We start from the raw sequence: 53560 nt of genomic DNA on the forward strand, positions 1-53560 counted from the left end.
TGTCGGTGGCGAGGACCGCGTCGAGCTTGGCGTTCTTGTCCGGCCAGCCGTAGTACTCGTGCTTGATCTTGATGCCGGGGTGCTTCTTCACGATCGCCGCGTCGGCGGCCTTCACCAGCTCGGGCCAGTTGTTCTGCGCGTCCACCGTGAGCCAGACGGTCAGTTCCTTGACGTCCGCGCCGCTGTTGTCGGAGCTTCCGCTGTCGCTGTCACCACATGCCGCGATGGAGACCATCATGCCCGCGATACCGATCGCGGCTATCAGCTTGCGCTTCACGCCACCCTCCTCAGGGATGCCCACACCCCCCGCCCATGGAGCTGGGACCTGGACCAATGGTGTAGACCAGTACCGGGAGCTTGGACCAGACCAGGAAGCCTGTCAAGGGTGTCCGAATAGGCTCTGACCAGCCGTTATCCGACCTACATATGCAAGAACCTTTAAGTAAGAAGCCAGCGAAATCAGCACCGCCGGAGTACTGTCTTCCACTAGACCACCTGGGGCTATGGACTAGACCAAAAGAGGCGGCGACGGTATACAGAAGGGATCACGATGTGACCCGCATCCGGAGCCGGGAAGGCAGAACATGAGTACCGACGTCAGCAGTGCGGAGAACGAGGGTGGGGCCGGCGTCCGTACCGCGCGCGTGCCCAAGTACTACCGCTTGAAGAAGCACCTGCTCGACATGACGGAGACACAGTCGCCCGGTACGCCGGTCCCGCCCGAGCGGACCCTGGCCGCGGAGTTCGACACCTCGCGCACGACCGTCCGCCAGGCCCTTCAGGAGCTCGTCGTCGAGGGTCGCCTCGAACGCATCCAGGGCAAGGGCACCTTCGTCGCCAAGCCGAAGGTCTCCCAGGCGCTCCAACTCACCTCGTACACCGAGGACATGCGCGCCCAGGGCCTCGAACCCACCTCGCAGCTCCTGGACATCGGCTACATCACCGCCGACGACCGGCTCGCCGAGCTCCTCGACATCACGGCCGGCGGCCGGGTGCTGCGCATCGAGCGCCTGCGTATGGCGAACGGCGAGCCGATGGCCATCGAGACGACCCACCTCAGCGCCAAGCGCTTCCCGGCACTGAGGCGCAGCCTCGTGAAGTACACGTCCCTCTACACCGCCCTCGCCGAGGTCTACGACGTCCATCTCGCCGAGGCCGAGGAGACCATCGAGACCTCGCTGGCCACCCCCCGCGAGGCCGGCCTGCTCGGCACCGACGTGGGCCTGCCCATGCTGATGCTCTCCCGCCACTCCCTGGACCGGGACGGACAGCCGGTGGAGTGGGTGCGGTCGGTGTACCGGGGGGACAGGTACAAGTTCGTGGCCCGCCTGAAGAGGCCTGTCGACTAGCGGCGTTTCAATACCGCACGCGGTGTAGCGCAACTCAGCGTCCTGCTCTACGGTCCTCCCGTCTCCACATGGACGGGAGGACCGCGCTGTGCGTACCGCGAACGTCCGAACCATCGCCATCTGGACCGTCGTCGCGCTGATCGGCGCCACCGGCTGGGCCGTGCTCGCGCTCTCCCGCGGAGAGGACGTCTCCGCCGCCTGGATGGTCGCGGCGGCCCTCGGCTCGTACGCGATCGGCTACCGCTTCTACTCGAAGTTCATCGCGTACAAGGTCCTCAAGGTCGACCGGACCCGGGCCACCCCGGCCGAACGCCTCGACAACGGCATCGACTTCCACCCCACCGACCGGCGTGTCCTGCTCGGCCACCACTTCGCGGCGATCGCCGGCGCCGGACCGCTCGTCGGACCCGTACTGGCCGCGCAGATGGGCTATCTGCCCGGCACCATCTGGATCATCGTCGGCGTGATCTTCGCGGGCGCCGTCCAGGACATGGTGGTGCTGTTCTTCTCCACCCGGCGCGACGGCCGCTCGCTCGGCCAGATGGCCCGCGAGGAGATCGGCCCGTTCGGCGGCGCGGCGGCGCTCATCGCCGCGTTCGCCATCATGATCATCCTGCTCGGTGTGCTGGCCCTGGTCATCGTCAACGCCCTCGCGCAGTCCCCCTGGGGCACCTTCTCCATCGCGATGACCGTCCCGATCGCCCTGCTCATGGGCTTCTACCTGCGCGTCCTGCGCCCCGGCCGGGTAGCCGAGGTCTCGCTCATCGGCGTGGCGCTGCTGCTGTTCGCCCTGATCGCGGGGCGCTGGGTCGCGGAGTCCTCGTGGGCCGGCACCTTCACCCTCGCGCCCTCGACCCTGGTCGTCTGGCTGGTGGCGTACGGCTTCATCGCCTCGATCCTGCCGGTGTGGATGCTGCTCGCGCCGCGCGACTACCTCTCCACCTTCATGAAGATCGGCACGATCTTCCTGCTCGCCCTCGGTGTCATCGTCTCCCTGCCGACGCTGAAGATGGACGCGGTCACCGACTTCGCCTCGCAGGGCAACGGCCCGGTCTTCGCGGGGTCGTTGTTCCCCTTCGTCTTCATCACCATCGCCTGCGGCGCCCTGTCCGGCTTCCACTCCCTCATCTCCTCCGGCACCACGCCGAAGATGATCCAGAAGGAGACACAGGTCCGGATGATCGGCTACGGCTCCATGCTGATGGAGTCGTCGGTCGCCGTGATGGCGCTGGTCGCGGCGAGCATCATCGACCCCGGCCTCTACTTCGCGATGAACGCGCCCTCGGGGGCGATCGGCACCACCGTGCAGGAGGCCTCGCGGGTGGTGACCGGGTGGGGCTACGCGATCTCCCCCGACGATCTGGCCCGGGCGGCCGAACGGGTCGAGGAATCAAGCCTGTTGTCCCGGACCGGCGGTGCGCCCACCCTCGCCATCGGTGTCTCGGAGATCTTCTCCAAGGTGACCGGCGGGAGCCTGCGGGCCTTCTGGTATCACTTCGCGATCATGTTCGAGGCGCTGTTCATCCTGACCGCGCTCGACGCCGGCACCCGCGTGGGCCGGTTCATGCTCCAGGACATGCTGGGCAATGTCATCAAGCCCTTCAAGAACGTGAGTTGGAAGCCCGGCCTGGTCATCACCAGCGCGATCGTGTGCGGACTGTGGGGGTACTTCCTCTGGGTGGGCGTCCATGAACCGCTCGGCGGGATCAACCAGCTCTTCCCGATCTTCGGCATCTCCAACCAGCTGCTCGCCGCCGTCGCCCTGGCCGTCTGCACCACGCTGCTCGTGAAGTCCGGACGCCTCAAGTGGGCCTGGATCACCGGGATCCCGCTCGCCTGGGACGCCACGGTCACCCTGACCGCGAGCTGGCAGAAGGTGTTCTCCAGCGACCCCAAGGTCGGCTTCTTCAAGCAGCGCCAGATCTTCCAGGACGCCATCGACCGGGGCGAGGTGCTGCCGCCCGCCAAGAGCATGGACGACATGCGCACCGTGGTCACCAACTCCACGGTGGACGGCGTCCTGACGGCCGTCCTCGCGCTGCTGATCGTGGTGGTGATCGCCGACTCGCTGAGGGTCTGCGTCCGCCACATCCGCCGTCCCGCGCTCTCCACGCTCAGCGAGTCGCCGTACGTCGAGTCGAAGATCGTCGCCCCGGCGGGGCTGTTCCCGACCCGGGAGGAGAAGGAGGAGGCACGCCATGAGGTCACTGCGGCGGGCCCTTAGGGGTGTGCGCTGGTATGTCCGTGAGCTGACCGACGAGTCGGCGTACGACCGCTATGTCGCGCACGTCCGCCGGGACCATCCGCAGGCGGACGTGCCGACCCGGCGGGCGTTCGAGCGGATGCGGACGGACCGCCAGGAGGCGGACCCGCGCCAGGGGTTCCGCTGCTGCTGACACCGCTGCCGGGCCAGTTGCCGGCCCAGTTGCCGGCCCGGTTGTCGGACCTTCACGGAATCGACATACCGATATGCGGACGAGGTCTTCCTCTCCTGTCACACCGTGACCTACATTGCCTGCGCGTTACACGGTGATCAGTGAGGGGATCGGAGCCGCCGCATGTCAACAGATTCGCCCGAGGCCGGACCACCGGTGGTGACACCCGTACGGGTCGTCATCGCCCTGTGCCTCCTGGCACCCTTCGTCGCCATGCTCTGGGTCGGCTCGTACGCCAAGGTCGACCCCACGTTCATCGGCATCCCGTTCTTCTACTGGTACCAGATGCTGTGGGTGCTCATCTCCACCGCGCTGACCATGGTCGCGTACAAGCTGTGGCAGCGTGACCAGCGCGCCCGCCGGGAAGGTGCCTCCCAGTGAACGACGGCGTGAACGGCGTCGCACTCGCCGTCTTCATCATCTTCTTCCTGGCCGTCACGGTCATGGGCTTCCTGGCCTCGCGCTGGCGCAAGGCCGAGAACGAACACACCCTGGACGAATGGGGCCTGGGCGGCCGGTCGTTCGGCACCTGGATCACCTGGTTCCTGCTCGGCGGCGACCTCTACACGGCATATACGTTCGTGGCGGTCCCGGCGGCGATCTACGCGGCGGGCGCGGCCGGCTTCTTCGCGGTGCCGTACACGATCCTCGTCTACCCGCTGATCTTCACCTTCCTGCCCCGCCTCTGGTCGGTCTCCCACAAGCACGGCTATGTGACGACGTCCGACTTCGTGCGCGGACGGTGGGGCTCCAAGGGCCTGTCGCTGGCGGTCGCCGTCACCGGCATCCTGGCGACGATGCCCTACATCGCCCTCCAACTCGTCGGCATCCAGGCGGTGCTGGACGTCATGGGCGTCGGCGGCGGGGAGAACACCAACTGGTTCATCAAGGACCTCCCGCTCCTGATCGCCTTCGGTGTGCTGGCGGCGTACACCTACTCCTCGGGGCTGCGCGCCCCCGCGATGATCGCGTTCGTGAAGGACACGCTGATCTACGTCGTCATCGCGGTGGCGATCATCTACATCCCGATCAAGCTCGGCGGCTTCGACGAGATCTTCGGCGCGGCGAACGACAAGTACACCGCCGCCAAGGCCGGCGGCCTGGTGCCGCCCGAGGCGGGCCAATGGACGTACGCCACGCTGGCGTTGGGCTCCGCCCTCGCGCTGTTCATGTACCCGCACTCGATCACCGCGACGCTCTCCTCCAAGAGCCGTGAGGTGATCCGCCGCAACACCACGATCCTGCCGCTCTATTCGCTGATGCTGGGCCTGCTCGCGCTGCTCGGCTTCATGGCGATCGCGTCCGGAGTCGACGTCACCAACCCGCAGTTGGCGATCCCGCAGCTCTTCGAGGACATGTTCCCCAGCTGGTTCGCGGGCGTGGCCTTCGCGGCGATCGGCATCGGCGCGCTGGTGCCGGCGGCGATCATGTCCATCGCGGCCGCGAACCTCTTCACCCGCAACATCTACAAGGACTTCCTCAAGCCGGACGCGACGCCGGCCCAGGAGACGAAGGTCTCCAAGCTGGTCTCGCTGCTGGTGAAGGTGGGCGCCCTGGTCTTCGTCCTCACCATGGACAAGACGGTCGCCATCAACTTCCAGCTCCTGGGCGGCATCTGGATCCTCCAGACCTTCCCGGCGCTGGTCGGCGGCCTGTTCACCCGCTGGTTCCACCGCTGGGCGCTGCTGGCGGGCTGGGCCGTCGGCATGATCTACGGCACGGTCGCGGCGTACGGCGTGGCCTCCCCCACGCAGAAGCACTTCGGCGGCTCGTCGAAGGAGATCCCGGGCATCGGCGAGATCGGCTACATCGGTCTGACGGCGTTCGTGCTCAACGTGGTGGTCACGGTCGTGCTGACGTTCGTCCTGAGGGCCGCGAAGGCCCCCGAGGGCGTCGACGAGACGAGCCCGGCGGACTACACGGCCGACGCGGGCGACCCGGGCGTCGAGGTGGAGCTGCCGCCGGCGACGGCGGGCGCCTCGCACTGAGGCATACGGTGATCAGCGGGCCGTCGGTACATCCGGCGGCCCGTTGTCGTGTCCGTCGTGCACACTCGCCCTCATGGACATCGAGATCCGGGCAGCGGACCCGAGCGAATACGCCACGATCGGCGAGATCACAGCCCAGGCCTACCTCCTGGACGGGCTCCTGACCTTCGGCGAGAGCGACTGGTACCTGGGCGAACTCAGAGACGTCGCCAAGCGTGCCGCCACGGCCGACGTGCTCGTGGCCACCCTCGGCGGCGAGCCCGTCGGCACCGTCACCTACGTCTCCCCGTCCGGCGGGCTCATGGCCGAACGCGCCCGCCCCGGAGAGGCGGAGATCCGTATGCTCGCCGTGGCCCAGGCGGCCCGGGGCCGAGGCGCCGGAGAGGCCCTCGTACGCGCCTGCGTCGACCGTGCCAGAGCCACCGAGAACTGCACCGGCATGGTCCTGTCGACCCAGCCCGTGATGTACGCCGCCCACCGCATCTACGAGCGCCTCGGCTTCGTCCGCGCCCCCGAGCGCGACTGGAAACCGATCCCGGGCGACGACTTCACGCTCGTCACCTATGAGTTGACGCTCTGACACGCTCCGAAGTCGCCGCGACACAACATCTGGGGGTGCCACCGGAACCCGACACAAGATGTATGCTCATGCTCGCTGTCGCCGCAGGGGAATCCGGTGCGAATCCGGAACTGTCCCGCAACGGTGTGCTCATGCGTGCATAAGCGCATATGAGAGTCAGTCCGAGGACCTGTCGACAGTGTGCCCAGGCCGCCGTGGCCCGGGTGCCAAGACGTCCGGGCCTCGTGGAGTGGGCCGGTGGACGCGACGCCCGCGTGCGCTCGTGTGCTGCCCCCTGCCCTCCGCCAGGCCCCCGTGCCGAGCGAGGGAGAGCCCCCACGTGACCATCGCGCCAGTCGACCCGGCCTCAGTGACCCAGGCGGAGACCGACGGTCCCGGTACCGCGCTGCTGCGGACCCTGACCGAGCTGACCGCCGACCTCCCCGACGCCGACCCCGGACGGGTCGCCGCCGCCGCGCTGCGCGGCCGGTCCGCCCGGGCCGACGAGTCGGAGCTGCGCGAGCTGGCGACGGAGGCGGCCGCGGGGCTGATCTCCGAGGACCCGGCGTACTCCCGCCTCGCCGCCCGGCTGCTGACGATCAGCATCGCCGCCGAGGCTGCCTCGCAGGGCGTCACGACCTTCACCGAGTCGGTCGCGGTCGGCCACCGTGAGGGCCTGGTCGCGGACCGCACCGCGGAGTTCGTCCGTATCCACGCGGCTCGCCTGGACGCGCTGATCGACCCGGCCGGCGACGACCGCTTCGGCTACTTCGGCCTGCGCACCCTGCACAGCCGCTACCTCCTGCGGCACCCGATCACCCGCAAGGTCATCGAAACGCCCCAGCACTTCATGCTCCGGGTGGCGTCCGGCCTCGCCGAGGACGACACCCCCCGTGCCCTGGACGAAGTCGCCGCGCTCTACGGGCTCATGAGCCGCCTCGACTACCTCCCCTCCTCCCCCACGCTCTTCAACTCCGGCACCCGGCACCCCCAGATGTCGTCCTGCTACCTCCTCGACTCCCCGCTGGACGAGCTGGACTCCATCTACGACCGCTACCACCAGGTCGCCCGTCTCTCCAAGCACGCCGGCGGCATCGGACTGTCGTACTCCCGTATCCGCAGCCGCGGTTCGCTGATCCGGGGCACCAACGGGCACTCCAACGGCATCGTCCCGTTCCTGAAGACGCTCGACGCCTCGGTCGCCGCGGTGAACCAGGGTGGCCGGCGCAAGGGCGCCGCCGCGGTGTACCTGGAGACCTGGCACTCCGACATCGAGGAGTTCCTGGAGCTGCGGGACAACACCGGTGAGGACGCCCGGCGTACGCACAACCTGAACCTGGCGCACTGGATCCCGGACGAGTTCATGCGCCGCGTGAACGCCGACGGTCAGTGGTCCCTGTTCTCCCCCTCCGACGTGCCCGAGCTGGTCGACCTGTGGGGAGCGGAGTTCGACGCGGCGTACCGCAAGGCGGAGGCGGACGGCCTCGCCAAGAAGACCATCCCGGCCCGTGACCTGTACGGCCGCATGATGCGCACGCTCGCGCAGACCGGCAACGGCTGGATGACCTTCAAGGACGCCGCCAACCGCACCGCCAACCAGACGGCCGAGGCGGGCCACGTCGTCCACTCCTCCAACCTCTGCACGGAGATCCTGGAGGTGACCGACGACGGGGAGACGGCGGTCTGCAACCTGGGCTCGGTGAACCTGGGCGCGTTCGTGGTCGACGGCGGCATCGACTGGGAGCGGCTGGACGAGACCGTCCGCACCGCCGTCACCTTCCTCGACCGGGTCGTCGACATCAACTTCTACCCGACCGAGCAGGCGGGCCGCTCCAACGCCCGCTGGCGCCCGGTGGGCCTGGGCGCGATGGGCCTCCAGGACGTCTTCTTCAAGCTGCGGCTGCCCTTCGACTCCCCCGAGGCGAAGGCCCTGTCCACCCGTATCGCCGAGCGCGTCATGCTCGCCGCGTACGAGGCCTCCGCCGACCTGGCCGAGCGCAACGGCCCGCTGCCGGCGTGGGAGAAGACCCGTACCGCGAAGGGTGTCCTGCACCCCGACCACTACGACGTGGAGCTGACCTGGCCGGAGCGCTGGGCGGCGCTGCGCGAGCGGATCGCGACGGTCGGCATGCGCAACTCGCTGTTGCTGGCGATCGCCCCGACGGCCACCATCGCCTCGATCGCGGGCGTGTACGAGTGCATCGAGCCGCAGGTCTCCAACCTCTTCAAGCGCGAGACGCTGTCCGGCGAGTTCCTCCAGGTCAACTCCTACCTGGTGGCCGAGTTGAAGAAGCTCGGCGTCTGGGACGCGCAGACCCGTGAGGCGCTGCGCGAGTCCAACGGCTCGGTGCAGGGCTTCACCTGGGTGCCGCAGGACGTCCGCGACCTGTACCGCACGGCGTGGGAGATCTCGCAGCGCGGCCTGATCGACATGGCGGCGGACCGTACCCCGTTCCTGGACCAGTCCCAGTCCCTGAACCTGTTCCTGGAGACGCCGACCATCGGCAAGCTCTCCTCGATGTACGCGTACGCCTGGAAGCAGGGCCTGAAGACGACGTACTACCTGCGCTCGCGCCCGGCGACGAGGATCGCCCGCGCGGCACAAGCAACTGTCCCCGTGCAGCAGGCCGCTGACCCCGACGCGGTCGCCTGCTCCCTGGAAAACCCCGAGTCCTGCGAGGCCTGCCAGTAATGCCCACCACCCAGAACCAGAACCTGCTCGACCCGGGCTTCGAGCTGACTCTGCGCCCCATGCGCTACCCGGACTTCTACGAGCGCTACCGGGACGCCATCAAGAACACCTGGACCGTCGAGGAGGTCGACCTCCACTCGGACGTCGCCGACCTGGCGAAGCTGTCCGAGGGCGAGCAGCACATGATCGGCCGGCTGGTCGCGTTCTTCGCGACGGGCGACTCGATCGTGGCGAACAACCTCGTGCTGACCCTCTACAAGCACATCAACTCCCCGGAGGCGCGCCTGTACCTGTCGCGCCAGCTCTTCGAGGAAGCGGTCCACGTCCAGTTCTACCTGACGCTGCTCGACACCTACCTCCCCGACCCGGAGGACCGCGCGGCCGCCTTCGACGCGGTGGAGAACATCCCCTCCATCCGTGAGAAGGCCGAGTTCTGCTTCAAGTGGATGGACTCGGTCGAGAAGCTGGACCGCCTGGAGACAAAGGCCGACCGCCGCCGCTTCCTCCTCAACCTGATCTGCTTCGCCGCGTGCATCGAGGGCCTCTTCTTCTACGGCGCCTTCGCGTACGTCTACTGGTTCCGCAGCCGGGGCCTGCTGCACGGCCTGGCGACCGGGACCAACTGGGTGTTCCGAGACGAGACCATGCACATGTCCTTCGCGTTCGAGGTCGTCGACACCGTCCGCAAGGAGGAGCCGGAGCTCTTCGACGACCAGCTCAAGCAGCAGGTCACCGACATGCTGAAGGAGGCCGTCGAGGCCGAGCTCCAGTTCGGGCGCGACCTGTGCGGTGACGGTCTGCCGGGCATGAACACCGAGTCGATGCGCCAGTACCTGGAGTGCGTCGCCGACCAGCGCCTCACCCGCCTCGGCTTCGCCCCGGTGTACGGCTCCGAGAACCCCTTCTCCTTCATGGAGCTCCAGGGTGTCCAGGAACTGACCAACTTCTTCGAGCGGCGGCCGTCCGCGTACCAGGTCGCCGTGGAGGGCACGGTCGACCTGGACGAGGACTTCTGACCTGAAGATCATGGATCCCTCCTCGCCGCTGGTACGTCACATCGGTGAGGAGGGATTCTTCATGCGCCGTATCGCGACTCTCGCCGTGACAGCCCTGCTGCTGGCCGGGTGCGGAACCCAGACCGGCGGCGACGAAGGTGACAGCGGTGACTCCGTGTCGCCTTCGCCTTCCGGCTGTACGTCCGTGCCGGAACTGCACGCCGCCGACAGCGGCCGCACGGTGTGTCTGACGGTGGGCGGCACGGTCCGGGTCGCCCTGGACGGGACGAGGAACCGGCCGTGGACACCGGTCACCGCCGAGGGCAGCGGGCTGGAGGCCGCCAACAGCGGCATCGTGCTGCTGCCGGGTGACGCGAACGCCGCGTTCGAGGCGGTCTCGGCGGGCACGGTACGGCTCGGTGCGTCCCGTCCGCTGTGCGCCACGGAGGCCGGCCGGGTCGCGTGCCAGGGGATTCAGGAGTGGTGGGTCGCCGTGGTGGTGAAGTAGCGCCGGTGCGCGTCGCGGATCTCGCGGTCGATACGACGATCGCGCACGATGCCGACCACTGCGGGGGCGACCAGCAGAATCAGGATTCCGAGAACGATGAGCATTCCGATCAGTCCTTCTGTCTGTGCTGGGGTCATGTCACCACTCTCGCGCTGAACACTCCTTACCAACAGTGGCAGGACTGCCGTACAACCTCGATTTACTGCCACTTCCGAGGCATACTGGGGAACATGCTGAAGAACGTGGCCACCGTCCTGCTCGACGGCGTGCACCCCTTCGAACTCGGGGTGATCTGCGAGGTGTTCGGCATCGACCGCAGCGACGAGGGACTGCCGACGTACGACTTCGCGGTCGCCTCGGCGGAGGGTCCGTCGCTCACCACCCATGTCGGCGGCCTCACCGTGGGTACGCCCTACGGGCTGGAGCGGCTGGAGGAGGCCGACCTGATCGCCGTACCGGCGGGGGCGGACTACGTCGTGCGCGACTATCCGCCCGAGCTGCTCGACGCGCTGAGAAGGGCCGTCGACCGGGGCGCCCGGGTGCTCAGCGTCTGCTCCGGCGTCTTCGTGCTCGGCGCCGCCGGGCTGCTCGACGGGCGCCGGTGCAGTGTGCACTGGCGGCAGGCTGACGAGCTCGCCGTACGCAACCCGCGCGCGATCATCGAGCCCGACGTCCTGTACGTCGACGAGGACCCGGTGATCACCTCCGCCGGCACCGCCGCCGGCATCGACGCCTGTCTGCACATCGTCCGCAAGGAACAGGGACCCGAGGTCGCCAACAAGATCGCCCGGCGCATGGTCGTACCGCCGCACCGGGACGGCGGACAGGCGCAGTACATCGAACGGCCCCTGCCGAAGGACTCCTGCGACACCGTCGGCGAGGTGCTGGTGTGGATGGAGCAGCACCTCGACGAGGACGTCACCGTCGAACAGCTCGCCGACCGCGCCCACATGTCCCCGCGCACCTTCGCCCGCCGCTTCCAGCAGGAGACGGGCACCACCCCCTACCGCTGGATCCTGCGCCAACGCGTGCTGCTGGCCCAGCAGTTGCTGGAGGGGACCGACGAGACGGTGGACGCGGTCGCGGGTCGAACCGGGTTCGGCACCGCGGCCGCACTGCGCCACCAGTTCGTGCGGGCACTGGGGACCACCCCGAACGCCTACCGACGGGCGTTCAGGGGGCCGGAAGCGGCCTGAGCCTCACCTCTCGACGGGCCGCAGCAGCAGTTTGTGCGGGCGGAGCGTGATGCCCACCCGCGTCCCGTCGTCGGAGCCCGACACCTGCTCGAAGCGGTACTTCGTCGAGACCGCCGCCGTGATCAGCGACAGCTGCGCCATCGAGAAGTGGTCGCTCGGGCACTTGCGGTTGCCCACGCTGAACGGGCTCATGGCGTATTTCGGCACCTCCTTGACCCGCTCCGGAAGCCAGCGGTCGGGGTCGAACTCCAGGTTGCCCTTGTACGACTTCGCATCGCGCTGGATCGCGTACGGGCTGTACACGATGTCGGCCCCGGCCGGAATGCGATACCCACCGAGTTCCGTGTCGGCGACCGCCCGGCGCGTCAATATCCACACGGCGGGGCGCAAACGCATGGCCTCGACGACGACATTGTTCGTGTGGGTCAGCGCCCGGACATCGTCGAATGCGACAGGACGGCCGCCCGTTACGGATTGAACCTCCTCGCGCACCCTGTCCGCGTGTTCCGGATGTTCCGCGAGCACCTGGAGCAGCCACATGATCGTGGAGGCGACTGTTTCACTGCCCGGGGTGAGTATGGCGACCACCTGGTCGTGGATCTCCTGTTCCCCGATGGGGTCCCCATTGTCGTCCGTCGCCTCCAGCAATGCCGTCAGCAAATCGTCCGGCTTTTGACCAGATGCGCGGCGCTCGGCGACGATCTCGTCGACCAGCAGATGCAAATCGGCCAGGGCCGCGTTGAATTTCCGGTTGGGCGGCAGGGGCAGGTTGTACAGGGGTCCGAGCGGGACGACCATCCGCCGGTACATACCGCGGAAGACGGTGGCGAGCGCGACGCACAGCCGCTCGGCCCGCTCGTCCATGAAGTCGCCGCGCAGCAGACAGCGGGCCGCGATGCGCACCGCCACGCGGAAGGACTCGGAGGTGCAGTCGATGGTCTCGCCGGGCCGCCAGCGCGTCGTCAGCGCGTGTGCCTCCTCCTCCATGATCGGCCCGTACCCGGGGATCGCGTCCAGCCGGAACGCGGGCTGGATGGTGCGCCGCTGGCGCCGGTGCCGCGGACCGTTGGCGGTGGCCACGCCCTCCTTGCCGAGCAGGCCCTCCAGGGACTGCCACAGGGGCCCGTCGATGACGTAGTCGGGGTTGAGTGCCATGGCCCCGGTGAGGGCCGGTGTGGTGACGGCGTACACCGTCTTGGGGCCGAGCTTGAGCCGTACCACGTCGCCGTGGTCCCGCAGCTGGGACATGAAGGCCAGCGGATCCCGCAGCAGCTTCAGCCCGTGCCCGAGGACCGGAACGGCCCCTCCCGCGAGGACCGGCTCACGTAACCCGGACTCCGGTGTCACCGGGGTCTCGGGCTTCACAGACTCGACGGTCATTTCTCACCTGCCGCTTCGTTGTCGACGTACGGGGGTGTGGACCGGTCGTCCCAGCTGTCGACCATGTAGCGGCCGGACTCGTGGTGGAACCAGTAGACGGTGCTGAACCAGTTGCGCATATTGCCGACGCAGGCCCGCACGGTGGCGCTCAGGTCTTTTCCGCGCAGGGTTCCGTCGTCGAGCGAGGCGGCGAACCGCAGGGCTGATTTCTCGGCGACCAGGAATTCACAGATGCATTCCTCGACCCGTCGCCGCACTTCCCTTATCGCTTCCTCGAGTGTCAGCCCCTCGTGTTTGATGAGGCTGATTCCGAGATTGTGGACCTCGTCGCCCGCTATTTCCTTCGGCAGCGAGCAGAGGTCGTTGTACCAGGCGGCGAATTCCTGGCTCAGAAGTGCCGCACGCCGATATGCCGGGTGTTTCCGCACCCGGTCCGGGAGTTCCCGGCCCGCGCTCGGCTCCAGCAGATCGGTCCAGATCCAGTGCGCGAAAGTCAGGCGCCGGAGCGCGAGGTATTCCTCGACGGTCGGCACGACACCTTCGGTGCGGTTGTGGAATTCCCGGTCGTACGCCTCGATCACCGAGTGGAAGTGCCGGGCGAAGCGCGCGTTCCAGGTGCCGGGCAGGAACGCGTACAGCCGCACCATGGTGTCGGCGAAGGCGGCTACCAGGGGATCCTCGTGGTGCAGGTGCTCCTCGGGGGAGTCGAGTGCCGCGTGCAGCCGGTACCTGAGCCGCCGCCAGGCCTCGCGCCGGTGGTGGACGATGTCGCGGTCGTGCCGGTCGTCCCAGACGAAGAACCACGCGCTGTAGTCCGCTATCGCCTGGAGGACCTCGTCCGGGGCGCCCAGGTAGTAGCCCGCCATGAGGTCCGTGTAGCAAAGACCGTCGGCATATTCCTCCACCTTGTCGGCCGGCATGAGCCGCTTTTCCAGCAGCCAGGTACGTGTCTTCTCCTGGAGCTGGGGCCAATACGAGTGGAGTTGCCGGGGAAACGCCGCCTCGATCACCGGGAGAGAGAGCGACGGTGGGACCGCGATCGCTGTCGGTGTCGATGTGGTGCCGTGTGAGAAAGCATGCACGAACTAACCCCTCTCAGCCGCCAGTTGCGCACGCCCTCCCGCCGTGCCGGGCGTGCGCCGTTGCGTATCCCCGCACTTCCCATTCAGCACCACAACTGACCGATCTGGGAACGGATTTGCACCATTCACTACCCCACAGTGCCGAGAATCTCCCCTTGTGTGACTGAATCTGGATCACTAAGGGAGCACATACGATCGAACGTGCGACGGACAGACGAACGGCGCCTGGTCAGGGAGGGAAACCTGAACAGACGCCGTGCGTACGGGACTTGTGTGATCCCGAGAGGCCTCAGTCGTTGGCGACCACGGGGTAGCGGGGCTCGTTCTCGGCCATCTGCCGCAGCGCGTCCTTGCGTTCACGCTTGGAGAGCCGGTCGATGTAGAGGTACCCGTAGAGGTGATCCGTCTCGTGCTGCAAACACCGAGCGAAGTACCCGGTGCCGCGCACCTTGATCGGGTTGCCCTTCTCGTCCTGCCCGGTCAGCTCCGCGTAGTCCGGGCGGGCCAGCGGCGCGTACGCGGTCGGCACCGACAGACAGCCCTCGTTGCTGTCGTCCAGGACCCGCCGGTCGGCGGGCAGGTCGACGAGCTTGGGGTTGCAGACCACACCGACGTGCCGCTTGCCCTCGTCGTCCATGCAGTCGTACACGAAGACCTTCAGGTCGACACCGATCTGGTTGGCGGCCAGGCCCACACCCTCGGCGGTGCGCTGCGAGGCGAACATGTCCGCCACCAGCTGGTCCAGCTCCGCGCCGAACTCGGTGACGTCCTTGCACTCCTTGTGCAGCACCGGGTTCCCGACGACGGTGATGGGCCGCGAGGTCCCACGCTCCCGCCAGCCGTTCTCCCGCTCCTCGGTCTCCTCGGTGTCGATGACGAAGCCCTCGTCGTCCACGGGGAGCACGCCCGCGTGCTGCTGATCGGTGTCCTGCTGCGCCATGACCGACGATGCCTTCCTCAAACCAAAACAGGGGGTAGATGCTGATACAGGGTAAGGGGGACGCGCCCCGCAGGGGCGCGGGGAACTGCGCGACCAGCCACAACGGACCGGCAGCCGAAATCAGTCAGCACACCTCTTCAAGATCACGCCAGTCACGAGAATCAGGGCTATCGGCAACCCACCCGTCCAGCAACCCCCGAACCAGCGCAGCCGGCGCAGCCACCCCGCACTCCCGCTCCGGCACCCACAACTGCCCGTCCGTCCGATGCCCGAGCGGCCCCGGATGCCCCGGCTCACTGTGATCGTGCGGATCCAGATGCTCCCCGTCCCCCTCATCGGACGGCATCCGCGACTCCGAGCACATCCGGCACAGCAACCGCACCGAAGAAGACCAGTCCTCCGCCGCGAACCCCGCATCGGCGGCGAGCTGCTCCAACGCGTCCCGGTCCGCCTCGGTCGCCGCCTCCAGCAGCACCACCCACGTCGGCACCGGCGAAGGCGCCCACAGCTCGATCTCGTCGAACACGGGATACGAGTGCCCGGCCACAGTGGTGCGCTCCCCGTGCGGCACCCCGTCGTGGAGCACGACCTCACCCCACCGCCGCCCGGAGGACGGCAGCGGAATCGACAGCACCTCGATGCGAGCGGGGTCCAGACGACGGCCCCAGACCACCTCCGCCTCGCCCTCCGGCGACAGCCGCACCGCGGCGCTGCCGAGGTCCATGCCGACCGGCTCCCCGGGGTCCGCGGCCCCGCCCGGCACCCGCAGCCCGTAAGCCTGCCAGGCCCGCCGGGCCAGCGGCCAGTCCTGGAGCGCGGTGGCCGCGATGCCGACGTTCCACCAGTCGGGTGCGCCCGTCTCGCGGTCGAGCAGCGCGACGGCCCTGAGTCCCGCCGCCCGGGCCTGCTCCCAGTCGTGCCGGAACTTGTGCAGCAGGGCGAGGTTGAACCAGGACTCGGACAGCCAGGGCTCCAGGTCGGCGGCCCGCGTCAGCAGCGCGCCCGCGTCCTCGTACCGACCGTCGCCGATCAGCGTGAACGCGCGGTCTGTGGCCTGCCGCCAGGAGGCGGAGGGCCGGTGCCGTCCCTTGCCGAAGATCCTCACGATTCCCGCCTGCCAGTTCCGTTCAGTGGGCTGGCCACTGCCCCCGGACACCCTCTTCTTCGCATCCAACCATGCGCGGCTGGAAGGGCGCTCATTACCCATGGGTTACCCAACCGAGGGCAAGGTAAGACAGTCCCTCGCCAGCACCCTGGCCAGCGCCTCCACGACCTCGGGCGCGTAGTCCCCCGCGGTGGCCAGACGCAGCTCCTCCAGGGCGGTGAGGGGCCCGCCGGGCCCGGCGTCCCGCGCCTTCTCCTCGTAGGCGTTGACCGTCCGCACGATCCGCGCGGCGACGGGCTGCTGCCGATAGGGGTCGGCCTGCCGCTCCACGACCACGGCGACCGTGCCGTCCACCCCCGTCTGCCGGACGACGGCCCCGCCGAGCAGGGCGATCCGCCGCTGCTCCTCGGTGGGCAGCCCCGCGGTGGCCCCCGCCGGCACCGGATCGATCAGGCTCAGCTGTCCGATGTCGTGCATGAGGGCGGCGTACTCCAGGACGGTGAGATCGGGCCCGGTCAGCCCCAGGTCCCGCCCCACGGCCTTGCAGAGCTCGGCGACACGGCGGGCATGGCCTGCGGGGGTGTACCCGGCTATCTCGGTGGCCCGGGCGAGGGAGGCGATGGTCTGCCGGTAGGTGGTCCGTACGGCCGCGTACCGCCGGAAGGCCAGCTGGGTGAGGAGCAGCGGCAGGCAGAAGACGGGCAGCGCCCACAGTCCGGCGACGGCGACCGCGAGGGCCATCACCGCGCCGGTCGCGCAGACGGCGGACCCGATGCCGAGCAGAGCCCGCAGCTCGTGCCTGAGCAGCGGGGGGAAGGGCCAGCGGGTGCGGGAGTGGGCGAGCGCGGCGGCGAGCACGGCGTCGCAGAGCGCGGTGAGGGCGAGGAGCGCGATCAGTACGAGGGCGTACGCCGGTCCGCCCCAGGCGTCGAGAACGCCCCGGTTGTACAGGGGCTGGAAGCAGACGGCGCAGAACGCGGTGCTGAGCAGGCGGCGCGAGAGATGGTCGACCATCGGACCCTGCCCGCGCGCGATGTGCGGCACGCTGCCGAGGAGCGCGGCGGCGAGCACGACGGTGACCACCTGGAGGACCCCGTGCGTGGTGGGCCGCCCGGCGTCCGCCCCGAGCAGCGCGTACGCCAGCGCCCCGGCGGCCCCGAGCGGCGCGGCCTCCCGGACCCGGGCGCCGGTCCACCTGGCGAGCTCACCGACGGTGATCAGCACTCCGAAGGCCAGCGCGGCCCCGCGCTCCTCCAGGCCGGTCCAGAGGATGACGGCGAGCGAGACGAGGGCGAGCAGCCCCGCCGAGCCGTGCACGAGCAGCCGGGGCCATCTCATCGGCGTGCTCCGGAGCGGCCGGCGACCGGTCGCCGGGGCCGGGGCGGGCGCTCCTCGTCCGCGGTCACGGCGGGGTGCCAGCCGTGCCTGCCCAACGCCCGCACGAGAGCCGTCACCATCCGCGGGTCGAACTGCGACCCCGCGCACCGCTCCAGCTCCTCCAGCGCGGTGGCGACAGGCCGTGCCCGCCGGTACGACCGCGTCGACGTCATCGCGTCGAAGGCGTCGGCGACCGCGACCACCCGCGCGGACTCGGGGATCTGGCTCCCCACCAGTCCGTACGGATACCCGCTCCCGTCCAGCCGCTCGTGATGATGCAGTACGGCCGCCCGCGCCTCCCCCAGGAACGAGATCCCCCGCACCATCTCGTGCCCGTACTCGGGATGCAGCTCGATGACGCGCCGCTCCTCCGGGGTCAGCGGCCCGTCCTTGCGCAGCAGCCGCGTCGGCACGCCCAGCTTGCCGACGTCGTGGAGGATCCCGGCGAACCGGAGCACCTCGATGCGGCCCTCGTCCATGCCCAGCTCGCGGGCGATCATCATCGAGGCCTGTCCGACACGCTCGCTGTGCCCGCGGGTGTACTCGTCCTTGATGTCGACGGCCTGCACGAGCGCGCGGATGGTGGCCTGATGGGCGGCCTGTTCCCGGTGGTACTGGGCGAAGGCCCACCAGGACACGCACATCGGCAGCAGCACGAGCAGCGCGGCGACGGGCCCGTACGGGCTGCGCCACAGCACGGCCATCATCAGCCCGGCGAGCCCGTGCACGGCGATCGGCGCGAGGGAACGGACGAACAGACCGCGCCAGGCCAGTCGTACGGGCACCCGCTCGGCCAGCGCCAGGATGCCCCCGTCCAGGACGGTGAGCACCAGACAGAAGGCGAGAACGGCCGCCCCGGCCGGGACGAGCACATAGGGAAAGTCGGGGGCCACCACGGCGTCCCGGCCGCCCAGCGCCCAGTGCACCCGGGACGCGGCCCAGACGGCGACGGCGAGTTGGGCGGCCCGCCAGATCCGGCGGATCCCGCGCGGCCGCTGTGCGACCGGGGACAGCAGCGCCCCCGGCAGCGCGACGAGCGCGGCGGCCGGGGGCGGCAGCAGGAACGCCCCGGCGAGCAGCACGGGGTAGAAGGTGCCGGACAGCCGCTCGCCCCCGGCGTAGAGGGCGGCGAGCAGGGCCACCGCCCACCAGGGGGCGGTCACCTGCGGCAGCGCGTGCACGCAGTACAGGGCACCGAGGACGACACCGACCACGTACACGCGTGTACGTGCCGCTGTCCCCTCCATGACGCCCCTTTGAGATCTCCCGAGCCGGCTCAGCTTCGGAGCCTAGGAGGGCAAGAGGGGGTTCCGCGGGCCGATTACCCGCGGATTAGCACGTTCGAGTGACGACAGCCCGTTCCCGGAAGGGAGTTCAGGCCTCCTGGGCCGGGGCCGCGGTGATGTCGTGCTCGGGCACCGCCTGTCCGGAGCGGATCAGGTCGAGCCGGCCCAGGACCTTGGAGCGCAGGTCGGTGGGGACGTCGTCATGACCGCAGCACCGCTTGACCAGCTTCTTCACGGCCTCTTCCAGGCCGTACTTCTCCAGGCACGGCGAGCACTCCGTGAAGTGCTGCTTGAACTTGTCGCGGTCGACGTCCGGCATCTCACTGTCGAGGAACTCGTAGAGATGATCGAGTACCTCACTGCAGTCCGTCTCGTGCGGCTCTCCGCAGCTCATGAGCCCGAACCTTTCGCTTCGTTCGACTCTCCGGCGCCGGCCGGGACCAGGCCGCGCTCACGGGCGTAGTCCTCGAGCATGCCGCGCAGTTGGCGACGGCCCCGGTGCAGCCGGGACATCACCGTACCGATGGGTGTCCCCATGATGTCCGCGATCTCCTTGTACGCAAAGCCCTCGACGTCCGCCAGATAGACCGCGATGCGGAATTCCTCGGGGATCGCCTGGAGTGCTTCCTTCACGTCCGAGTCGGGCAGGTGGTCGAGCGCCTGCGACTCGGCGGAGCGCAGACCGGTCGACATGTGCGACTCGGCGCGCGCCAGCTGCCAGTCCTCGATCTCCTCGGCCGCGGAGCGCTGGGGTTCGCGCTGCTTCTTGCGGTACGAGTTGATGAAGGTGTTGGTCAGGATCCGGTACAGCCAGGCCTTCAGGTTGGTGCCCTCGCGGAACTGGTGGAAGGACGCGTACGCCTTGGCGTACGTCTCCTGCACCAGGTCCTCGGCGTCGGCCGGGTTGCGCGTCATGCGCAGGGCGGCCGAGTACATCTGGTCGAGGAATTCGAGCGCGTCCCGCTCGAAGCGCGCGCTGCGCTCCGAGGTGGTCTCCGTGCTCGTGCCCTGGCCCTCGGGCTGCTCCGCCTGGCCGTGTTCGGTCCCTGCGTCGGTACCGGGAACCGGACCCACCTCCTCAAGATTGCGGGTGGGAGCGAAACCGATCCCACCAGAATCGGAGGATAGAACACGATCCGGTCCGCCCGCCGCCCGAATAGGGCCGGTCTTGGTCGCGTGCAGCACCGTCCAGTCCAGGTCAGCGCGGCTGCTGCGGCTCGGGCAGAAGGTCGAACCCATGCGGCGGACTTCCTCTCTACGACGGTCGGTGCCGGTTCTTCAGCACTTCTGTCCGCCACAACAGAGCTCCGGGGCTCAACATTCCCGAGCCTTTACCCGAGTGACCCGGCCCACTTCACCACCGCGTCGGTGAGGATCGTCACGGCCTGTTCCGGTCCGATCTCCGCCTTCTTCGGCACGGCGAACCCATGATCGCCGTACGGCACCTCGACCAGCTCGTAGGAGCCGTCGGGGAACTCCTCCGGCTTCCCGAAGGGGTCGTTCCCGCCCTGGACGACCAGTGTGGGCACCCCGGCCCCGAGCAGCTCGTCGGCACGGGACTTCTCGGGCTTGCCGGGTGGATGCAGCGGAAAACTGAGCGCGAGGACGGCGACGGCGCCCAGCTCGACGGCGGTACGGCAGGCGACCCGGGCCCCGGCACTGCGCCCGCCGGAGATGACGGGCAGCCCCTTGCCGGCCACGGCGGGCCAGATGCCCCGCCATCCCACGTCGAGCGTCCTGGGCGGCGACGCCACCTTCTTCCCGGCCACCCGCCAGGGCTGCTCGACGAGCGCGACGGTCACACCGTGGCCCGGGAGCACCTGGGCGAGCGCCCGCAGATCGCGGGCGTCGACACCGCCGCCCGCGCCATGGCTGACGGCGAGGACGAGGCGGGGCTTCTTCGCGGGGTGCCAGGTGATGCGGGCATCCCCCGCGTCGGTGGCAATGATCTCGGTCGTCACGCTAGAAGAGTGTGCCCTCTTCGGGCCCCTCCAGCTCGGTCAGCAGCTCCGGTCCGTTGTTGCGGACGTTGCTGACGGCCGTGGAGACCGGGTAGGCGCGCATCAGGCCGACCGGGGGCGGCTCCAGGAGGGAGCGGAGGTCCTCGACGTCCGTGCGGGAGGGGTCCAGCCAGGAGTCCCAGCGGTCCGGGGTGAGCATCAGCGGCATCCGGGGGTGGATGTCGGCCAGCGCGCGCGGTCCGTCGGCGGGGGACACGGCGAGGGGGGTCGTCTCGGCCTCGGTGGTGATGACCGAGCAGGTGACCCACCAGGCCTGCGGGTGGTCGTCGGGGAGGGTCTTGTCGCGCCAGAACTCGTACAGCCCGGCCATCGCGAACACCGACCCGTCGGCCGGCAGCACGAAGTACGGCTGCTTGCGCGGCCGCTTCTTCTTCCCCTCGACCTCCAGGTCCCGCTCCTCCTTGGCCGTGACCCACTCGTAGTAGCCGTCGGCGGGGATGATGCAACGGCGGGAGGAGAAGGCCCGCTTGAACGACGGCTTCTCGTGGACGGTCTCGGCGCGCGCGTTGATCATCCGGGCGCCGCCCTCGGGGGTCTTCGACCAGCTCGGCACCAGTCCCCACTTGAGCGTGCGCAGCTGGCGAACCGGGCGTGGATCATCCGCGTCCTTAAGGGGACGGTCGAGGACGGCATAGACCTCCTTGGTCGGGGCCACGTTGTAGTCGGGGGCCAGTGCCTCCTCGGGCTCCCACTTCTCGATCTCAAAGATTCCTGCGAGATCCTCGGGCCTACGACTCGCTGCATACCGTCCGCACATACGTGCCACACTGCCAGACGCCGTACGACCAGAGGGAGCCACCGCCGAACATGGACACCAGCACTGCGACCTCTCTCTGGGACGAGCTGATCGGAACCCAGCCCGACCCCGACCTGTGGGTGGTCCTGGCCACCCTGGTCGCGGCGCTCGCGATAGTGGTCCCGCACCCCCTGTGGCGTGTCTCGCGCAACGCCATCACCATCGCCCACGAGGGCGGCCACGGTCTGATCGCCCTGGTCACCGGCCGCCAGCTGACCGGCATACGGCTGCACTCCGACACCAGCGGCCTCACGGTCAGCCGCGGCAAGCCGCACGGCATCGGCATGATCCTCACCGCCGCCGCCGGCTACACCGCTCCCCCGCTCCTCGGCCTGGGCGGCGCGGCCCTCCTCGCCTCCGGCCGCATCACGTTGCTGCTGTGGCTGGCGACGGCCCTGCTCATCGCGATGCTGGTGATGATCCGCAACGCGTACGGCGCCCTGACGGTGGTCGTCACCGGCGGCACCTTCGTGGTGGTGTCGTGGCTCGCGGGTCCCCAGGTGCAGGCCGCGTTCGCGTACGCGGTGGTGTGGTTCCTGTTGGCGGGCGGCGTCCGTCCCGCTTTCGAGTTGCAGGCGAAGCGGGTGCGGGGCGGGGCAGGTGATTCCGATGCGGACCAGCTGTCGCGCCTGACGCACGTACCGGCGGGGTTGTGGTTGTTCCTGTTCCACGCGGTGAGCCTGTGCTCGCTGATAGGCGGCGGCAGGTGGTTGCTGGAGGTGTGATGCAGGCCCGAAGGGCCGCATCACAGGGGCGCGGGGCTGTATATAGGCGCGGGGCTGTATATAGGCGCGGGGCTGTATATATCAGCGGCTCCGCCGCGGGGCGCGACCAGCCACGATGGCGTCGCACCCGAAAGACCGCCCCCCACTAAAGTGGACCCCATGGCTTTGAACCCCGCAGACACCGCCCTCTGGCCCGCCCCCTATGCGAGCGGAGCCGTCGACGCGACGGTCCACGTCCCGGGGTCGAAGTCAGTCACGAACCGCGCCCTGGTCCTCGCGGCCCTCGCCAGCGAGCCGGGCTGGCTCCGCCGCCCCCTCCGCTCCCGGGACACCCTCCTCATGGCCGCGGCCCTCCGCGAAATGGGCGTGGGCATCGAGGAGGGAGTGGGCCCCGACGGCACGGGCGAGTCCTGGCGCGTCCTCCCGGCAGGGCTCCGCGGCCCCGCCACGGTGCACGTCGGCAACGCCGGCACCGTCATGCGCTTCCTCCCCCCCGTCGCCGCCCTCGCCGACGGCGAGATCCGCTTCGACGGCGACCCGAGGTCGTACGAGCGCCCCCTGAACGGCGTCATCGACGCCCTGCGTGTCCTCGGCGCCCGTATCGACGACGACGGCCGCGGCGCGCTGCCGCTGACGGTCCACGGCGGCGGCGCCCTGGACGGCGGTCCGGTGGAGATCGACGCGTCCTCGTCGTCGCAGTTCGTGAGCGCGCTGCTGCTGAGCGGCCCCCGCTTCAACCAGGGCGTGGAGGTCCGCCACATCGGTTCCACGCTGCCCTCGATGCCGCACATCCGGATGACCGTCGACATGCTGCGCGCGGTCGGCGCCCAGGTCGACACGCCGGAGTCGGGTGGCGAGCCCAATGTCTGGCGGGTGACGCCGGGTGCGCTGCTGGGCCGGGACCTGACGATCGAGCCGGATCTGTCCAACGCCCAGCCGTTCCTGGCGGCGGCCCTGGTGACCGGCGGCAAGGTCGTCGTCCCGGACTGGCCGTCGCGTACCACCCAGCCCGGTGACAGGCTGCGGGAGATCTTCACCGAGATGGGCGGTTCCTGCGAACTCACCGAGTACGGCCTGGTGTTCACCGGGTCGGGGTCGATCCACGGCATCGACGTGGACCTGAGCGAGGTCGGCGAGCTGACCCCCGGCATCGCGGCGGTGGCGGCGGTGGCCGACTCCCCCTCGACCCTGCGTGGGGTGGCCCATCTGCGGCTGCACGAGACGGACCGGCTCGCCGCGCTCACCAAGGAGATCAACGAGCTCGGCGGTGATGTGACCGAGACGGCCGACGGGCTGCACATCCGCCCGCGCCGTCTGCACGGCGGGATCTTCCACACGTACGAGGACCACCGGATGGCGACGGCCGGCGCGATCATCGGTCTCGCGGTGGAGGGTGTGCAGATCGAGAACGTGGCGACGACGGCGAAGACACTGCCGGACTTCCCCGACCTGTGGACCGGGATGCTCGGGAGCGATGGGGCGTAGGGGACTCACGCCATGCGCCGCTACGGCAAGCACACCGACGAGGACGACATCCGCAGCCGCCCCAACCGCAAGGGCAACCGGCCGCGTACGCACATCCGCCCCAAGCACGAGGAGGCGGTCGAGGGCATGGTCCTCACCGTCGACCGGGGCCGTCTGACCTGCCTGGTCGAGAACCGGGTCGTCATGGCGATGAAGGCCCGTGAACTGGGCCGCAAGGCGGCGATCGTCGGCGACCGGGTGGCCATCGTCGGCGATCTCTCCGGCCAGAAGGACACCCTGGCCCGGATCGTCCGCATCGAGCCGCGCACCTCGGTCCTGCGCCGTACCGCGGACGACGACGACCCGTACGAGCGCGTGGTCGTCGCCAACGCCGACCAGTTGGCGATCGTCACGGCCCTCGCCGACCCCGAGCCCCGCCCGCGTCTCATCGACCGCTGTCTGGTCGCGGCGTTCGACGGCGGTCTGACCCCGCTCCTGGTCCTGACGAAGTCGGACCTCGCCCAGCCCGACAAACTCCTTGAGCTGTACGGCCACTTGGACATCCCGTACGTCGTCACCAGCCGCGAGGAGCTGGAGAACGGCGACGCGGCGGACCGGGTGCGCGAGGAACTCAACGGCAAGATCACGGCGTTCGTCGGCCACTCGGGCGTGGGCAAGACGACGCTGGTGAACGCGCTGGTCCCCAAGGACCAGCGTCGTGTGACGGGCCATGTGAACGCGGTGACCGGCCGCGGCCGTCACACCACGACCTCGGCGCTGGCGCTGCCCCTGGCGGGCGACGACGGCTGGGTGATCGACACTCCGGGCGTACGGTCCTTCGGTCTGCACCACGTCGATCCGTCCCGCGTGATCCTCGCGTTCCCCGACCTGGTGCCGGGAACCGAAGGCTGTCCCCGAGCGTGCAGTCATGATGAGCCGGACTGCGCGCTGGACGAGTGGGTAGCAGAGGGACACGCGGACCCGGCGCGCCTGTACTCGCTGCGCCGTCTGCTGGCGACCAGGGAACGCAAGGAAGGCGACTGACCTCCGCGTTGTTTGTCTCCGTACAGGTTAGGTAAAGGCATACTCGCACCGAGCCGGACATACGGGAGGACAGCACATGGCGTGGCTGCTGGTGGTGGTCGCCGGGTTGTTGGAGACCGGTTTCGCCGTGTGTCTCAAGCTCTCGCACGGTTTCACTCGACTGTGGCCCACGGTCGCGTTCTGCGTCTTCGCCCTCGGCAGCTTCGGTCTGCTGACCCTGTCGCTGAAGAAGCTCGACGTGGGCCCGGCGTACGCGGTGTGGACCGGTATCGGGGCGGCGGGCACCGCGATCTACGGCATGGTCTTCCTCGGCGACCTGGTGTCGACCCTGAAACTCGTCTCGATCAGCCTGGTCATCGTGGGCGTGATCGGCCTCCAGCTGTCCGGCTCGGCGCACTGAGGGCCCGTCAGGCGACCTCGCGAACCACGACGACGACTGCGCGACGGCGGGCCCGCTGAGGCGACCGCCCTCACACCGGCTGCCGGTGCAGCGCGCTGCGTACCAGGTCCGCGACCCCTCCCTCACCCGGCGGGGCCGCCACGCAGGACAGCGCGATCCGCACGGTCAGCTCGCAGGAGCGGGCGAGGTCGGCGAGGTCCTGCTTGTTGTGCGCGACGGAGCCGGAGAGCACCGCTACGGCACGGTCGCGGACCAGCGCCACGAAGTCGCCGGGCGAGGGCAGCGGGCCGTCCGCCCGGCGCTGTGCCGGTACGGCCGAGGAGGACGGGACCGCGGACAGCGTCGGGGAGGGCAGCCGCTCGCTCCAGCAGCCGGTGAGCATGGCGCGTACGAGCGCGTTGTCCTTGGCGGTGGCGGCGGTCCACTCGGCGGTCGCGGTCAGCCGCTCACGCGCGTCGCTGTGGGTGGCGAGCGCGCGCTCGACGCCGGCGAGATATCCGTCGGCCTCCCTTCTCACCAGCGCGCGGGCCAGCCCCTCCTTGCTCCCGAACTCGTTGTAAAGCGTCTGCCGGGACACTCCTGCCGCCGCGGCGACATCCACCATCCGCACGGTGGACCACGGCCGACGGGCCAGCGCCGTGTACGCGGCGTCCAGCAGGGATTCCCTCGCTGCAGGCATCATCGCCTCCTAGGGGCGAGCGGCTCTGGGCCCAGATTTGACGCGCGTGAGGGCACTGTCAAGGGTTCGCGAAGGCATCGGGGGGCGCCCTTGATCCACCGCACGCCGTCCGCCCCGGGGCCGTCCGCGCCTTGGTCCCGTGTAGCCCCGTACCGACCATGGCAGATACCGTTCGCCCCATGCCGGACTACCTCGACGACCTCCGCTTCGCCCACGTCCTCGCGGACGCGGCCGACGCAACCACCATGGACCGCTTCAAGGCGCTGGACCTCAAGGTCGAGACGAAGCCGGACATGACCCCGGTGAGCGAAGCGGACAAGGCGGCGGAGGAGATCATCCGTACCCACCTCCAGCGCGCCCGCCCGCGGGACGCGATCCTCGGCGAGGAGTACGGCGTCCAGGGCACCGGCCCCCGCCGCTGGGTGGTCGACCCGATCGACGGCACCAAGAACTACGTCCGCGGCGTCCCCGTCTGGGCCACCCTGATCTCCCTGATGGAGGCGGCGGAGGGCGGCTACCAGCCCGTCGTGGGCGTCGTCTCCGCCCCGGCGCTCAACCGCCGCTGGTGGGCCGCGAAGGGCCACGGCGCCTTCACCGGGCGCAGCCTCACTTCGGCCTCCCGGCTGCATGTCTCGCGCGTCTCGAAGATGTCGGACGCCTCGTTCGCGTACTCCTCCCTGAGCGGCTGGGAGGAGCAGAGCCGCCTCAACGGCTTCCTGGACCTGACCCGCGATGTGTGGCGCACGCGCGCGTACGGCGACTTCTGGCCCTACATGCTGGTCGCCGAGGGCGCGGTCGACCTCTGCGCCGAACCCGAGCTCTCCCTCTGGGACATGGCCGCCAACGCGATCATCGTGACGGAGGCGGGCGGCGCCTTCACCGGCCTCGACGGCCGCCCCGGCCCGCACAGCGGCAACGCGGCCGCCTCCAACGGACTGCTCCACGACGAGATGCTGGGATATCTCAACCAGCGGTACTGAAGCCGGGCACTGAGCGCGCACGCCCTCAATCGGCCGCACGCGCCCCCTTGTTGACCCTCGCTTTACCTGCGACTCTGAGGGGACCCTCATTTGTGAACTTGTGAATCGCTGAACTAACTCGGCGATTCCTTTGGAGGTGACTCCGCACCCATGCTCGTCCGTGACGCCATGAGCACAGTGGTCCTCACCATCGGCCCCGCCCACACCCTCCGCCAAGCCGCCGCCCTGATGTCCGCCCGGCGCGTCGGCGCGGCCGTGATCCTCGACCCCGATGCCGGCGGCATCGGCATCCTCACCGAACGCGACGTCCTCAACGCCGTGGGACTGGGCCAGAGTCCGGACACGGAACGCGTCCACGACCACACCACCACCGACGTCGTCTTCGCGGCGCCGTCCTGGACCCTGGAGGAGGCGGCCCGGGCCATGGCCCACGGCGGCTTCCGGCACCTCATCGTCCTGGACCGCGGCGAGCCGGTCGGCATCGTCTCGGTCCGCGACATCATCCGCTGCTGGGCACCGGCCAGACAGCACGTCCCCGCCTGAGCGCAGCGAGGGGGGTGGGCCGGGCGACCCGGCCCACCCCCGCCACTCTGGACATTGTCCAACTCAAGGTGCACTCTAAATTCACACCTATTCGGAGCCTGGTCCCCCTTGCTGTTAAGGTGACCCCTATGAGTGACCTTCTGGAACGACTGCGCGGCCGCGGATGGCGGATGACCGCGCAGCGGCGCGTCGTGGCCGAGGTCCTCGACGGCGATCACGTCCATCTGACGGCCGACGAGGTCCATGCCCGGGCCGTCGCCAAGCTGCCCGAGATCTCCCGCGCGACCGTCTACAACACGCTGGGTGAACTGGTCTCCCTGGGCGAGGTGCTCGAGGTCGCCACCGACAAGCGCGCCAAGCGGTACGACCCGAACGCGCACCGGCCGCACCACCACCTGGTCTGCGCCCAGTGCGGCGCGATCCGCGACGTCCACCCGAGCGGCGACCCGCTCACCGACCTCCCCGACTCGGAGCGCTTCGGCTTCACGGTCTCGGGCGTCGAGGTGACGTACCGCGGCATCTGCCCGAACTGCGCGGCGGCATAACCCGGCTTCCGAAGCCCCGGCCCCTCTTGGGCGCCGGGGCTTTGTGCTGTCTACAGGCTTCCCGGATCTGACGGACCGTCATATGGTCAACGGCACCCACCAGTCCGTTCCGCACTCCGCGAGGAGACCCCGTGGGAGAGCCGTATCCGAAACTCAGCGCACGTGATCTGACCCGAACCTTCGGCCGGGGCCCCGGCGCGGTGGCCGCCCTCGGCCCGCTGGACCTGTCCGTGAGCGCCGGCGAGTTCGTCTGTGTCGTCGGCCCCTCGGGCTGCGGCAAGTCCACCCTGCTGCGTATCGCCGCGGGCCTGCTGCGCCCCAGCACGGGCCGCCTGGAGATCCGTACGAGCAGCCCCCGCCCGGCCGCCATGATCTTCCAGGACTACGGCATCTACGACTGGAAGACGGTCCGCGCCAACGTCCGCTTCGGCCTCGACATCCAGCGCGTCCCGCGCCGCGAGGCCGACGCCCGCGCCGACGCCTGGCTGGCCCGCATGGGCCTGTCGGACTTCGCCGACGCCTACCCCGCGACCCTCTCCGGCGGCATGCGCCAGCGCGTGGCGATCGCCCGGGCGTTGGCGGTGGAGCCCGAACTCCTGCTCATGGACGAACCGTTCGCGGCCCTGGACGCCCAATTGCGCATGATCCTCCAGGACGAGCTCCTGGAACTCACCCAGACGACCCGCACCACCACCCTCTTCATCACCCACAGCCTGGAGGAGGCGATCGTCCTCGGCGACCGCGTCCTCGTGATGTCCGCCCGCCCCGGCCGCGTCATCGCCGAGCACCACCCGCCCTTCCCCCGCCCGCGCACCGGCGACATCCGCTCCGCGCCGGAGTTCACGGAGCTGAAGAGCGAGTTGTGGGACCTGCTGCGCAAGGAGGCGGTGCCGGCATGACGACGACCGCTCCCGCACGGGAGTCCGTCCTGGTCCGCGCCCCGGGCCCGCACGAGCTCCATCCCGTACGCACCCACCGGCGCCGACGTGCCCTGGAACTGTCCCTGGCGGCGGCCGTCCCCCTGTTCCTGATCCTCCTGTGGCAGCTGGCCGCCGCTCAGGCCTGGATCGACTCCCGCGTCTACCCGGCACCGTCCACGATCTTCGCGGACGGCTGGGACCGGGCCGCGGCGGGCGACCTGTGGCCGGACGTGTGGGCGACGACGAAACGCGTCGTGGCGGGCTACGCGGTGGGCACGGCCGCCGGGTACGCGCTGGGACTGCTCATGGGCTCGCTCTCCCTGGTCAGAGCGGCACTGGAGCCGCTGCTTGACGCCCTGTACGTGGTGCCGAAGCTGGCCCTGCTGCCGATCTTCCTGAACATGTTCGGCCTGGGCGAGGGGCCGCAGGTGGCCCTGGTCGCGGCGACGGTCTTCTTCTTCGTGTGGATCTCGACGATGTCCGCGGTCATGTCGATCCCCTCCGGCCACCGCGACGCGGGCCAGGTCTTCGGCGCCTCGCCCTGGCAGATGTTCCGCCACGTCCTGCTGCCGGCGTCGCTGCCGTCGGTCCTGGTGGGCGCGCGCATAGCGGCGGGCGTGGCCGTGCTGGTGATCGTCGCCTCGGAGCAGATCGCGGCGACGAACGGCCTGGGGCATCTGATCTTCGACTCCCGCGCGCTGTTCCAGAACGACGTGATGTTCGTGGGGATCGTCTGTGTGGCGGTGCTGGGGGTCGTCTTCTCCGAACTGGTGCGGGTGGTGGGCCGGTTGCTCACCCCGTGGGCGCCGAGGGACCGTGGACGGGGGCAGTCATGAGGGGACGTACGTACCTGGTGGCCGTCGCGCTCCTGGCGTCGGCGGCCTGCTCGTCGCCGTACGAGGACAGCACACCGCGAGCGGGCGCGGGCAACCGCACGATCAGCCCCGTGGCGGGCTGCGGGGCCACGTCCTGGACGGACCCGGCCGACCTCTCCCCTAGCCGTGCGCCGGCCCGCTGCCGGCCCGGCGCACCGGCCCCGAAGGCCCTGGCGAAGACCAGGAAACTGACGATCGCGACGGGGACGCTCAGCGCCGAGTACGTGGCACCGCTGCAAGTGGCGCTGGACAAGGGCGAGTTCGAACGTGAGGGCCTGGACGTCACCCTCAAGGTCCTCCCGACGCCGGACGCGCTGCCGCTGCTCGCCAAGGGCGACCTCGACGCGATCTGGGCGGCTCCGGAGGCGGCCGTGATGAACGGCCTGCGGGGCGGCTTCGACATCAAGTGGGTCGCGGGGAACTTCTCACCGGACCCCGACTCCAAGAGCGGTCTGTGGGTGCGGCTGAAGGACGGCGAGAGCGCGTCGCGCGTGACCATGGCCGGCCGCAGACTCGGCACGATGATCGGCAAGGGCTCCGTCATCGCGTACCCCATGGAGAAGGCCCTGGAGAAGCACGGCGGCGGCCTCGACAGGATCCAGTACCAGCAGCTGGGCTCCGCGGACGTCCTCACCGCCCTGGAGAACGGCGGCGTCGACTCGGCCTGGCTCCTGGACCCGGTGTGGCGCAAGGTCGACGGACAGCCCGCCTACGCCTTCCTCGGCGGCCAGCCGCAGGGCGAGCCACTGGGCGGCATGCTGTACGGCCCGTCGCTGCTCCAGCGGGACGTGGACGCGGGAGTGGCCCTGCTCCGGGCGTACATCCGCACGGTGAACTCCTACTTCGCGACGGACTACAAGAGCGACGACGCCTTCGTCGGCTACCTGGCGAAACTCCTGAAGGCGGACCGGCAGATCCTCCGCTCGACCCCGTCCCTGCGGATGGACTGGGAGATCCGCGAAGGCACCACGGACCGCCTGCAAGCCGCGTACACCGCACAGGGAGTCTCCGAGGGCGACCCGCTGCCGGAGTCCGAGACGGTCGACCGCACCCTGTACGAGGAGGCGGTGGGCCACCGGTCCTGAACAAACACCGAGGGCCGGAATCCTTAAGGATTCCGGCCCTCGGTCTTCAGTAGCGGGGACAGGATTTGAACCTGCGACCTCTGGGTTATGAGCCCAGCGAGCTACCGAGCTGCTCCACCCCGCGTCGGTGAAATGAACACTACGTCAACGGGAACGACAGAAGCAAATCGCTTATCCGGACCCGCCTGACCTGCGGTGGACGTCAGGCCGACAGTTCCTGCCGCAGCGCGTCCCGCAGCCGGGCCGCCCGCTCGGACACCTCACCCGGCCCCAGCGTCACCGCCCGGTCGGCCCACCGCTGCCCCTCCGCGAGCTCCCCACGACGCGCGTAGACCAGGGCGAGCCGCAACGCCGCCCGTCCGTGCCCCGCGTCCGCGGCACGGGTCCACCACACCGCCGCCTCGGGCTCACTGCCCTCCCGGGCCAGCAGCAGCCCGAGGTTGAAGGCACCGTTGCGAGAGCCCGCCTCGGCCGCCTCCCGGTACCACCGAGCCGCCTCCACGACATCGCCCCGCGCGGCGGCCAGCATCCCCACCCGCACCTGCGCCCGCCGATGCCCCTGGGTGGCCGCCCGCTCGTACCACTCCTCGCACTCGCTCTTGGACGAGTGCACGGGCTCCCCCAGCTCATGCGCGGGCGCGGGCGGGCGCCGGGCGTCCAGCACGGTCGCCAGCCGGTACGCCGCCTCCGCACTGCCGCCCCCGGCCGCACACCGCAGATGCCGCTCCGCCGCCGCCTCGTCCCCGTCCCGCAACCGCGCGATCCCGACCTGCAACGCCGCCTCGGTGTGCCCGGCGGCCGCGGCCCGCTCGTACCACCGCAGCGCGACCACGTCCTCATCCCGCCCGGCGAAGAGGATCCCGAGGTTGAAGGCCGCGTCCACGCTCCCGGCCTCGGCCGCCTTGGAGAACCACGGCTCGGCTCCGGCGGTGTCCCCGCCCTGGAGCAACAGGATCGCCAGCGCGTTCGCCGCCTCCCGGTGCCCGGCGTACGCCGCCCGCCGGTACCACTGCTCGGCCTGCGCGGTCCGCGCCTGCTCGGCGCAGAGCAGCCCGAGGTTGTACGCGCCATTGACGTCACCGGCGTCCATCGCGGCCCGGTACCACCGCTCGGCGGTCTGCGTCTCGCCCCGCTCGGCGTGCAGCGCGCCCAGCGCGTTCGCCGCGTTGCCGTCCCCGTCCTGCGCGGCCCGCAGCCACCAGACGGCGGCGCTCTCGACGTCTCCCGCGTCACGCAGCAGGAACCCGAGCGCACAGGCGGCCCGCGCCTCGCCGTCCTTGGCGGAGGTCAGGTACCAGCGCCCGGCCTCCTTGAGCTCACCGCGCCGCTCCAGGATCGCGCCGAGGTGCAGCGCGGCCCGCCGGTGGCCGCGCGCGGCGGCCTGCCGGTACCACTGCTCGGCGTCCTGCGAGACACCGTTGTCGGACTCGGCCTCCCCCTCGGCCGGCACCTCACGATCAAGAGCGCGCGCCAGTCGGTAGGCCGCCTCGCGGTGCCCCCGCTCGGCCGCGGCCCGCATCCACTGCCCGGCCCGGGCGTCCCCGCGGTGCTCCAGCAGATCGGCGAGCGCGTACGCGCCGAGGGCGTGTCCCTGCTCGGCGGACTGGCGCAACCAGTACTCGGCGGCGGGCTCGTCGCCCTTCTCCCGGAAGTGCCGCCCGAGCGCGTGCGCGGCCGCGGCGGACCCGGCGACGGCGGCGATCCGCCACCATCCGGCGGCCTCGTCGGCGTATCCGCGCTGGTGCAGAAGGACACCCAGGTTGTTGGCGGCGGCCCGGTCGCCCGCGGCGGTGGCGGCACGCAGCTGGGGTTCGGCTCCGTCGAGATCACCGCGGCGCAGCAGCATGGCCCCGAGGACGCTCATCGCCTCGACATCGCCGGCTTCCGCGGCGAGCCGCTGCCTTGCTTCCTCGGCGGCCTCACCGGTCTCGTCCCGGTCGGAAGGCTGCACAAGATCGGCAGACTGCGCAAAATCGGCAGACTGCTCAAACCGCCCTGTCTCCAACAGAGTTGCCTTGTCCCCCATAACGTCCATCGTCGCACCACCTGCAACCTGGGTACACCTGGTATACCGCAGCCAGTGAGGTCACTTCAGCGTTTTGTCGACATGCCCACAGAGAGACAAGTCAAACACAGTTCCCCCAACTCCCCACGGCGGCACGTCCATCGCTCCCCCCGGCACATGCGTTCGCACATCACGAAGGCCCGGATCCTTGATCAGGATCCGGGCCTTCGTTTTCAGTAGCGGGGACAGGATTTGAACCTGCGACCTCTGGGTTATGAGCCCAGCGAGCTACCGAGCTGCTCCACCCCGCGCCGTTGTGTTGCAACCGTACCACGGCGCGGGAGGGGCATTTGACCAGCTCAGGAACCGGTCAGCCGCTGGGACTGCCGCTCGGACTCGGACTGGAGCTCGGACTCGGACCGGCGCCGCCGGGCTTGTCCTCCTTGGCCTGTGCGTCCTCGGCCCGTTGCAGGGCGTCCTCCAGGTCCTTCTGCGCCTGGCCGTACGCCTCCCAGTCGCCCTTCTTCAGGGCTGCCTGGCCTTCCTCGAAGGCCTTCTGGGCGTCGTTCAACGCCTCTTGGACCGTCGGGTTGTCGGAGCTCGGTGGCGGAGTCGTGGTGCCCCCGCCGTCGTCCTCCGGTGGCGGGGTGGTCTCGCCCTCCGCTCCGAAGACCTTGTTGAGGGCCTCGTCAAGGGTGTCCTCGAAGGCGGTGTTGCCTCCGTAGGTCACCAACACCTTCCGCAGCAACGGGTACTTCAGTCCACCGCCGCGTACGTAGACCGGCTCCACGTACAGCAGTCCTCCGTCGAGCGGCACCGTCAGCAGGTTGCCGTACTCGACGCTGGAATCACCTCTGTTGAGGAGGCTGATGGTCTCGGCGATGTCCTGTTCGGAGTTGAACGTGCTCTGCACCTGTTTGGGGCCGCTGACGGTGGTGTTCGTCGGCAGTTTCAGGATTCTGATCTTGCCGTAGTCCGAGGTGCCCGCCTCGGCGTCCACCGACATGAACGCACTGAGGTTGTCCCGGCCGTTGGGCGTGAACGTCGTCGTGAGCGAGAACGCCTGGGCCTTCTGGTCGGGCATCTTCATGCTGAGGTAGTACGGCGGCACCGCGTCGCCCGACTTGTTGGTCGGGTCGTCCGGCACCTGCCACACCTCGGAGCCGCTGAGGAACGTCGTGGCGTCCTCCACGTGGTAGCGGCTGAGCAGTTCGCGCTGGACCTTGAACAGGTCCTGCGGGTACCGCAGATGGTCCATCAGCGACTGCGAGATGGCGGTCTTCGGCTCCACCGTGCCCGGGAACGCCTTCATCCAGGTCTTCAGGACCGGGTCCTGGGTGTCCCACTGGTAGAGCTTGACCTCGCCGGTGTACGCGTCGACGGTCGCCTTCACCGAGTTGCGGATGTAGTTGACCTGGTTCTGCTGGGCCACCACCGCGCGCGAGTTGTTCGTCGCGGTCAGCGAGTCGGCCGTGGTGTCACCGAGGGTCGTACGGGACGAGTACGGGTAGCCGTTGGTCGTCGTGTACGCGTCGACGATCCACTGGATCTCGCCGCCGACGACCGCCGGATAGGCGTCGCCGTCGATGGTCAGCCACGGGGCGACCGCCTCGACGCGCTCCTTGGGCGTGCGGTTGTACAGGATCCGCGAACCCTCGCCGATCGCACCGGAGTAGAGGATCTGCGGCTCGTTGAACGCCACCGCGTACGCGGCCCGGTTGATCGGGTTGGAGAGGTTGACCCCGCTCTTGCCGGTGTAGCTGAAGGTCTTCTCACCGTTGTCGTCGGAGTAGTCGATCTCCTTCTGGGGACCGCCGACGATCGAGTACTCGGTGGTCTTCTCGCCGTAGTAGACCCGCTGCTGATACGTCCCGAGGTCACCCTTCGACGGCAGGTCGGACTCGGTGAAGACCGGGCGGCCCTCGGAGTCGGCGGTGGTGCCCTTGGCGGCGACCACGCCGTAGCCGTGGGTGTAGCGGAAGTGGTCGTTGATCCAGTTGTTCTTCGGAATGCCGGCGAGGTTCAGCTCGCGCAGACCGATGACCGTGTCCTGGTCCTTGTCGTCCTTGCTGTAGCGGTCGACGTCCAGGTTGGTCGGGAACGCGTAGTAGTTACGCATCTGCTGGAGCTGCTGGAACGTCGGGGAGGCGATGTTCGGGTCCATCACCCGGATGCTGGCCGTGCTGTCGACGTCTTCGCGCAGCTTGGTCTTGTCCGTGGTGGTGGAGGTGCCCGCGTACTCGGTGACCTGGGCGTCGTCGATGCCGTACGCCTCGCGCGTCGCCTTGAGGTTCTTGGAGACGTAGGGCGCCTCCTTGGCCTGCTCGTTCGGCTGGACCTGGAACTTCTGGACGATCGCCGGGTACAGACCGCCGATGAGGATCGCCGAGAGGACCATCAGACCGAAGCCGATGACGGGCAGCTGCCAGGTGCGCCGCCACAGGGTGGCGAAGAACAGCAGGGCGCAGATGACGGCGATGCAGAACAGGATCGTCTTGGCCGGCAGATAGGCGTTGGCGTCGACGTACCTCAGGCCGGTCCAGTTGTCCGTCGCCTTGAAGTCGCTGGACTTGACCGCGAGGCCGTACCGGTCGAGCCAGTAGGCCACCGCCTTCAGGGCGACGAAGACGCCCATCAGCACCGACAGATGGCCCGTGGCCGCGGCCGTGGCGCGCGCTCCCGGGCTGGTGATCCTGAGCCCGCCGTACAGGTAGTGCGTCAGCGCGGCGGCGATCACGGAAAGGATCGCGGCCGCGAAGCCGAAGCCGAGCAGGAACCGGTACCAGGGCAGGTCGAAGGTGAAGAAGGAGATGTCGAGCTGGAACTGCGGGTCCTTCTCACCGAAGGACACGCCGTTGACCCACATCAGCCAGGTCCGCCACTGGCTCGACGCCGAGGCGCCGGCGATGAGGCCGACCAGCGCGGTGATCCCCAGCAGCAGCCACTTCTTGTAGGGCGCGATGCCCATCCGGTAGCGGTCGAGGTTCTGCTGCTCCATCGACATGGCGCTCAGCGGCGGCCGCAGCCGGTGCGCCAGCCAGATGTTGAAGCCGACCGCCAGGGCCATCAGCAGACCGAAGACGAAGAACAGCCCGATCTTCGTCCACAGGGTCGTCGTGAACACGGACGAGTAGTTCACCGACCGGTACCAGAGCCAGTCCGTCCAGAACCCGGCGAACATGGTGAACGCCATGCCGAGCACGGCAAGGACGCCCAGTGTCATGAGCAGGGTCCGGACACGCCGGGACGGGCGGCCCACTCTGATCCGTGGCCCCGTCGGGCCTCCGCCGCGGTCCGGCATCTGGAAAGCCAAGGTGCGCACCTCGAAAGTCGCTGTTGGTCCGTCAGACCCGCGTCCCCGCGGGCCGTCCGTGGGCCACGTGATCGTAGGCCCTCACCTATGCAACTTACTCACGCTTTACTCGGTTCCCGATTCCGGCCATGAACGAGGCAGGATTGTGACCATGTCCAACACTCCCATGGCAGCGAGCCCTCTGACCCGGGCCGTACTCGAGATCGACGAGTACGTCTCCGGCCTCGGCTGGGACCAGCCCGCTCGCCTCTTCGCCCTCGTAGACACCGCCCGGCTGCGCGCTCAGGAACCCGGGCTCGCGGCCCAGCTCGGCCTGGAGGACGAGCAGGAGACCACCGGTCTCACCCCGATCGAGCAGGAGGAGATCCCGGCGGGCAAGCCGCTGGACGAGTTCCTCGGCACGATCGCCTGGCCCGACGCGGTCGTCGGCTGCGCCCTGACGGTGGAGCGCCTGATGCTCCCGCCGTCCGCCGAGGCCTCCGTCCCGGAGGGCCTGAGCGACAAGAAGCTCACCCAGTGGGTCGCGCAGCACCCCGACCGCCAGGAGGTCCGCATGACGGTCGCGGTCCTGCGCGACGGCACCCGCGACTCCGCCCTGCGACTGCGCGAGAAGGACTCCCCGACGGAGGTCCTCACGGGCGGCGAGCTGGTGCCGGGGCTGGCGGAGGCGCTGTCGGCGACGTTCGAGGACTGAGTTCTTCCAGTACGTCGATGTCTCCTCGTACGACAACGGGGGCGCCCTCGGTCTTGGGGGCGCCCCCGTTCACGTACGCGCGCGTGTGCGTCGCGTCAGCCCTTGGTCGTGCACTGGGGCAGGTCGGCGGTGTCGCCTGAGCGGATGTCCTTCAGGGCGCCCAGGGCGTCCTCGATGGTGTCCACCTTGACCAGGGTGAGCCCGCTGGGGGTGTCCTTGGCTGCCGCCGAGCAGTTGTCGGCCGGGGTCAGGAAGTACTGGGCGCCCTTGTCGCGGGCGCCGACGGTCTTCATCTCGATGCCGCCGATCGGGCCGACCTTGCCGTCGTCGTCGATGGTGCCGGTGCCGGCCACGAACGTGCCGCCGGTGAGGCTGCCCGGGGTGAGCTTGTCGTAGATGCCGAGCGCGAACATGAGCCCGGCACTGGGCCCTCCCACATCGGCGAGCTTGATGTCGATGGTGAAGGGGAAGGTGTGGTCGGTCCCGGCGGAGATCCCGACGATGGCGCGCTTCTCGCCGTCGTCGTCGGACTCCTTGGTCGTGACGCTCACGTCCTCGGTCCTGGTGGCGGTCCGCTGCTCCTTCTCGGCGGCGGCCTGCTCCTTGGCGGGGACGATGGTGAAGACGACCTTCTCGCCGGCCTTGTGCTTGGTGACCAGTTCGGCGACGTCGGCGGGCTGCTTGACGGCGGTCCCGTCGACGGCCTTGATGACGTCACCGGCGTGCAGCCGGCCCTGGGCCGGGGAGTCCTTGACGACCGTGGAGACGATCACGAAGGACTTCACGGGGACGTCCAGCTCCTTCAGGGCGGCGACCTTGGCGCTCTCCTGGGACTGGCTGAACTCCTCGGCGTTCTCCTGGGTGGACTGTTCCTCGGTCTTGCCGTCCGGGTAGAGCGTGTCGTGCGGCACGACCTTGTTGTCGTGCGCGAGCCACCCGTACACGGCCTCGACCAGGTTCATCTTGTAGTCGGCGCTGGTGACCCGGACGGTGGTCATGTTCAGATGCCCGCTCGTCGCGTACGTCTTGCGGCCGGAGATCTGGAGCACCGGCTCGCCGTCGTGATCGCCCAGGGTGTTCACCGTCGGCCCGGGGGACATCTCCGAGTACGGCACGGGGATCAACACACCCGCGCACAGGAGTGCGATCAGCATCAGGGTGGAGGCGAGCATCGTCGCGGTGCGGCGTGGCATGGCACGACAGTACGGGACGCCCCTGTCAGCGACCCGTCAGGGCTGCTTCTCCATGGCCGCACGGAAGCGGGCGTACCCGTCCAGCTCAGGGCCGTCGCTCCGCACCTTGCGGGTCCGGTTGGCCCAACTGCCCCACAGACCTGCGCCGATCGCAGCCAAAAACGGAATCAGCAACCAGGCGAGCGCCGCCATGCCGTCCTCCCAACCCCGGTGCGCGACCGCAACTGACTGATCAGCAGATTAACCATCCGCACTGACAACGCTCATGCCAGGGGTGCGGTTACGCAACCGGAGGAGAGCCCGAGGTCAGCAGGCGCCGACCCACTCCTCGGTGCCGTCGGAGAACTTCTGGTGCTTCCAGATCGGCACCTCGTGCTTGAGGTCGTCGATCAGCTTGCGACAGGCCTCGAAGGCCTCGCCGCGATGCGGACACGACACGGCGACGACGACGGCGAGATCCCCGACGCTCAGATCCCCCACACGATGCACCGCGGCCAGCGCCCGCACGGGGTACTCGGCGACGACCTTCTCCGCGATCCGCCGCATCTCCGCCTCGGCGCTCGGATGACACGAATACCCGAGCTCGTCGACGTCGGCTCCGCCGTCGTGGTTCCGCACGGTCCCCACGAACAGGGCGGTCCCCCCGGCCGCGTCGTCCCCGACGGCCTTGAAGACTTCGTCCAGGGAGAGCGCGGTCTCACGAATGGCGATGAGCTTGATCGCGTCCTGCGCGCCCCGCTCACCGGGGTGATCGTCGATAGCTGCCATGCCCCCATCGTGCCCCATGCCTGTGACCACGCGGAATAGCGCTATCGTCCGGCACACGCGTGTGGGCGTTCGGAGCCTCCTACAGGGACCCCGCAGGGCGTGAGCCGGTCGGCCTCAGATCCGCCGCCGGGCCTTCCGGGCCCGCCGCACCACGGCCGCCGCGCCCAGCAGCGCGACCGTGGCACCCGCGGCGCCCGCGGCCGTCGCGTCCTTGCGACCCAGTCGGCGCCCCGCGACGGTGTGCCGTCCGGCGACCTCCTCCAGCAGCTCCGCGAGCACCTCCTCGTTGGTCCACTGCGGCCGCCATCCGGCGTCGTGGAGCCGGCTGCCGCTCACCACCCAGGGGTACATCGTGTAGGCGAGATCCCCGGCCGGGGACGGCGTGAGCCCGATCCGGTGCAGCCGGGCCGCCGCGCCCAGCGCGACCGCCGACGGCAGCTCCATCCGCCGGATCCCGCTGAGCTCCTCGACCTCCTCCTGCTCCAGCCATCCGTCGCACCCGACGGCGAGCTCGCCCTCGACCTTCTCCAGGACGGCGTACTCCAGGGCGCTGACCAGATCCTCGACGTGGCAGAACTGCCAGGCGGGCCGGGACCCGGCCACGACCAGCAGCCGGGGCGACTCGAAGTACCTGGTCAGCGCGGTGTCGGTGCCTCCGACGAGGACGGCGGGCCGCACCACGGTGACGTTGAGCCCGGGGTGCGCCCGCGGAGCGCGCCGCGCGAGCCGCTCGACCTCCAGCAGATCCCCGACCCCGGTCGCCTCCGCCGTGGCCCGCAGCTCCGCGTCCTCGGACAGCGGCAGCTCGTTGTCCGGAAGGGCGCCGTAGACCATGGCGGAGGTGCACAGCACGACCCGGTGCACGCCGGCCGCGGCCGCGGCGGTCAGCACGGTCTGCGTACCGCGCACGTTGTACGCCGTTCGGGCGGCTCCGTCGGTCTCCAGATCGAGATCGAGGGCCAGATGCACCACCACGTCCGCGCCCCGCAGCTTCTCCGCGATCGCCGGATCCCGCACATCCAGGATGTGCCACTGCGCCGCCGCGCACTCGCCTCGCCGCTCGTCGATGGCGATGACCTGCTTGATCTCCTCCGAAGCGGCGAGCCGCTCGGTGAGCATGGCGCCGACACCGGCGGCGGCGCCGGTCACGGCGACGACCGGTCCGCGGAGGCCGGGACTGGTTGAGTGGTTTCGCGCTGCGCGAACCTGTGGATCAGGGGAACTCACCGGGCGTCTCCAGCGGTTGTCTTCAGTACGGGCGCGAGTGACGCGTACGTACCAGGTGGCATCCATCCTGCCGCAGGCCGAGAGTCGGCGGAGCACCGAGGCCCGATCCGCCCACGGTGTCTAGGCTGGGTGGTGTTATCGGGCAGTCGTGCCGTCGGAGTGAAACCGGCGGCCTTACCAGCCGAGGAATCCCGTGAGTGACACCCCATTCGGATTCGGCCTTCCGCCGGAGGAGCCGGACGACGGCGACGAGGGCAAGAAGAAGGACCAGCAGAGCGGTGGTGGTCAGGGCCCGGCCAACCCGTTCGGTTTCGGCGGGCTGCCCGGAGCCGGAGGCTTCGGTGCCCCTGGTGCCGACAACCCGTTCGCAGCCATGTTCGGTTCCCTGAACCCCAACGACCTGGGCGCCGCGTTCCAGCAGCTGGGCCAGATGCTCTCGTACGAGGGCGGCCCGGTGAACTGGGACATGGCCAAGCAGATCGCCCGCCAGACGGTCTCCCAGGGCACCGCCGACGGCACCAAGGACGCCAGCGTCGGCCCCGCCGAGCGCACCGCGGTGCAGGAGGCCGTCCGCCTGGCCGACCTGTGGCTCGACGACGCGACGTCCCTGCCGTCCGGCGCGGGCTCCGCCGTGGCGTGGTCCCGCGCGGAGTGGGTCGAGGCGACCCTGCCCGCGTGGAAGGAGCTCGTCGACCCGGTCGCCGAGCGCGTCGGCACCGCCATGGGCGATGTCCTGCCGGAAGAGATGCAGGCCATGGCCGGCCCGCTGATCGGCATGATGCGCTCGATGGGCGGCGCCATGTTCGGCACCCAGATCGGGCAGGCCGTCGGTGTGCTCGCGGGCGAGGTCGTCGGCTCGACCGACATCGGCCTGCCGCTCGGCCCGGCCGGCAAGGCCGCGCTGCTGCCGCTCAACATCGAGTCGTTCGGCAAGGACCTGGGCGTGGCGCAGGAGGAGGTGCGGCTGTATCTCGCTCTGCGCGAGGCCGCCCACCAGCGCCTCTTCGCGCATGTGCCGTGGCTGCGCTCGCACCTGTTCGGCGCGGTCGACGGGTATGCGCGCGGCATCAAGGTCGACACCGCCAAGCTCGAGGACGTGGTCGGCCAGTTCGACCCGCAGAACCCCGAGCAGCTGCAGGACGCCCTCCAGCAGGGCATGTTCCAGCCGGAGGACACGCCCGAGCAGAAGGCGGCCCTGGCCCGTCTGGAGACGGCTCTGGCGCTCGTCGAGGGCTGGGTGGACGCGGTGGTCCACGCGGCCGCGAAGCCGCGGCTGGCGTCCGCGGACGCGCTGCGCGAGACCCTGCGCCGCCGTCGCGCCTCGGGCGGCCCGGCCGAGCAGACCTTCGCCACGCTGATCGGCCTGGAGCTGCGCCCCCGCCGGCTGCGGGACGCCTCCCGGCTCTGGGCCTCGCTCACGGACGCGCGCGGTGTCGACGGCCGGGACGGTCTGTGGGCCCACCCGGACATGCTCCCGACCGCCTCCGACCTGGACGACCCGGACGGCTTCGTCCACCGCGAGCAGCTGGACTTCTCCGAGCTGGACAAGATGCTCGGCGAGGCGGCCGGCGGCTCCACCGAGAAGCCCGACCTCAAGAAGAAGGAAGACGACAAGGCCGAGGGCGACGACACCGAGTGAGCCTGCACGACGACGCGGTCCTCGTACTGAAGGGGTACGAGGACCAGGAAGAGCTGCGCCAGACGTACCTCGACCACTTGGCAGCCCACCCGGACGGCATGTGGAAGGCCTGCGAGGACGGTCACATCACGGCGAGCGCGCTGGTGATCGACCCGTCGCGTGGACAGGTCCTGCTGACCCTCCACAAGAAGCTGCGTATGTGGCTCCAGATGGGCGGCCACTGCGAGCCGGGCGACGCGACGGTGGCCGCGGCGGCGCTGCGCGAGGCGACCGAGGAGTCCGGGATCGCGGGCCTGACCCTGCTGCCGGGCGGCCCGGTCCAGCTGGACCGGCACCCCATCCCGGCGCCCTGCCACTGGCACTTCGACGTCCAGTACGCGGCACTGGCCCCGGCCGGAACCGTGGAGGCGATCAGCGACGAGTCCCTGGACCTGCGCTGGTTCGCCTACGACGAGGTGGCGGACGTGGCGGACGACTCGGTCGTACGACTGCTGGAAGCGACGCGGGCCAGGCTGTGACGTGTAAGGGGCGACCACCATGGGTGGTCGCCCCTCACTTGTCGGATACGGCTAGCTCCAGACGTTGCCCTGGTTCTGCCCCCGGGCGCCCTGCTGCCCCACCCCGTACTGGGCAGCCAAGCCCGACCCGATCTGCGCGTTCTGCGGCGGCAGCAATTCGCTGGGCTGGACGATCGCGTAGCCGCTGCCCATGAAGCTGAGCTCCCAGCCCTCACCGGTGTTGCCCCGGCGCCGGAACACCCCGGAGGAATGCGTCTGGGCCTGCATCTGGACGCGCAGCGAGGTCGACCAGGCGACGATCGCGTCGGCGTCGCAGTTGACGTACTTGTCCGGCGTGACCTGCATCATCAGCGGCGCGCCGGAGGTCATGAGGGCGACCTTGCCGCGGCCGGTGATGTTGAGCTGGTACTTCCCGGAGCCGGAGATGCCGTAGAGGCTGTCGACGGCGATGACCTCGTGGTGCAGCGAGGAGTCCATGGCGAGGACGTAGTTGCTGTCGACGGTCAGCCCGTCCTGCTCCACATCCACCAGATGGACGTGCTGCTTGAGGTTGGCGAGATAGACCGTGCCCTGCCCGTGGCAGCGCATCAGGTCCAGGCCCTCGCCGGTGTGCGCACGCGAGCGTCCCTGCTGGTTGCTCTGGTACTCGGCGTCGAACTCCATCAGGCCCTGGTAGGCGACCATCGTGCCCTTGCGGGCGAGGATGTCGTCGTGGCCCTCCAGGGTGACGCGGAGCATCTGCTTGTTCTGCAGGCTCCAGCGCTCCTGGGTCTGCTGGTCGTTGTAGGCGAAAAGCGGACTCTGCATGACGTTCTTGCTCCCCCTCAGCCCCGGACCCGGAGACGGTCGGTGCTGTCCTCGCTGGGCTGGACGACGACGATGCCCTGGCCCGAGAAGGCCATCTGATAGGCCTCACCGCTGCCGCGGCCGATGAGCGACTGCGCCTTGAAGCTGCGCTTGCCCTTCACCTTGAGGTTCGGGGACCAGGCGACGAGCGCGTCGGGGTCGACGTACGTCTCGTCCTCGCCGCCGCCGCAGTCGACGACGATCGGCTTGCCCCGGGAGGTCAGCGCGACCCAGCCCTGCCCGGAGATCTTGGTGTTCCACAGTCCCTGCCCGGCGAACTTCGCCAGCCCCTTCACGCGCTCGACACCCCAGGTGAGGTGCGCGTCGAAGGCGAGCAGGTTGGTGGCGTTGACGGAGATGCCGTCGCCGTTGAGGTTGATGACGACCACGTTGGCGCCGTAGTCGGCGAGATAGAGCAGTCCGTCGCCGGAGCACTTCATCAGGGGCGCGCCCTCGCCGGTCATCCAGTCCTTGGCGATCTGGCGCACGGCCGGCGGGTTGGGCTCGTACTGGACGAACCCTTCGTAGGCGACCATCGAGCCCACGCGCGCGAAGAGGTCGTTCCCGGTCTGCATGGCGATCTTCGCCATGTGGTTGCCGTGGTTCTCCATGCGAGCCGTGACGGGTGCGGGAGCGAAGCCCGCGAGTGGCTGGTTCATGACGGACTCCCTCAGATCTCGTACGGCTGGACGACGATGAAGTTGCCGGGCGCGGCCCGGAACTGGAGGTTGACGCTCTCGCCGGTGTCGCCGGGGTAGGCGTTGCGCCGCATCCGGACCTGGCTGGAGACGACCACCTGGGCGGCGGACGACCAGGCGACCACGGCGTTGGCGTCGGCGAAGGTCGTGGGCGTGACCGGCAGCACCACGGGCGTGCCGTGCGTCTTGAGGACGATCGTGCCGGTGCCCTGGAACAGCATCGTGAACAGCGCGCCGCCCGGGATGCCGTGCCCTTCGATACGGCGGACCTCGTACTGGAGGCTCTCGTCGAAGGCGAGGACGTTCTCGGCGGAGACGCAGATGCCGTCGCCCTGGAGTTCGATGGGGTGCAGCATCGTGGAGTTCTCGGCGAGGAAGACCTGTCCCTGGCCGGTGCAGCGCATCAGCTGCATCTCCTGGCCGGTCGCGTTGCCGACGACCCGGCCGGCGAAGCCCGCGCCCTTGTAGCTGAAGTCGACCTTGCCCTGGTAGAGCACCATGCTGCCCTGGCGGGCCAGCACCGGCTGACCGCCGACGCCGAGGTCGACGCGGACGAGCTTCTTGTTCTGCTGCGTCCAGCGCTGACCGGTCGGCGTCTCCTTGAACTGCTGGAGAGCGCCCGCGACACCGGCGGCCTGGGGCGCGCCCTGCGGTACGCCCTGGGGCGCGCCGTAGGGGGCCTGCTGGCCCGGGACCTGGCCGTAGGGAGGCTGCTGACCGTAGCCCGGGGGCGGGGTCGGCTGGCCGTAGCCGGGCGGCGGGCCGGGCGCCTGGGGTGCCTGCGGGGCCTGGGGCTGGGCGCCGTAGCCGGGCGGCGGGGCGGGCTGGCCGTACGGGGGCTGCTGCGGCTGGCCGTAGGGCGCGGGAGCCGGGGCCGGGGGCGGCACCGGGGCGCCGCCGGGCGGGGTCATGGGCGCGACGATGGTGGGCTGGGCGTGCATGTTCGGCGCGGGCGCAGGCGCGGGGGCCGGGGGCGGGGTCGCTCCGGGCGGGGGCGCGAAGCCCTGCGGGGCGGGTGCGGGGGCCGCGGGGGCCGGGGCGCCGAACGCGGGCGGCGCGGTGGCCTGGGCGGGCGGGGCGAAGCCCGGGGCGGCGCCGGCCTGCGGCTGCGGCGGGGCCGCGGGCGCCTCCTCCTCGGCTACCTCGCCGCCGAAGTTCTTCAGCAGCGCCTCGAGGCCTCCGTCGAAGCCCTGTCCGACCGCGGCGAACCGCCAGACGTCCTTCAGGTAGAAGTCGCCCAGCATCACGGCACGCTCGGTGGAGAACTCCGAGCCGTTGAAGGAGTAGCGGACCACCTCTTCGCCGCCGGCCACGATCCGGATGTATCCGGGGGCGATGTGCGACATCTGCCCGGCGCCGTCGATCGTCGCCGTGAACGACAGCTTGTGGATCTGCGCCGGGATCCGGTCGAGGGTGACCCGGAAGGACTCCGTGTCGCCCGCCTGGGCGCCCAGGAGCTGGATGGACTCCTCGGGGGACTTCGGCTGGTTGAAGAAGACGAAGTACCGGTCGTCCGAAAGCTGTTCGTTGGCGTCGAGACCGAAGCAGCTGATGTCGAAGCTCAGTCCGGGGCCGGTGATCTGTACGCCTACGTACAGATCCGTGCCCGCGGTGAGGTCACTGACCTTGGCCTTGTGGCCGCGTTGGAATTCCCTGGCCATGCGTAACGACCGTCCCCCATCCAAGTGCGAGTGCGTCGCGCCAGGCTAACGGCAAACTCGGACAGTGGACGAAGTCGGTACAGACCCGGTACACAATCCCCGGCCGGGGACGTCGGTCACTCTCCGCGCGCGCCGGGCAAATGGGGCAACCGGTCGGCCGCGACCACGCCTTCGAGATAGCCGCGGGCCCGCTCGGTGCGCGGATACGCCTCCAGGAGCCGCCAGAAGCGGGGCCCGTGTCCGGGCACGAGCAGATGCGCGAGCTCATGGACGAGGACGTAGTCGACGACGTATTCGGGCATCCCTTGCAACCGGTGCGAGAGGCGGATGCTGCCCTCGGAGGGGGTGCACGAGCCCCAGCGGGTGTTCTGGTTGGTGACCCAGCGCACCGAGGCGGGCCGGGCGCGTCCGTCGAAGTACTGGGCCGACAGCCGCGCGGCGCGCTCGGCCAGTTCGGTGTCGCCGAGGACCCGCTTGCTCTCCTGGGCGGCCAGCTTGTCGAGCATGACGCTCACCCAGCGTTGCTCCTCCGCCTCGGACATCCGGGCAGGGATCAGCACGACGGTGCGGTCGCCCTCGCGGTAGGCGGAGACCGTCCGGCGTCGTCGCGCGCTCCTGCGCACCTCGATCGCGCTCGCTCCCGAGCCGCTGGGGGGCTGGCTCGACGTGCGTCGCTGTGGTGTTCCGGCGCGGTTCAGTGGGTCGGCGGACACGCCCCGACGTTACCCGCTGTGAGTGGTGGAAGTCCCGACTCCGGGACGGTTCGGTCCGGATCCCCCACCATGCGTTTGATTTGTACGACGAATACCCACCGCCTGTGGACAACTTTCGGCAGCGCATCACCGATCCGGGCATGCTGGCATTCGCCGACGGAGCCACGGCCCTGCGCCGAGGGGTCTGCGAGCGGCGGACGGGGATGTTCCACGAGGGCTACGGGGGCCTGTCATGCAGTCTTCACAAGATCCACCGGTTACGGCGATCCCGCTGGTCCCGCTGGTGAAGCCCGCGCTGCGGCGCGGCTGGCGCGACCTGAACACCGTGCAGTTCGGGATGACCCCGGCGCACGCGATGACGCTGGGTCCGATGGACACCGCCACGGGCAGTTTCCTCGACCTGCTCAACGGCACCCGCGGTCCGGGGCTGCTGCGCGAGGAGGGGCGGCGCATGGATCTGCCCGACGGCCATGTCGACCGGCTCCTGGAGCGGCTGGCGCGGGCCGGGCTCCTCGACGACGCACGGGGCGGCGGCCAGGCCGGTGACACCCTGCGAAGGAAGAAGCGGGTCCTGGACCGGCTCCGCCCCGATCTGGCCTCGCTGTCCCTGACGACGACCGAACCGGGCGAGGGGATCGAGGTGCTGGCCGCCCGTCGCTCGCTGCGCGTGCAGGTCAGGGGCGCGGGCCGGGTGGGCACGGTGCTGGCCTCGCTGCTGGCGGGCGCCGGGATCGGCGAGGTCGACGTGCGGGACGTCGGCGAGGTCGAGCCGTGGGACGTCGCGCCGGGCGGGCTGCCCGCCGAGGCGATCGGCGAGCGCCGGGACGAGGCGGCCCGGCGCGCGGTGCGCCGGGCCGAACCGGACCGCTCGCCACGCCGGTCGCCCTCCGGGGCGGGCGAGCCCGGGTTCTCCCTGGTGATCCTCGCCCCGAGGGACGATGTCGCGGTGCACGCCCCGCCGGCCGCCGACCCTCTCGTCGACTCCGGTACGCCCCATCTGTACGCCGGTGTCGTGGAGGCGACCGGAGTCGTCGGCCCTCTCGTCCTGCCCGGGGTGACGAGCTGCGCGGGCTGTCTGCACGAGGGGCGCACCGACCGGGACCCGGTGTGGCCGCGGCTGGTCGCGCAGTGGCGGTCGGGCCTGGGACGGTCGCGCCAGGTGCCTCCGTGCGATCTGACGCTGGCCATGACGGTGGCGGGGCTGGCGGCCGCGCACGCCCTCTCCTTCCTCGACGGCCGGACCCCGTCGAGCGCCGGCGCCCGCTGGGAGGTCTCCCTCCCCGCCCTGAACTGGCATGCTCGGCCGGTCTGGGCGCATCCCGCATGCCGGTGCGGAGCCGCGGAGAAAGGTAAGGAGGAACACACCTCTAAGGACGGGGAGTCGCACGAGACAATGGCGGAGCAAGGGCCGTCGAAGGAGCTGCGCCGTAAGGCGGATGCCGTACGGCCGGCTGGGACCTGGAGGGCGCATGTCTGATCTTCCCCGCAAGGCGGTCACCCGTACCGCCAAGCTCGCCGCGCTCCCGCTCGGCTTCGCCGGCCGGGCAACCTGGGGGCTCGGCAAGAGAATCGTCGGGGAGTCCGCGGAGATCGTCGGCCGTGAGCTGCAACAGCGCACGGCGGAGCAGCTGTTCAAGGTGCTCGGCGAGCTCAAGGGCGGTGCGATGAAGTTCGGCCAGGCCCTGTCCGTCTTCGAGTCGGCGCTGCCCGAGGAGGTCGCCGGGCCCTACCGGGCGGCGCTGACCAAGCTCCAGGAGGCGGCTCCTCCGATGCCGACGCGCACCGTGCACCGGGTGCTGGAGGAGCGGCTCGGGGAGGACTGGCAGGAGTTGTTCCTGGCGTTCGAGGACAAGCCCTCCGCCGCGGCGTCGATCGGCCAGGTGCACCACGCCGTGTGGCACGACGGCCGCGAGGTGGCGGTCAAGGTGCAGTACCCCGGGGCCGGGGACGCCCTCCTGTCCGACCTGAACCAATTGAGCCGTTTCGCCCGGCTGTTGGGGCCGCTGATCCCCGGCATGGACATCAAGCCGCTCATCGCGGAGCTGAGGGACCGGGTCTCCGAGGAACTGGACTACGGCCTGGAGTCACAGGCCCAGCAGGTCCATGCCGACGAGTTCGCCGACGACCCGGACGTCGTGGTGCCGGCGGTGGTCCACCAGTGCGACCAGATCCTGATCACCGAGTGGATGGAGGGCGTTCCGCTGTCGGAGGTCATCTCGGACGGCACCCAGGAGCAGCGCGACCGCGCCGGCCAGCTGCTGGCCCGCTTCCTCTTCTCCGGTCCGGCCCGCACCGGCCTGCTCCACGCCGACCCGCACCCCGGCAACTTCCGTCTCCTGCCCGGCGGCCCCGGCGGCGAGGACGACTGGCGCCTGGGCGTCCTGGACTTCGGCACGGTCGACCGCCTCCCGGGCGGCCTGCCCACCCCCATCGGCGACTCCCTGCGCATGACCCTCGACGGCGAGGCGGAGGCCGTCTACGAACTCCTCTGTCTGGAGGGCTTCGTCAAGGAGTCCATAGAGCTGGACCCCGACGCCGTCCTCGACTACCTCCGCCCGATCATCGAACCGGCCCTGCTCGACGAGTTCACCTTCACCCGCGGCTGGATGCGCAGCCAGGCGGCCCGCATCGCCGACATCCGCTCCCCCGCCTACCAGCTGGGCAAACAGCTCAACCTCCCCCCGGCGTACCTCCTCATACACCGCGTGACCCTGAGCACGATCGGCGTCCTGTGCCAACTGGGCGCGACGGTACGGCTGCGGGAGGAACTGGAGGAGTGGCTGCCGGGATTCGTGTTGGAGGGGACCGAGGAGGAGACGGCGGTGGAGGCCTGAGCCCCCGGCGGACCGGCGCTACCACCAGGCGGAGTCCAGGCGTCCCTCGATCGCTCTGAGGTTCTCCCTCGAGCAGGTGTCGCAGATGTACTGACGGACGCCGTTCTCCACGGAGCACGTCCAGGTGGGCCGGGGGCCGTCGGCGGTCGTGCCGCAGCGGGCGCACACAAGAGGCTGGGGCTCCGTGGCGGAACCGCCGTCGTCACTGCCTCCGGGAAGACTCGTCACGCGGCGACGATATCGCCGCGGCCGGTGGATCGGCGGGCACAACGCACCGCGGGGGCCGGTCCGTTCGGACGGACCGGCCCCCGCGGGGAGCTTTCGCCTCCCGGAGTCCGGGAGGCCACCGCTTCAGGTGGTGTCGCTTACTGCATGACCGCGATGGCCAGCGCACGGCGGGCGCGCATCGAGGCGCGCTCGGCCCGGCGCTGCATGCGGCGCGCGGCCGCCAGGCTCACGGCCCGGCGTTCCTGCTGCGCCTGGTGCAGTCGCTCGTGCATATGCGCACGAGCCAGGGCTTCTGGTTGGAGTTGCATCTCTCGGGTCCTGTTCTGGCGCAAGTCGCTCGCGCCAACGGTGGTGAAGTCTGGAATCGCGGAGCCCACGGGCTCGGTGGTGGACGGCTTCATCGGGGCCTGCTTCTTGGGGTCGTTCGTGAGGGGGCGGTCGATCGTTCCTGCGATGGTGTTCATGCCGTGACCGGGTTCTTGCGCGGGCGGCCACGCGGCCGCTTCCGGGCGACGACGACACCCTGGACGAACAGCTCGCCACCCCAGACGCCCCAGGGCTCACGCCGCTCCTTGGCGCCGGCGAGGCAGGCCTCCATCAGCGGGCAGGTGCGGCAGAGGGACTTGGCGTACTCGACGTCCGCCGGCGACTCGGCGAAGAAGACCTCCGGGTCGTACGAACGGCAGGGGACGGGTACGCCGAGGCTCTCGATGGCGTCGTCGAGCGCGGTGAGCGCAGTCAGCGGGATCAAGGTGGAGTCCTCCGTGAGGCCGGGCGGGGGGATCGTTTCGGAAGGCGGTACGGACGGGGCGTGCGCTTCGAGTTGCACGGTTCGTCTTCCTCGTCTGTCGGTCCGGCCCTGTTGGACCGGTAGTCGGCTTGGTACCGGGTTCTTTTCTTGTCCCGAGGCCCCTTCGCTCTGCCGTCCCCGGTCGGGGACAAACAGAAGGGCCGCGGATCCCGGATGGGGTTCCGCGGCCCTGAAGGCGCCGGCCTGATCAATCAGGCTGGATCACTCCAGGGTTCTGGCCCACGGAAGGCCCACATCAGGTCGTGCTGCGTCGTCTGCTTCCGGCTTCCGGCACCGGCTGCCGTAAAGGCATAGGCATGCGCCTGACCCTCTACCGCTTCCAGTGCCTTCGTCGGTCGCTCATTGCGCTCCCGGACGGGAAGACCCGCGAGAGACACGGAGGACGCCGGGCCGGCGACACGAATGCCGGACAGACCGGTGCCCTGGTTCGAGACGGCGAGCATGCACAGGGAGGCGACGACCGAGCGATCGGTCATTTTCGCGGTGTTGATGGCGTTGATGCTGGTCACTGGACTCGCCTCCTCTCGGCGTCTCGGGGGACCGGGGTGAACCGGTCCTACGGGTATGTAAGTAGAGCACGGAATTGGGGCCTCCGAGAAGGCCTCCGTTCCCGTGGCTAAGAACCTATGGGGATTGCCGGGGCATGCGCAAACTATTTTTTCGACGAGTTCGGATCAGTTCCCCGCTTCTTCGGCCCCGGGCTCCTGGCCTGCGCAGATCGCCAGCACATCGGCTCCGAAACGGTTGAACTTGCGGACCCCGACCCCGGGGATCCGCGCCAGCTCGCCCTCGTCGTCGGGAACGGCCTCCGCGATCGCCATCAGTGTCTTGTCGGTGAAGACGCAGAACGCGGGCTGTCCGCTGCGCCGCGCCTGCTCCGCCCGCCACTCGCGCAACCGCTCGTAGAGGCCCTCGTCCATGTCGGAGGGACAGTCCTCGCACCGCATCAGCTTCATCTCACCGGCGTCGGTGAGGGTGCGGCCACAGACCCGGCAGCGGGCCGGGGTGCGCTGGGTCCGGCGCCGCACGACACCGGCCGTACCGCTCGTGAAGCCGCGCTCCACGCCGCCGGGGCCACCGGTGGCGGCACGCGCGGCGGCGCCGGTCGAGCCGGGGCGCAGCCCGTCGAGGAAGCGGCTGGGGCGGCGGTTGGGGCGCCCGCCGGGCGAGCGGGACAGTGCCCAGGAGACATGGAGGTGCTCCCGGGCGCGGGTGACACCGACATAGAGGAGACGGCGCTCCTCCTCGATCTGCTCGTCGGTCTTTGCGTAGGTGATCGGCATCATGCCCTCGGCGACCCCGACCAGGAAGACGACGTCCCACTCCAGGCCCTTGGCCGAGTGCAGGGAGGCGAGGGTGACGCCCTGCACGGTCGGGGCGTGCTGGGCGCCCGCCCGCTCGTCCAGCTCCGCGACGAGGTCGGCGAGGGTGGCATCGGATCTGGCGGCGGCGAAGTCCTGCGCCAGGTTCACCAGCGCGGCCAGCGACTCCCAGCGCTCTCTGACCGCTCCGGATCCCGCCGGGGGCTCGGAGGTCCAGCCCTCGCCGGAGAGCACGGCACGCACCTGGGAGGGCAGGTCGGGGGCGTCGTCCAGGAGAGCGTCGTTGCCCCCGAAGCGGGAGGCGGCGCGCAGGGCGACGCCGGCCTTGCGCACCTCAGGGCGGTCGAAGAACCGTTCGGCGCCGCGCAGCTGGTAGGGGACGCCCGCGTCGGCGAGGGCCTGCTCGTACGTCTCGGACTGGGCGTTCGTCCGGAACAGGACGGCGATCTCGGCGGCCGGGACGCCGGCGGCCATCAGTTCGCGGATACGGCGGGCGGCGCCCTCGGCCTCGGCGGGCTCGTCGGTGAACTCGGTGTAGACGGGTTCGGGGCCGGGGGCGCGCTGCGAGACCAGCTCCAGGCGGTGATCGGCGGCGCGGCCGCTGGCCTGGGCGAGCAGGCCGTTGGCGAGATGGACGACCTGGGGCGTGGAGCGGTAGTCGCGGACCAGCTTGACGACGGTGGCACCGGGGTGGCGGGTGCGGAAGTCGAGAAGGTGGTCGGGAGTTGCTCCCGTGAACGAGTAGATCGTCTGGCTGGCGTCGCCGACCACGCAGAGGTTGTCCCGGTCGCCGAGCCACAGCTCCAGCAGGCGCTGCTGGAGGGGGCTCACGTCCTGGTACTCGTCGACGACGAAGTGCTGGTACTGGGCCCGGACCTGGTCGGCGATGTCGTGCCGGTCCTGGAGGACGGCCACCGTCAGCAGCAGGACGTCCTCGAAGTCGATGACGCCGCGCTCACGCTTGAGGTCCTCGTAGGCGGCGTAGAGCTGGGCGATCTCGGCGGGGTTGCGGGGGACGTCCCGGCCAGCCTTCGCGGCCGCGAGGGCGTAGTCGCCGGGGACGGTCTGGGTGACCTTGGACCACTCGATCTCGGCGGTGACGTCCCGCAGCTCGCCCCGGTCGAGGCGGATACGGCAGGCGGCGGCCGCGTCGACGACGAGCTGGATCTTGCGGTCGACGAGCCGGGGCATGGCACCGCCGACCGCTTTCGGCCAGAAGTACTGGAGCTGGCGCAGGGCGGCCGAGTGGAAGGTGCGGGCCTGGACCCCGGCGGCACCGAGCTGGCGGAGCCGGCCGCGCATCTCCCCGGCGGCACGGTTGGTGAAGGTGACGGCCAGCACGCTGGAGGGCTGCAGGATCCCGGCACGCACTCCGTAGGCGATGCGGTGGGTGATCGCCCGCGTCTTGCCCGTACCGGCGCCCGCCAGCACGCACACCGGACCGTGCAGGGCGGTGGCCACCTCGCGCTGCTCGGGATCGAGCCCTTCGAGCACCGCGTCGGCCGTGTCCGGGACGTGCGGGAAGAGGGTGGAGTGCGTTGCTGCTGTCACACCGCCATGCTGCCAGGTCGGCGGGGACGGCTGTGCCGGTTGTCCACAGGCAGGGGCTCGCAGTCGTACTAATGCGGCAGGCGTCACCCGGCCGGGCAGCGCGGTCGGGAATGGCGCTCCGGTCGCATACGTTCCCCCTGTGGACCACCTCGTCCCCGAGCCACCAGAGGAGCGCGCGAGACATGCAGGGCACTGTGACGATGTACAGCACCACGTGGTGCGGTTACTGCCAGCGGCTGAAGAAGCAGATGGACCGCGAGGGCATCGCGTACACCGAGATCAACATCGAGCAGGACCCGGCGTCCGCGGCGTTCGTCGAGAAGGCGAATGGCGGAAACCAGACGGTTCCGACCGTGCTGTTCGCCGACGGTTCGACGCTGACGAACCCGTCGCTGGCCCAGGTGAAGCAGAAGATCGCCGCCTGAGCGACGTACGTGCGCGCAAGTGGGGGGGGGGGCCGGGGGGGGGGCCCCCCCCCCCCCGGGGGCACCCCCCCCCCGCGCCGCCCGGGGGCCGGGCCAAAGCGAGGGAAACGGGGGCGGGGCCGGGGGGGTGAGGGGGGGGGGGGCC

General features: G+C 70.0%; 54 protein-coding genes, 2 tRNA genes and 1 riboswitch (1 of these 57 cut by a window edge). Of the genes, 26 read left to right on the plus strand and 30 right to left on the minus strand.

The window, feature by feature from the left end:
- Positions 1 to 277, minus strand: partial view of an extracellular solute-binding protein gene (locus ACFY0U_RS34975; RefSeq protein WP_388642625.1) — the beginning only. 1007 nt of this gene lie to the left of the window's left edge; the window shows 277 of its 1284 coding nt (coding positions 1–277); it begins with the start codon at positions 275 to 277; its stop codon lies beyond the left edge, outside the window.
- Between the two features lie 307 nt (positions 278 to 584).
- Between ACFY0U_RS34975 and ACFY0U_RS34980 the strand changes: the two genes are divergently transcribed.
- The 9 genes from ACFY0U_RS34980 to ACFY0U_RS35020 all read left to right on the plus strand — a co-directional run bounded on the left by ACFY0U_RS34980 (position 585) and on the right by ACFY0U_RS35020 (position 10526).
- Positions 585 to 1349, plus strand: coding sequence for a GntR family transcriptional regulator (locus ACFY0U_RS34980; RefSeq protein WP_266888202.1), 765 nt, complete (start codon positions 585 to 587; stop codon positions 1347 to 1349).
- 88 nt (positions 1350 to 1437) lie between these two features.
- Positions 1438 to 3573 carry a carbon starvation CstA family protein gene (locus tag ACFY0U_RS34985; protein WP_388642627.1) on the plus strand — a complete coding sequence of 712 codons (2136 nt, stop codon included), beginning with the start codon at positions 1438 to 1440 and terminating at the stop codon, positions 3571 to 3573.
- Positions 3548 to 3745: a YbdD/YjiX family protein gene (locus ACFY0U_RS34990; RefSeq protein WP_388642629.1), complete on the plus strand. Its 198-nt coding sequence runs from the start codon at positions 3548 to 3550 to the stop codon at positions 3743 to 3745. The genes ACFY0U_RS34985 and ACFY0U_RS34990 overlap by 26 nt, the downstream gene beginning before the upstream one ends.
- Positions 3746 to 3907: 162 nt before the next feature.
- On the plus strand, positions 3908 to 4165 hold the full coding sequence (locus tag ACFY0U_RS34995) for a DUF3311 domain-containing protein (RefSeq protein ID WP_388642631.1): 258 nt from the start codon (positions 3908 to 3910) through the stop codon (positions 4163 to 4165).
- Positions 4162 to 5772 carry a monocarboxylate uptake permease MctP gene (gene mctP / locus ACFY0U_RS35000; protein WP_388642633.1) on the plus strand — a complete coding sequence of 537 codons (1611 nt, stop codon included), beginning with the start codon at positions 4162 to 4164 and terminating at the stop codon, positions 5770 to 5772. Before ACFY0U_RS34995 ends, mctP begins: the two co-directional genes overlap by 4 nt.
- Before the next feature lie 73 nt (positions 5773 to 5845).
- Positions 5846 to 6352 (plus strand): GNAT family N-acetyltransferase, encoded by a 507-nt coding sequence (locus ACFY0U_RS35005; RefSeq protein ID WP_388642635.1) that lies wholly within the window; start codon positions 5846 to 5848, stop codon positions 6350 to 6352.
- 87 nt (positions 6353 to 6439) lie between these two features.
- Positions 6440 to 6522, plus strand: a riboswitch (cobalamin riboswitch).
- A gap of 149 nt (positions 6523 to 6671) precedes the next feature.
- On the plus strand, positions 6672 to 9023 hold the full coding sequence (locus ACFY0U_RS35010) for a ribonucleoside-diphosphate reductase subunit alpha (protein ID WP_388642637.1): 2352 nt from the start codon (positions 6672 to 6674) through the stop codon (positions 9021 to 9023).
- Positions 9023 to 10039 carry a ribonucleotide-diphosphate reductase subunit beta gene (locus ACFY0U_RS35015; RefSeq protein WP_388642638.1) on the plus strand — a complete coding sequence of 339 codons (1017 nt, stop codon included), beginning with the start codon at positions 9023 to 9025 and terminating at the stop codon, positions 10037 to 10039. The genes ACFY0U_RS35010 and ACFY0U_RS35015 overlap by 1 nt, the downstream gene beginning before the upstream one ends.
- A 10-nt stretch (positions 10040 to 10049) precedes the next feature.
- Positions 10050 to 10526, plus strand: a complete 477-nt coding sequence (locus ACFY0U_RS35020) for a hypothetical protein (protein WP_388642640.1) — start codon at positions 10050 to 10052, stop codon at positions 10524 to 10526.
- Here ACFY0U_RS35020 and ACFY0U_RS35025 read toward each other — a convergent pair.
- Positions 10493 to 10663: a hypothetical protein gene (locus ACFY0U_RS35025; RefSeq protein ID WP_388642642.1), complete on the minus strand. Its 171-nt coding sequence runs from the start codon at positions 10661 to 10663 to the stop codon at positions 10493 to 10495. The two genes, ACFY0U_RS35020 and ACFY0U_RS35025, sit on opposite strands and share 34 nt — an antisense overlap.
- Before the next feature lie 93 nt (positions 10664 to 10756).
- Between ACFY0U_RS35025 and ACFY0U_RS35030 the strand changes: the two genes are divergently transcribed.
- On the plus strand, positions 10757 to 11722 hold the full coding sequence (locus ACFY0U_RS35030; RefSeq protein ID WP_388642643.1) for a helix-turn-helix domain-containing protein: 966 nt from the start codon (positions 10757 to 10759) through the stop codon (positions 11720 to 11722).
- 3 nt (positions 11723 to 11725) lie between these two features.
- Here the strand turns inward: ACFY0U_RS35030 and ACFY0U_RS35035 are convergent, their stop codons facing one another.
- The 10 genes from ACFY0U_RS35035 to ACFY0U_RS35080 all read right to left on the minus strand — a co-directional run bounded on the left by ACFY0U_RS35035 (position 11726) and on the right by ACFY0U_RS35080 (position 21670).
- The gene (locus ACFY0U_RS35035) at positions 11726 to 13102 is read right to left on the minus strand and encodes a cytochrome P450 (protein ID WP_388642644.1); all 1377 of its coding nucleotides are present in this window, start codon (positions 13100 to 13102) and stop codon (positions 11726 to 11728) included.
- Entirely contained in the window at positions 13099 to 14184 is a 1086-nt protein-coding gene (gene cyc1 / locus ACFY0U_RS35040; RefSeq protein ID WP_388642645.1) for an epi-isozizaene synthase, read from the minus strand. The genes ACFY0U_RS35035 and cyc1 overlap by 4 nt, the downstream gene beginning before the upstream one ends.
- Positions 14185 to 14473: 289 nt before the next feature.
- Complete coding sequence (def, locus tag ACFY0U_RS35045; protein WP_266822208.1) at positions 14474 to 15124, minus strand: peptide deformylase; 651 nt, start codon at positions 15122 to 15124, stop codon at positions 14474 to 14476.
- 124 nt (positions 15125 to 15248) lie between these two features.
- On the minus strand, positions 15249 to 16229 hold the full coding sequence (locus tag ACFY0U_RS35050; RefSeq protein WP_388642646.1) for a tetratricopeptide repeat protein: 981 nt from the start codon (positions 16227 to 16229) through the stop codon (positions 15249 to 15251).
- A 105-nt stretch (positions 16230 to 16334) separates the two neighbouring features.
- A complete protein-coding gene (locus ACFY0U_RS35055; RefSeq protein ID WP_388642647.1) occupies positions 16335 to 17567 on the minus strand; it encodes an HD-GYP domain-containing protein in 1233 nt (410 codons plus the stop codon).
- The gene (locus ACFY0U_RS35060) at positions 17564 to 18853 is read right to left on the minus strand and encodes an HD-GYP domain-containing protein (protein WP_388642649.1); all 1290 of its coding nucleotides are present in this window, start codon (positions 18851 to 18853) and stop codon (positions 17564 to 17566) included. The genes ACFY0U_RS35055 and ACFY0U_RS35060 overlap by 4 nt, the downstream gene beginning before the upstream one ends.
- Before the next feature lie 127 nt (positions 18854 to 18980).
- Positions 18981 to 19286, minus strand: a complete 306-nt coding sequence (gene rsrA, locus ACFY0U_RS35065) for a mycothiol system anti-sigma-R factor (RefSeq protein ID WP_046260457.1) — start codon at positions 19284 to 19286, stop codon at positions 18981 to 18983.
- On the minus strand, positions 19283 to 19966 hold the full coding sequence (sigR, locus tag ACFY0U_RS35070) for an RNA polymerase sigma factor SigR (protein ID WP_388642650.1): 684 nt from the start codon (positions 19964 to 19966) through the stop codon (positions 19283 to 19285). The genes rsrA and sigR overlap by 4 nt, the downstream gene beginning before the upstream one ends.
- Before the next feature lie 257 nt (positions 19967 to 20223).
- Complete coding sequence (locus ACFY0U_RS35075) at positions 20224 to 20853, minus strand: alpha/beta family hydrolase (RefSeq protein WP_388642651.1); 630 nt, start codon at positions 20851 to 20853, stop codon at positions 20224 to 20226.
- A gap of 1 nt (position 20854) precedes the next feature.
- Positions 20855 to 21670, minus strand: coding sequence for an SOS response-associated peptidase (locus tag ACFY0U_RS35080; RefSeq protein ID WP_388642652.1), 816 nt, complete (start codon positions 21668 to 21670; stop codon positions 20855 to 20857).
- A gap of 50 nt (positions 21671 to 21720) precedes the next feature.
- On the opposite strand from ACFY0U_RS35080, the gene ACFY0U_RS35085 reads away from it, so the two are divergent.
- The 4 genes from ACFY0U_RS35085 to ACFY0U_RS35100 all read left to right on the plus strand — a co-directional run bounded on the left by ACFY0U_RS35085 (position 21721) and on the right by ACFY0U_RS35100 (position 25342).
- On the plus strand, positions 21721 to 22434 hold the full coding sequence (locus tag ACFY0U_RS35085; protein WP_388642653.1) for a M50 family metallopeptidase: 714 nt from the start codon (positions 21721 to 21723) through the stop codon (positions 22432 to 22434).
- Positions 22435 to 22593: 159 nt separating this feature from the next.
- Entirely contained in the window at positions 22594 to 23919 is a 1326-nt protein-coding gene (gene aroA / locus ACFY0U_RS35090; protein ID WP_388642654.1) for a 3-phosphoshikimate 1-carboxyvinyltransferase, read from the plus strand.
- A gap of 12 nt (positions 23920 to 23931) precedes the next feature.
- Positions 23932 to 24942, plus strand: coding sequence for a ribosome small subunit-dependent GTPase A (rsgA, locus tag ACFY0U_RS35095; RefSeq protein WP_388642655.1), 1011 nt, complete (start codon positions 23932 to 23934; stop codon positions 24940 to 24942).
- 76 nt (positions 24943 to 25018) lie between these two features.
- The gene (locus ACFY0U_RS35100; protein WP_388642656.1) at positions 25019 to 25342 is read left to right on the plus strand and encodes a DMT family transporter; all 324 of its coding nucleotides are present in this window, start codon (positions 25019 to 25021) and stop codon (positions 25340 to 25342) included.
- A 70-nt stretch (positions 25343 to 25412) separates the two neighbouring features.
- Here ACFY0U_RS35100 and ACFY0U_RS35105 read toward each other — a convergent pair whose 3' ends face one another.
- A complete protein-coding gene (locus ACFY0U_RS35105) occupies positions 25413 to 26024 on the minus strand; it encodes a TetR/AcrR family transcriptional regulator (RefSeq protein WP_388642658.1) in 612 nt (203 codons plus the stop codon).
- 176 nt (positions 26025 to 26200) lie between these two features.
- Between ACFY0U_RS35105 and hisN the strand changes: the two genes are divergently transcribed.
- The 6 genes from hisN (at position 26201) to ACFY0U_RS35135 (ending at position 30969) form a co-directional block, all read left to right on the plus strand.
- On the plus strand, positions 26201 to 27001 hold the full coding sequence (hisN, locus tag ACFY0U_RS35110; RefSeq protein ID WP_388642659.1) for a histidinol-phosphatase: 801 nt from the start codon (positions 26201 to 26203) through the stop codon (positions 26999 to 27001).
- Between the two features lie 150 nt (positions 27002 to 27151).
- Positions 27152 to 27544, plus strand: a complete 393-nt coding sequence (locus ACFY0U_RS35115; RefSeq protein WP_171141536.1) for a cyclic nucleotide-binding/CBS domain-containing protein — start codon at positions 27152 to 27154, stop codon at positions 27542 to 27544.
- Between the two features lie 128 nt (positions 27545 to 27672).
- The gene (locus ACFY0U_RS35120; protein WP_388642662.1) at positions 27673 to 28089 is read left to right on the plus strand and encodes a Fur family transcriptional regulator; all 417 of its coding nucleotides are present in this window, start codon (positions 27673 to 27675) and stop codon (positions 28087 to 28089) included.
- A 131-nt stretch (positions 28090 to 28220) separates the two neighbouring features.
- Complete coding sequence (locus ACFY0U_RS35125; RefSeq protein WP_388642664.1) at positions 28221 to 28988, plus strand: ABC transporter ATP-binding protein; 768 nt, start codon at positions 28221 to 28223, stop codon at positions 28986 to 28988.
- Positions 28985 to 29845 carry an ABC transporter permease gene (locus tag ACFY0U_RS35130; protein ID WP_388642665.1) on the plus strand — a complete coding sequence of 287 codons (861 nt, stop codon included), beginning with the start codon at positions 28985 to 28987 and terminating at the stop codon, positions 29843 to 29845. Before ACFY0U_RS35125 ends, ACFY0U_RS35130 begins: the two co-directional genes overlap by 4 nt.
- Positions 29842 to 30969, plus strand: a complete 1128-nt coding sequence (locus ACFY0U_RS35135) for an ABC transporter substrate-binding protein (RefSeq protein ID WP_388642667.1) — start codon at positions 29842 to 29844, stop codon at positions 30967 to 30969. Before ACFY0U_RS35130 ends, ACFY0U_RS35135 begins: the two co-directional genes overlap by 4 nt.
- A 50-nt stretch (positions 30970 to 31019) precedes the next feature.
- Here ACFY0U_RS35135 and ACFY0U_RS35140 read toward each other — a convergent pair.
- The 4 genes from ACFY0U_RS35140 to ACFY0U_RS35155 all read right to left on the minus strand — a co-directional run bounded on the left by ACFY0U_RS35140 (position 31020) and on the right by ACFY0U_RS35155 (position 36275).
- Positions 31020 to 31093 (minus strand) — tRNA-Met (locus ACFY0U_RS35140).
- A gap of 78 nt (positions 31094 to 31171) precedes the next feature.
- Positions 31172 to 33004 (minus strand): sel1 repeat family protein, encoded by a 1833-nt coding sequence (locus tag ACFY0U_RS35145; protein WP_388642669.1) that lies wholly within the window; start codon positions 33002 to 33004, stop codon positions 31172 to 31174.
- A 207-nt stretch (positions 33005 to 33211) separates the two neighbouring features.
- A tRNA-Met gene (locus tag ACFY0U_RS35150) sits at positions 33212 to 33285 on the minus strand.
- A 59-nt stretch (positions 33286 to 33344) separates the two neighbouring features.
- Positions 33345 to 36275 carry a UPF0182 family protein gene (locus ACFY0U_RS35155; protein ID WP_388642709.1) on the minus strand — a complete coding sequence of 977 codons (2931 nt, stop codon included), beginning with the start codon at positions 36273 to 36275 and terminating at the stop codon, positions 33345 to 33347.
- A 163-nt stretch (positions 36276 to 36438) separates the two neighbouring features.
- Between ACFY0U_RS35155 and ACFY0U_RS35160 the strand changes: the two genes are divergently transcribed.
- On the plus strand, positions 36439 to 36981 hold the full coding sequence (locus ACFY0U_RS35160) for a PPA1309 family protein (protein ID WP_388642671.1): 543 nt from the start codon (positions 36439 to 36441) through the stop codon (positions 36979 to 36981).
- A gap of 95 nt (positions 36982 to 37076) precedes the next feature.
- On the opposite strand, the gene ACFY0U_RS35165 is transcribed toward ACFY0U_RS35160, so the two are convergent.
- The 4 genes from ACFY0U_RS35165 to ACFY0U_RS35180 all read right to left on the minus strand — a co-directional run bounded on the left by ACFY0U_RS35165 (position 37077) and on the right by ACFY0U_RS35180 (position 40169).
- Positions 37077 to 38174: a PDZ domain-containing protein gene (locus tag ACFY0U_RS35165; protein ID WP_388642673.1), complete on the minus strand. Its 1098-nt coding sequence runs from the start codon at positions 38172 to 38174 to the stop codon at positions 37077 to 37079.
- A gap of 36 nt (positions 38175 to 38210) precedes the next feature.
- Complete coding sequence (locus ACFY0U_RS35170) at positions 38211 to 38366, minus strand: hypothetical protein (protein WP_388642674.1); 156 nt, start codon at positions 38364 to 38366, stop codon at positions 38211 to 38213.
- 114 nt (positions 38367 to 38480) lie between these two features.
- The gene (locus tag ACFY0U_RS35175; protein ID WP_266888296.1) at positions 38481 to 38942 is read right to left on the minus strand and encodes a molybdenum cofactor biosynthesis protein MoaE; all 462 of its coding nucleotides are present in this window, start codon (positions 38940 to 38942) and stop codon (positions 38481 to 38483) included.
- A gap of 114 nt (positions 38943 to 39056) precedes the next feature.
- Positions 39057 to 40169, minus strand: coding sequence for an SDR family oxidoreductase (locus ACFY0U_RS35180; protein ID WP_388642676.1), 1113 nt, complete (start codon positions 40167 to 40169; stop codon positions 39057 to 39059).
- A gap of 193 nt (positions 40170 to 40362) precedes the next feature.
- On the opposite strand from ACFY0U_RS35180, the gene ACFY0U_RS35185 reads away from it, so the two are divergent.
- Together ACFY0U_RS35185 and ACFY0U_RS35190 are read left to right on the plus strand one after the other, a co-directional pair.
- The gene (locus ACFY0U_RS35185) at positions 40363 to 41808 is read left to right on the plus strand and encodes a zinc-dependent metalloprotease (RefSeq protein ID WP_388642678.1); all 1446 of its coding nucleotides are present in this window, start codon (positions 40363 to 40365) and stop codon (positions 41806 to 41808) included.
- On the plus strand, positions 41805 to 42326 hold the full coding sequence (locus tag ACFY0U_RS35190; protein ID WP_388642679.1) for an NUDIX hydrolase: 522 nt from the start codon (positions 41805 to 41807) through the stop codon (positions 42324 to 42326). Before ACFY0U_RS35185 ends, ACFY0U_RS35190 begins: the two co-directional genes overlap by 4 nt.
- Positions 42327 to 42377: 51 nt before the next feature.
- Here ACFY0U_RS35190 and ACFY0U_RS35195 read toward each other — a convergent pair whose 3' ends face one another.
- The 4 genes from ACFY0U_RS35195 to ACFY0U_RS35210 form a co-directional block, all read right to left on the minus strand.
- Entirely contained in the window at positions 42378 to 43133 is a 756-nt protein-coding gene (locus tag ACFY0U_RS35195; protein WP_388642681.1) for an AIM24 family protein, read from the minus strand.
- A 17-nt stretch (positions 43134 to 43150) separates the two neighbouring features.
- Positions 43151 to 43831: an AIM24 family protein gene (locus tag ACFY0U_RS35200; protein ID WP_171141547.1), complete on the minus strand. Its 681-nt coding sequence runs from the start codon at positions 43829 to 43831 to the stop codon at positions 43151 to 43153.
- 11 nt (positions 43832 to 43842) lie between these two features.
- The gene (locus ACFY0U_RS35205; protein ID WP_388642682.1) at positions 43843 to 45531 is read right to left on the minus strand and encodes a TerD family protein; all 1689 of its coding nucleotides are present in this window, start codon (positions 45529 to 45531) and stop codon (positions 43843 to 43845) included.
- Between the two features lie 116 nt (positions 45532 to 45647).
- Positions 45648 to 46244 (minus strand): M48 family metallopeptidase, encoded by a 597-nt coding sequence (locus ACFY0U_RS35210; RefSeq protein ID WP_388642683.1) that lies wholly within the window; start codon positions 46242 to 46244, stop codon positions 45648 to 45650.
- Positions 46245 to 46515: 271 nt separating this feature from the next.
- Here ACFY0U_RS35210 and ACFY0U_RS35215 point away from each other — a divergent pair, with 271 nt between their 5' ends.
- Complete coding sequence (locus tag ACFY0U_RS35215) at positions 46516 to 47721, plus strand: ThiF family adenylyltransferase (protein ID WP_388642710.1); 1206 nt, start codon at positions 46516 to 46518, stop codon at positions 47719 to 47721.
- Positions 47714 to 49078 carry an ABC1 kinase family protein gene (locus tag ACFY0U_RS35220; RefSeq protein WP_388642685.1) on the plus strand — a complete coding sequence of 455 codons (1365 nt, stop codon included), beginning with the start codon at positions 47714 to 47716 and terminating at the stop codon, positions 49076 to 49078. Before ACFY0U_RS35215 ends, ACFY0U_RS35220 begins: the two co-directional genes overlap by 8 nt.
- Before the next feature lie 18 nt (positions 49079 to 49096).
- Here ACFY0U_RS35220 and ACFY0U_RS35225 read toward each other — a convergent pair whose 3' ends face one another.
- The 5 genes from ACFY0U_RS35225 to ACFY0U_RS35245 form a co-directional block, all read right to left on the minus strand.
- A complete protein-coding gene (locus tag ACFY0U_RS35225) occupies positions 49097 to 49306 on the minus strand; it encodes a hypothetical protein (RefSeq protein WP_388642687.1) in 210 nt (69 codons plus the stop codon).
- A 137-nt stretch (positions 49307 to 49443) separates the two neighbouring features.
- The gene (locus ACFY0U_RS35230; protein ID WP_388642689.1) at positions 49444 to 49770 is read right to left on the minus strand and encodes a hypothetical protein; all 327 of its coding nucleotides are present in this window, start codon (positions 49768 to 49770) and stop codon (positions 49444 to 49446) included.
- Positions 49767 to 50135 carry a WhiB family transcriptional regulator gene (locus tag ACFY0U_RS35235; protein ID WP_171145190.1) on the minus strand — a complete coding sequence of 123 codons (369 nt, stop codon included), beginning with the start codon at positions 50133 to 50135 and terminating at the stop codon, positions 49767 to 49769. Before ACFY0U_RS35235 ends, ACFY0U_RS35230 begins: the two co-directional genes overlap by 4 nt.
- Before the next feature lie 173 nt (positions 50136 to 50308).
- A complete protein-coding gene (locus tag ACFY0U_RS35240) occupies positions 50309 to 50593 on the minus strand; it encodes a hypothetical protein (protein ID WP_388642712.1) in 285 nt (94 codons plus the stop codon).
- Positions 50594 to 50791: 198 nt separating this feature from the next.
- Positions 50792 to 52990, minus strand: a complete 2199-nt coding sequence (locus ACFY0U_RS35245; protein WP_388642690.1) for an ATP-dependent DNA helicase UvrD2 — start codon at positions 52988 to 52990, stop codon at positions 50792 to 50794.
- Positions 52991 to 53172: 182 nt separating this feature from the next.
- On the opposite strand from ACFY0U_RS35245, the gene ACFY0U_RS35250 reads away from it, so the two are divergent.
- Positions 53173 to 53415, plus strand: coding sequence for a mycoredoxin (locus ACFY0U_RS35250; protein ID WP_307026129.1), 243 nt, complete (start codon positions 53173 to 53175; stop codon positions 53413 to 53415).
- Positions 53416 to 53560: the final 145 nt, after the last annotated feature.

This window comes from Streptomyces sp. NPDC001536, assembly GCF_042894505.1.
Lineage (GTDB): Bacteria > Actinomycetota > Actinomycetes > Streptomycetales > Streptomycetaceae > Streptomyces.

What these genes read in the sequence shown, in the direction of transcription:
- ACFY0U_RS35200 (WP_171141547.1), bottom strand. Translation starts at nt 43,831, where the DNA reads ATGAACCAGCCACTCGCGGGCTTCGCTCCCGCACCCGTCACGGCTCGC.
- ACFY0U_RS35080 (WP_388642652.1), bottom strand. Translation starts at nt 21,670, where the DNA reads ATGTGCGGACGGTATGCAGCGAGTCGTAGGCCCGAGGATCTCGCAGGA.
- ACFY0U_RS35145 (WP_388642669.1), bottom strand. Translation starts at nt 33,004, where the DNA reads ATGGACGTTATGGGGGACAAGGCAACTCTGTTGGAGACAGGGCGGTTT.
- def (WP_266822208.1), bottom strand. Translation starts at nt 15,124, where the DNA reads ATGGCGCAGCAGGACACCGATCAGCAGCACGCGGGCGTGCTCCCCGTG.
- ACFY0U_RS35195 (WP_388642681.1), bottom strand. Translation starts at nt 43,133, where the DNA reads ATGCAGAGTCCGCTTTTCGCCTACAACGACCAGCAGACCCAGGAGCGC.
- hisN (WP_388642659.1), top strand. Translation starts at nt 26,201, where the DNA reads ATGCCGGACTACCTCGACGACCTCCGCTTCGCCCACGTCCTCGCGGAC.
- ACFY0U_RS35025 (WP_388642642.1), bottom strand. Translation starts at nt 10,663, where the DNA reads ATGACCCCAGCACAGACAGAAGGACTGATCGGAATGCTCATCGTTCTC.
- ACFY0U_RS35160 (WP_388642671.1), top strand. Translation starts at nt 36,439, where the DNA reads ATGTCCAACACTCCCATGGCAGCGAGCCCTCTGACCCGGGCCGTACTC.
- ACFY0U_RS35115 (WP_171141536.1), top strand. Translation starts at nt 27,152, where the DNA reads ATGCTCGTCCGTGACGCCATGAGCACAGTGGTCCTCACCATCGGCCCC.
- ACFY0U_RS35030 (WP_388642643.1), top strand. Translation starts at nt 10,757, where the DNA reads ATGCTGAAGAACGTGGCCACCGTCCTGCTCGACGGCGTGCACCCCTTC.
- ACFY0U_RS35120 (WP_388642662.1), top strand. Translation starts at nt 27,673, where the DNA reads ATGAGTGACCTTCTGGAACGACTGCGCGGCCGCGGATGGCGGATGACC.
- ACFY0U_RS35060 (WP_388642649.1), bottom strand. Translation starts at nt 18,853, where the DNA reads ATGGAGGGGACAGCGGCACGTACACGCGTGTACGTGGTCGGTGTCGTC.
- ACFY0U_RS35105 (WP_388642658.1), bottom strand. Translation starts at nt 26,024, where the DNA reads ATGATGCCTGCAGCGAGGGAATCCCTGCTGGACGCCGCGTACACGGCG.
- rsrA (WP_046260457.1), bottom strand. Translation starts at nt 19,286, where the DNA reads ATGAGCTGCGGAGAGCCGCACGAGACGGACTGCAGTGAGGTACTCGAT.
- ACFY0U_RS35250 (WP_307026129.1), top strand. Translation starts at nt 53,173, where the DNA reads ATGCAGGGCACTGTGACGATGTACAGCACCACGTGGTGCGGTTACTGC.
- ACFY0U_RS35100 (WP_388642656.1), top strand. Translation starts at nt 25,019, where the DNA reads ATGGCGTGGCTGCTGGTGGTGGTCGCCGGGTTGTTGGAGACCGGTTTC.
- aroA (WP_388642654.1), top strand. Translation starts at nt 22,594, where the DNA reads ATGGCTTTGAACCCCGCAGACACCGCCCTCTGGCCCGCCCCCTATGCG.
- ACFY0U_RS34995 (WP_388642631.1), top strand. Translation starts at nt 3,908, where the DNA reads ATGTCAACAGATTCGCCCGAGGCCGGACCACCGGTGGTGACACCCGTA.
- ACFY0U_RS35005 (WP_388642635.1), top strand. Translation starts at nt 5,846, where the DNA reads ATGGACATCGAGATCCGGGCAGCGGACCCGAGCGAATACGCCACGATC.
- ACFY0U_RS35240 (WP_388642712.1), bottom strand. Translation starts at nt 50,593, where the DNA reads ATGACCGATCGCTCGGTCGTCGCCTCCCTGTGCATGCTCGCCGTCTCG.
- ACFY0U_RS35085 (WP_388642653.1), top strand. Translation starts at nt 21,721, where the DNA reads ATGGACACCAGCACTGCGACCTCTCTCTGGGACGAGCTGATCGGAACC.
- ACFY0U_RS35055 (WP_388642647.1), bottom strand. Translation starts at nt 17,567, where the DNA reads ATGAGATGGCCCCGGCTGCTCGTGCACGGCTCGGCGGGGCTGCTCGCC.
- ACFY0U_RS35175 (WP_266888296.1), bottom strand. Translation starts at nt 38,942, where the DNA reads ATGGCAGCTATCGACGATCACCCCGGTGAGCGGGGCGCGCAGGACGCG.
- ACFY0U_RS35170 (WP_388642674.1), bottom strand. Translation starts at nt 38,366, where the DNA reads ATGGCGGCGCTCGCCTGGTTGCTGATTCCGTTTTTGGCTGCGATCGGC.
- ACFY0U_RS34990 (WP_388642629.1), top strand. Translation starts at nt 3,548, where the DNA reads ATGAGGTCACTGCGGCGGGCCCTTAGGGGTGTGCGCTGGTATGTCCGT.
- ACFY0U_RS35220 (WP_388642685.1), top strand. Translation starts at nt 47,714, where the DNA reads ATGTCTGATCTTCCCCGCAAGGCGGTCACCCGTACCGCCAAGCTCGCC.
- ACFY0U_RS35155 (WP_388642709.1), bottom strand. Translation starts at nt 36,275, where the DNA reads ATGCCGGACCGCGGCGGAGGCCCGACGGGGCCACGGATCAGAGTGGGC.
- ACFY0U_RS35020 (WP_388642640.1), top strand. Translation starts at nt 10,050, where the DNA reads ATGGATCCCTCCTCGCCGCTGGTACGTCACATCGGTGAGGAGGGATTC.
- ACFY0U_RS35015 (WP_388642638.1), top strand. Translation starts at nt 9,023, where the DNA reads ATGCCCACCACCCAGAACCAGAACCTGCTCGACCCGGGCTTCGAGCTG.
- rsgA (WP_388642655.1), top strand. Translation starts at nt 23,932, where the DNA reads ATGCGCCGCTACGGCAAGCACACCGACGAGGACGACATCCGCAGCCGC.
- ACFY0U_RS35130 (WP_388642665.1), top strand. Translation starts at nt 28,985, where the DNA reads ATGACGACGACCGCTCCCGCACGGGAGTCCGTCCTGGTCCGCGCCCCG.
- ACFY0U_RS35135 (WP_388642667.1), top strand. Translation starts at nt 29,842, where the DNA reads ATGAGGGGACGTACGTACCTGGTGGCCGTCGCGCTCCTGGCGTCGGCG.
- ACFY0U_RS35165 (WP_388642673.1), bottom strand. Translation starts at nt 38,174, where the DNA reads ATGCCACGCCGCACCGCGACGATGCTCGCCTCCACCCTGATGCTGATC.
- ACFY0U_RS35230 (WP_388642689.1), bottom strand. Translation starts at nt 49,770, where the DNA reads ATGAACACCATCGCAGGAACGATCGACCGCCCCCTCACGAACGACCCC.
- ACFY0U_RS35205 (WP_388642682.1), bottom strand. Translation starts at nt 45,531, where the DNA reads ATGGCCAGGGAATTCCAACGCGGCCACAAGGCCAAGGTCAGTGACCTC.
- ACFY0U_RS34980 (WP_266888202.1), top strand. Translation starts at nt 585, where the DNA reads ATGAGTACCGACGTCAGCAGTGCGGAGAACGAGGGTGGGGCCGGCGTC.
- ACFY0U_RS35035 (WP_388642644.1), bottom strand. Translation starts at nt 13,102, where the DNA reads ATGACCGTCGAGTCTGTGAAGCCCGAGACCCCGGTGACACCGGAGTCC.